This is a genomic window from Thermostichus sp. MS-CIW-25, from assembly GCF_054060015.1.
In genome coordinates this window covers 53,001-110,671 of the sequence record NZ_JBSSCS010000003.1, presented here as the reverse complement: position 1 = coordinate 110,671, position 57,671 = coordinate 53,001, and the positions used below count along the sequence as shown (strand labels likewise).

At 59.2% G+C, this 57,671-nt stretch carries 48 protein-coding genes (2 of these 48 cut by a window edge); 23 read left to right on the top strand and 25 right to left on the bottom strand.

Annotation, left to right across the window (positions count from 1 at the left end):
• Both ACVWZ1_RS02245 and htpG read left to right on the top strand, forming a co-directional pair.
• Window positions 1–1,281, top strand: partial view of an LCP family protein gene (locus ACVWZ1_RS02245; protein WP_457502413.1) — the 3' portion only. It extends 189 nt beyond the left edge of the window; 1,281 of the gene's 1,470 nt are visible here — the last part of the coding sequence; its start codon lies off the left edge, out of view; the stop codon is at window positions 1,279–1,281.
• A gap of 107 nt (window positions 1,282–1,388) precedes the next feature.
• Window positions 1,389–3,248 carry a molecular chaperone HtpG gene (htpG, locus tag ACVWZ1_RS02240; RefSeq protein ID WP_457466243.1) on the top strand — a complete coding sequence of 620 codons (1,860 nt, stop codon included), beginning with the start codon at window positions 1,389–1,391 and terminating at the stop codon, window positions 3,246–3,248.
• On the opposite strand, the gene ribH is transcribed toward htpG, so the two are convergent.
• Window positions 3,242–3,826: a 6,7-dimethyl-8-ribityllumazine synthase gene (gene ribH, locus ACVWZ1_RS02235; RefSeq protein WP_414330323.1), complete on the bottom strand. Its 585-nt coding sequence runs from the start codon at window positions 3,824–3,826 to the stop codon at window positions 3,242–3,244. The genes htpG and ribH overlap by 7 nt on opposite strands.
• Before the next feature lie 275 nt (window positions 3,827–4,101).
• Here ribH and glnT point away from each other — a divergent pair, with 275 nt between their 5' ends.
• Window positions 4,102–5,400 carry a type III glutamate--ammonia ligase gene (gene glnT, locus ACVWZ1_RS02230; RefSeq protein ID WP_457466245.1) on the top strand — a complete coding sequence of 433 codons (1,299 nt, stop codon included), beginning with the start codon at window positions 4,102–4,104 and terminating at the stop codon, window positions 5,398–5,400.
• A gap of 132 nt (window positions 5,401–5,532) precedes the next feature.
• Here the strand turns inward: glnT and ACVWZ1_RS02225 are convergent, their stop codons facing one another.
• From ACVWZ1_RS02225 to ACVWZ1_RS02205, 5 genes are all read right to left on the bottom strand, one after another.
• On the bottom strand, window positions 5,533–6,399 hold the full coding sequence (locus ACVWZ1_RS02225; protein ID WP_457502412.1) for a shikimate dehydrogenase: 867 nt from the start codon (window positions 6,397–6,399) through the stop codon (window positions 5,533–5,535).
• Window positions 6,400–6,461: 62 nt separating this feature from the next.
• Window positions 6,462–6,965, bottom strand: coding sequence for a hypothetical protein (locus tag ACVWZ1_RS02220; protein WP_457502411.1), 504 nt, complete (start codon window positions 6,963–6,965; stop codon window positions 6,462–6,464).
• 50 nt (window positions 6,966–7,015) lie between these two features.
• The gene (locus ACVWZ1_RS02215) at window positions 7,016–8,221 is read right to left on the bottom strand and encodes a GGDEF domain-containing response regulator (RefSeq protein ID WP_457502410.1); all 1,206 of its coding nucleotides are present in this window, start codon (window positions 8,219–8,221) and stop codon (window positions 7,016–7,018) included.
• A gap of 407 nt (window positions 8,222–8,628) precedes the next feature.
• The gene (locus ACVWZ1_RS02210) at window positions 8,629–9,375 is read right to left on the bottom strand and encodes an SIMPL domain-containing protein (RefSeq protein WP_414409075.1); all 747 of its coding nucleotides are present in this window, start codon (window positions 9,373–9,375) and stop codon (window positions 8,629–8,631) included.
• Window positions 9,376–9,405: 30 nt separating this feature from the next.
• The gene (locus ACVWZ1_RS02205) at window positions 9,406–9,717 is read right to left on the bottom strand and encodes a hypothetical protein (RefSeq protein ID WP_041436348.1); all 312 of its coding nucleotides are present in this window, start codon (window positions 9,715–9,717) and stop codon (window positions 9,406–9,408) included.
• Between the two features lie 202 nt (window positions 9,718–9,919).
• Here ACVWZ1_RS02205 and ACVWZ1_RS02200 point away from each other — a divergent pair, with 202 nt between their 5' ends.
• From ACVWZ1_RS02200 to ACVWZ1_RS02190, 3 genes are all read left to right on the top strand, one after another.
• Complete coding sequence (locus ACVWZ1_RS02200) at window positions 9,920–10,195, top strand: DUF4404 family protein (RefSeq protein ID WP_457502409.1); 276 nt, start codon at window positions 9,920–9,922, stop codon at window positions 10,193–10,195.
• Window positions 10,196–10,273: 78 nt separating this feature from the next.
• Complete coding sequence (hemL, locus tag ACVWZ1_RS02195; RefSeq protein ID WP_414417283.1) at window positions 10,274–11,584, top strand: glutamate-1-semialdehyde 2,1-aminomutase; 1,311 nt, start codon at window positions 10,274–10,276, stop codon at window positions 11,582–11,584.
• 37 nt (window positions 11,585–11,621) lie between these two features.
• Window positions 11,622–11,864, top strand: coding sequence for a hypothetical protein (locus ACVWZ1_RS02190; protein WP_414373570.1), 243 nt, complete (start codon window positions 11,622–11,624; stop codon window positions 11,862–11,864).
• Here ACVWZ1_RS02190 and ACVWZ1_RS02185 read toward each other — a convergent pair.
• From ACVWZ1_RS02185 to murQ, 5 genes are all read right to left on the bottom strand, one after another.
• Window positions 11,861–13,261: a ferredoxin:protochlorophyllide reductase (ATP-dependent) subunit N gene (locus ACVWZ1_RS02185; protein ID WP_457466259.1), complete on the bottom strand. Its 1,401-nt coding sequence runs from the start codon at window positions 13,259–13,261 to the stop codon at window positions 11,861–11,863. The genes ACVWZ1_RS02190 and ACVWZ1_RS02185 overlap by 4 nt on opposite strands.
• A gap of 41 nt (window positions 13,262–13,302) precedes the next feature.
• The gene (locus ACVWZ1_RS02180; RefSeq protein ID WP_457384748.1) at window positions 13,303–14,280 is read right to left on the bottom strand and encodes a protochlorophyllide reductase; all 978 of its coding nucleotides are present in this window, start codon (window positions 14,278–14,280) and stop codon (window positions 13,303–13,305) included.
• 158 nt (window positions 14,281–14,438) lie between these two features.
• The gene (gene bchL, locus ACVWZ1_RS02175; protein ID WP_041437180.1) at window positions 14,439–15,275 is read right to left on the bottom strand and encodes a ferredoxin:protochlorophyllide reductase (ATP-dependent) iron-sulfur ATP-binding protein; all 837 of its coding nucleotides are present in this window, start codon (window positions 15,273–15,275) and stop codon (window positions 14,439–14,441) included.
• Between the two features lie 371 nt (window positions 15,276–15,646).
• Entirely contained in the window at window positions 15,647–16,933 is a 1,287-nt protein-coding gene (locus ACVWZ1_RS02170; protein WP_457466262.1) for a recombinase family protein, read from the bottom strand.
• Between the two features lie 21 nt (window positions 16,934–16,954).
• Window positions 16,955–17,884, bottom strand: a complete 930-nt coding sequence (murQ, locus tag ACVWZ1_RS02165; RefSeq protein ID WP_457466264.1) for an N-acetylmuramic acid 6-phosphate etherase — start codon at window positions 17,882–17,884, stop codon at window positions 16,955–16,957.
• Window positions 17,885–18,261: 377 nt separating this feature from the next.
• Here murQ and ACVWZ1_RS02160 point away from each other — a divergent pair, with 377 nt between their 5' ends.
• Window positions 18,262–19,653 (top strand): histidine phosphatase family protein, encoded by a 1,392-nt coding sequence (locus tag ACVWZ1_RS02160; protein WP_457502432.1) that lies wholly within the window; start codon window positions 18,262–18,264, stop codon window positions 19,651–19,653.
• 2 nt (window positions 19,654–19,655) lie between these two features.
• Complete coding sequence (locus ACVWZ1_RS02155; RefSeq protein WP_457502408.1) at window positions 19,656–21,002, top strand: dihydroorotase; 1,347 nt, start codon at window positions 19,656–19,658, stop codon at window positions 21,000–21,002.
• A gap of 88 nt (window positions 21,003–21,090) precedes the next feature.
• On the opposite strand, the gene ileS is transcribed toward ACVWZ1_RS02155, so the two are convergent.
• Both ileS and ACVWZ1_RS02145 read right to left on the bottom strand, forming a co-directional pair.
• On the bottom strand, window positions 21,091–23,874 hold the full coding sequence (gene ileS, locus ACVWZ1_RS02150) for an isoleucine--tRNA ligase (RefSeq protein ID WP_457466328.1): 2,784 nt from the start codon (window positions 23,872–23,874) through the stop codon (window positions 21,091–21,093).
• 815 nt (window positions 23,875–24,689) lie between these two features.
• Entirely contained in the window at window positions 24,690–25,604 is a 915-nt protein-coding gene (locus ACVWZ1_RS02145; protein WP_414330578.1) for a Cif family virulence factor, read from the bottom strand.
• A gap of 120 nt (window positions 25,605–25,724) precedes the next feature.
• Here ACVWZ1_RS02145 and ACVWZ1_RS02140 point away from each other — a divergent pair, with 120 nt between their 5' ends.
• Together ACVWZ1_RS02140 and ACVWZ1_RS02135 are read left to right on the top strand one after the other, a co-directional pair.
• Entirely contained in the window at window positions 25,725–26,099 is a 375-nt protein-coding gene (locus ACVWZ1_RS02140) for a rhodanese-like domain-containing protein (protein ID WP_011432658.1), read from the top strand.
• Window positions 26,100–26,256: 157 nt separating this feature from the next.
• Window positions 26,257–28,059: an aminopeptidase P family protein gene (locus ACVWZ1_RS02135; protein WP_457466272.1), complete on the top strand. Its 1,803-nt coding sequence runs from the start codon at window positions 26,257–26,259 to the stop codon at window positions 28,057–28,059.
• 27 nt (window positions 28,060–28,086) lie between these two features.
• On the opposite strand, the gene rlmN is transcribed toward ACVWZ1_RS02135, so the two are convergent.
• Window positions 28,087–29,145, bottom strand: a complete 1,059-nt coding sequence (gene rlmN / locus ACVWZ1_RS02130) for a 23S rRNA (adenine(2503)-C(2))-methyltransferase RlmN (RefSeq protein ID WP_457466275.1) — start codon at window positions 29,143–29,145, stop codon at window positions 28,087–28,089.
• Window positions 29,146–29,260: 115 nt separating this feature from the next.
• Here rlmN and ACVWZ1_RS02125 point away from each other — a divergent pair, with 115 nt between their 5' ends.
• From ACVWZ1_RS02125 to ACVWZ1_RS02115, 3 genes are read left to right on the top strand one after another with little or no spacing between them, the layout of a single operon-like run.
• Window positions 29,261–29,914, top strand: a complete 654-nt coding sequence (locus tag ACVWZ1_RS02125; protein WP_414399232.1) for an anthranilate synthase component II — start codon at window positions 29,261–29,263, stop codon at window positions 29,912–29,914.
• On the top strand, window positions 29,911–30,729 hold the full coding sequence (locus ACVWZ1_RS02120; protein WP_457502407.1) for an MBL fold metallo-hydrolase: 819 nt from the start codon (window positions 29,911–29,913) through the stop codon (window positions 30,727–30,729). The genes ACVWZ1_RS02125 and ACVWZ1_RS02120 overlap by 4 nt, the downstream gene beginning before the upstream one ends.
• Window positions 30,730–30,733: 4 nt before the next feature.
• Window positions 30,734–31,300 (top strand): ankyrin repeat domain-containing protein, encoded by a 567-nt coding sequence (locus ACVWZ1_RS02115; RefSeq protein ID WP_457502406.1) that lies wholly within the window; start codon window positions 30,734–30,736, stop codon window positions 31,298–31,300.
• A gap of 10 nt (window positions 31,301–31,310) precedes the next feature.
• Here the strand turns inward: ACVWZ1_RS02115 and ACVWZ1_RS02110 are convergent, their stop codons facing one another.
• Window positions 31,311–32,288: a deoxyhypusine synthase family protein gene (locus ACVWZ1_RS02110; protein ID WP_457403060.1), complete on the bottom strand. Its 978-nt coding sequence runs from the start codon at window positions 32,286–32,288 to the stop codon at window positions 31,311–31,313.
• A 369-nt stretch (window positions 32,289–32,657) separates the two neighbouring features.
• Here ACVWZ1_RS02110 and ACVWZ1_RS02105 point away from each other — a divergent pair, with 369 nt between their 5' ends.
• The 3 genes from ACVWZ1_RS02105 (at window position 32,658) to ACVWZ1_RS02095 (ending at window position 35,555) form a co-directional block, all read left to right on the top strand.
• Window positions 32,658–34,658, top strand: coding sequence for a HAMP domain-containing sensor histidine kinase (locus tag ACVWZ1_RS02105; RefSeq protein WP_457502431.1), 2,001 nt, complete (start codon window positions 32,658–32,660; stop codon window positions 34,656–34,658).
• Between the two features lie 342 nt (window positions 34,659–35,000).
• Window positions 35,001–35,222, top strand: coding sequence for a hypothetical protein (locus ACVWZ1_RS02100; protein ID WP_457502405.1), 222 nt, complete (start codon window positions 35,001–35,003; stop codon window positions 35,220–35,222).
• A gap of 15 nt (window positions 35,223–35,237) precedes the next feature.
• Window positions 35,238–35,555: a hypothetical protein gene (locus tag ACVWZ1_RS02095; protein ID WP_457502404.1), complete on the top strand. Its 318-nt coding sequence runs from the start codon at window positions 35,238–35,240 to the stop codon at window positions 35,553–35,555.
• A 35-nt stretch (window positions 35,556–35,590) separates the two neighbouring features.
• Here ACVWZ1_RS02095 and ACVWZ1_RS02090 read toward each other — a convergent pair whose 3' ends face one another.
• The 4 genes from ACVWZ1_RS02090 to petG form a co-directional block, all read right to left on the bottom strand.
• A complete protein-coding gene (locus tag ACVWZ1_RS02090) occupies window positions 35,591–36,628 on the bottom strand; it encodes a hemolysin family protein (RefSeq protein ID WP_414358051.1) in 1,038 nt (345 codons plus the stop codon).
• Window positions 36,621–36,785, bottom strand: coding sequence for a hypothetical protein (locus tag ACVWZ1_RS02085; protein ID WP_187147237.1), 165 nt, complete (start codon window positions 36,783–36,785; stop codon window positions 36,621–36,623). The genes ACVWZ1_RS02090 and ACVWZ1_RS02085 overlap by 8 nt, the downstream gene beginning before the upstream one ends.
• Before the next feature lie 144 nt (window positions 36,786–36,929).
• Window positions 36,930–38,558 carry a bifunctional pantoate--beta-alanine ligase/(d)CMP kinase gene (locus tag ACVWZ1_RS02080; RefSeq protein WP_414351423.1) on the bottom strand — a complete coding sequence of 543 codons (1,629 nt, stop codon included), beginning with the start codon at window positions 38,556–38,558 and terminating at the stop codon, window positions 36,930–36,932.
• A gap of 63 nt (window positions 38,559–38,621) precedes the next feature.
• On the bottom strand, window positions 38,622–38,735 hold the full coding sequence (gene petG, locus ACVWZ1_RS02075) for a cytochrome b6-f complex subunit V (protein WP_011433989.1): 114 nt from the start codon (window positions 38,733–38,735) through the stop codon (window positions 38,622–38,624).
• Window positions 38,736–38,880: 145 nt separating this feature from the next.
• Here petG and ACVWZ1_RS02070 point away from each other — a divergent pair, with 145 nt between their 5' ends.
• Entirely contained in the window at window positions 38,881–40,293 is a 1,413-nt protein-coding gene (locus ACVWZ1_RS02070) for a 2-succinylbenzoate--CoA ligase (RefSeq protein ID WP_457502403.1), read from the top strand.
• Here the strand turns inward: ACVWZ1_RS02070 and ACVWZ1_RS02065 are convergent.
• Window positions 40,290–40,898, bottom strand: coding sequence for a DnaJ domain-containing protein (locus ACVWZ1_RS02065; protein ID WP_457466287.1), 609 nt, complete (start codon window positions 40,896–40,898; stop codon window positions 40,290–40,292). The two genes, ACVWZ1_RS02070 and ACVWZ1_RS02065, sit on opposite strands and share 4 nt — an antisense overlap.
• 241 nt (window positions 40,899–41,139) lie before the next feature.
• Here ACVWZ1_RS02065 and ACVWZ1_RS02060 point away from each other — a divergent pair, with 241 nt between their 5' ends.
• Window positions 41,140–41,895 carry an ankyrin repeat domain-containing protein gene (locus tag ACVWZ1_RS02060; protein ID WP_457466289.1) on the top strand — a complete coding sequence of 252 codons (756 nt, stop codon included), beginning with the start codon at window positions 41,140–41,142 and terminating at the stop codon, window positions 41,893–41,895.
• A gap of 1,170 nt (window positions 41,896–43,065) precedes the next feature.
• On the opposite strand, the gene ACVWZ1_RS02055 is transcribed toward ACVWZ1_RS02060, so the two are convergent.
• The 3 genes from ACVWZ1_RS02055 to pyrR all read right to left on the bottom strand — a co-directional run bounded on the left by ACVWZ1_RS02055 (window position 43,066) and on the right by pyrR (window position 45,286).
• Window positions 43,066–43,635 (bottom strand): metal-binding protein, encoded by a 570-nt coding sequence (locus ACVWZ1_RS02055; RefSeq protein ID WP_457466290.1) that lies wholly within the window; start codon window positions 43,633–43,635, stop codon window positions 43,066–43,068.
• Between the two features lie 79 nt (window positions 43,636–43,714).
• Window positions 43,715–44,686, bottom strand: coding sequence for a putative 2-dehydropantoate 2-reductase (locus ACVWZ1_RS02050; protein WP_414380512.1), 972 nt, complete (start codon window positions 44,684–44,686; stop codon window positions 43,715–43,717).
• Between the two features lie 51 nt (window positions 44,687–44,737).
• Complete coding sequence (gene pyrR / locus ACVWZ1_RS02045; protein WP_457466333.1) at window positions 44,738–45,286, bottom strand: bifunctional pyr operon transcriptional regulator/uracil phosphoribosyltransferase PyrR; 549 nt, start codon at window positions 45,284–45,286, stop codon at window positions 44,738–44,740.
• Between the two features lie 160 nt (window positions 45,287–45,446).
• On the opposite strand from pyrR, the gene ACVWZ1_RS02040 reads away from it, so the two are divergent.
• A complete protein-coding gene (locus ACVWZ1_RS02040; RefSeq protein ID WP_414332400.1) occupies window positions 45,447–45,977 on the top strand; it encodes a pentapeptide repeat-containing protein in 531 nt (176 codons plus the stop codon).
• An 84-nt stretch (window positions 45,978–46,061) separates the two neighbouring features.
• Here ACVWZ1_RS02040 and ACVWZ1_RS02035 read toward each other — a convergent pair whose 3' ends face one another.
• Window positions 46,062–46,775: a biliverdin-producing heme oxygenase gene (locus ACVWZ1_RS02035; RefSeq protein WP_457466335.1), complete on the bottom strand. Its 714-nt coding sequence runs from the start codon at window positions 46,773–46,775 to the stop codon at window positions 46,062–46,064.
• Between the two features lie 587 nt (window positions 46,776–47,362).
• Here ACVWZ1_RS02035 and rpoB point away from each other — a divergent pair.
• From rpoB to ACVWZ1_RS02015, 4 genes are all read left to right on the top strand, one after another.
• Complete coding sequence (gene rpoB / locus ACVWZ1_RS02030) at window positions 47,363–50,782, top strand: DNA-directed RNA polymerase subunit beta (protein ID WP_457466293.1); 3,420 nt, start codon at window positions 47,363–47,365, stop codon at window positions 50,780–50,782.
• Between the two features lie 114 nt (window positions 50,783–50,896).
• Window positions 50,897–52,780: a DNA-directed RNA polymerase subunit gamma gene (locus ACVWZ1_RS02025; RefSeq protein ID WP_457502402.1), complete on the top strand. Its 1,884-nt coding sequence runs from the start codon at window positions 50,897–50,899 to the stop codon at window positions 52,778–52,780.
• 53 nt (window positions 52,781–52,833) lie between these two features.
• Window positions 52,834–56,748: a DNA-directed RNA polymerase subunit beta' gene (locus ACVWZ1_RS02020; RefSeq protein ID WP_457502401.1), complete on the top strand. Its 3,915-nt coding sequence runs from the start codon at window positions 52,834–52,836 to the stop codon at window positions 56,746–56,748.
• Window positions 56,729–57,451: a uracil-DNA glycosylase gene (locus tag ACVWZ1_RS02015; RefSeq protein ID WP_457502400.1), complete on the top strand. Its 723-nt coding sequence runs from the start codon at window positions 56,729–56,731 to the stop codon at window positions 57,449–57,451. The genes ACVWZ1_RS02020 and ACVWZ1_RS02015 overlap by 20 nt, the downstream gene beginning before the upstream one ends.
• Here ACVWZ1_RS02015 and tenA read toward each other — a convergent pair.
• A protein-coding gene (gene tenA / locus ACVWZ1_RS02010; protein WP_457502399.1) for a thiaminase II crosses the window boundary here: on the bottom strand, window positions 57,448–57,671 show its 3' portion. The gene runs 436 nt beyond the window's last position; the window shows 224 of its 660 coding nt (coding positions 437–660); its start codon lies off the right edge, out of view — the gene reads right to left on this strand; it ends in the stop codon at window positions 57,448–57,450. The genes ACVWZ1_RS02015 and tenA overlap by 4 nt on opposite strands.

Genomic DNA, 57,671 nt, shown 5'->3' with positions numbered 1-57,671 from the left:
TTGGCGGGTTCTGCCGGTGCCCTCCTGGCCGTGATGTTGCCCCGTCAGGTGATCCCAACTTCCCTCACTCCTGCAGAACAAGAAGCCTTCCGTCCCGATGCCTTACGGGCTGCGGCTCTGGATCGCTCGTTGCATATCCTCCTTCTCGGCACGGACAACCCGGATCCCACCCTGCCCTTGCCCACAGAGCGAGATCGCTTCCACACCCGCAGCGACACCATTCTCTTGGCCCGCTTTGATCCCCAGGCGCGGCGGATTACCGTTTTGTCCATCCCCCGCGACACTCGTGTGCGCTTGCCTGGCTTTGGTGTGGCCAAGATCAATGCTGCCAACTTGGCAGGGGGCCCGGCGCTGACGGCTCAGGTGGTCAGCCACTTGATGGGTGGGATCCCGATTGACCGCTACATTCGCCTCAATACCGATGCTCTGGAAGAGCTGATCGACGCGGTGGGCGGCGTGGAAATCTACGTGCCGGAACCGATGCAATACGCAGATCACACCCAGCAGTTGTTCATCCACCTGGAGCCCGGCTGGCAACGCCTCAATGGAAAACAAGCCCACCACTTTGCCCGCTTTCGCCGCGATCACCTGGGATTGGGGGATATCGGTCGGGTGCAACGGCAACAGGAATTGCTGCGGGCCCTGAGCCGGGAACTGCTCTCCCCTGCTGTCTGGCCGCGGATCCCAAAGATTTTGCAGGTTATCCGCACCAACCTCGATACCAACCTCACCTGGGAAGAGGTTCTGAGCTTGGCCAAGTTTGTCCTCACCTCTGGGGGCGATCGCATCGACCTGGTGCTGCTGCCGGGCCGCTTCAGTCAGCCGGGAGAATTCTCCACCAGCTACTGGCTGCCGGATCCAGCCGGGATCCGACGGGTGGCCGTCTCCCACTTTGGCCTGGAGGCAGAGGTAGCCCGCATTCCTCCACACCGCCTGCGCATAGCCGTGCAAAACGCGACCGGAGAGCCGGGGATGGCCCGCCGTATGGTGCAAGAATTGGTGAGACAAGGATACGCCCATGCTTTTGCCGTGGAAGACAGCACTCAGGTGCTGCAGCAAACGGAGATCCTCGCCCAGAGCGGGGATCGGGAGGGGGCTAAACAGATCCGCGCCGCCATTGGCCTGGGAGAAGTGCGGGTAGAATCTACTGGCGTTCTCAACTCCGATGTCACCATTCGGATCGGCCAGGATTGGGCTCAACAGTTGGCTTTGGATGAAGCACTCCGCGCCGCTGACGCCAACGGCCAAACCCAAGCTCCGCCCGGAGCAGCTCAGCTCTAGAGAGCCGGTTCGGTTGCGAGTGCGGATTTCCGAAAAAGAGCCTGCTTGTCGGGGACTTTTCGGTCTCTGTAGATTAGCACTGAGCTTGTTTGAGTGCTGAGCCACCTATGACCGTGCTGGAACAGGGATCCATCACCATCCACACCGAGAACATCTTTCCCATCATCAAGCAGTCTCTCTACTCGGATCGAGAGATCTTCTTGCGGGAGCTGATCTCCAATGCTGCTGATGCCATCACCAAGCTGAAGATGGCCAGCCTTGCCGGCGAAGTGGCAGATCTCCCAGAGCCGGAGATTACGATTGCCCTCAACAAGGAGGCCAAGACCTTAGCGGTGGCCGATAACGGCATTGGCATGACTGCCGAGGAAGTGAAAAAATACATCAACCAGGTGGCTTTTTCCAGCGCTGAAGAGTTCATTCAAAAGTACAAGGGCAAAGACGCAGAGCAAGCAATCATTGGCCACTTTGGTCTAGGATTCTACTCCTCTTTTATGGTGTCGCAGCGGGTGGAGATCGACACCCTCTCCTATCGGCCCGGCAGCACGCCGGTGAAGTGGGCTTGTGACGGCACCACTACTTTTACCCTCTCCGATTCTGAGCGCTCCAGCATCGGCACCACCGTTACCCTTTACATCACCCCCGAAAACGAAGAATACCTGGAGCCAAGCCGCATTCGGGAATTGGTTCGTAAATACTGCGATTTCATCCCCGTTCCCATCAAGTTAAACGGGGAAGTGATCAACAAGCAAAAGCCCCTGTGGAGAACCTCACCTTCCGAACTTAAAGATGAGGATTACCTAGAGTTTTATCGCTACCTCTATCCCTTTCAAGAGGATCCCCATTTCTGGGTGCACATCAACACCGACTATCCCTTCATCGTGCAAGGGATCCTCTATTTTCCCAAGTTGCGCCCGGATATTGATCCCACCAAGGGTCAAGTCAAGCTGTTCTGCAATCAAGTCTTTGTCCAAGATAACTGTGAGGAAGTTATCCCCAAGTTCCTCCTACCTCTGCGGGGGGCCATCGACAGTCCGGATATTCCCCTCAACGTCTCTCGCAGCTTCTTGCAAAATGACCGCACCGTAAGACGCATTGGGGATCACGTTGCCAAAAAGGTGGCGGATCGTCTCAATGAACTGTACAGGGAAGATTACGAAAAATACGTCAAGGTCTGGCCCGACATCAGCCTCTTTATGAAGTTTGGGGCGATGAACAACGACAAGTTCTTTGCCCAGATTAAGGATATTCTCATTTTCCGAGTGGCCGGATCCCCTGCCGATAAACCCGAATATGTGACCCTGAAAGCATACCTAGAGCGCACCCGCGATAGGCAAAACAAGCGAGTTTACTACGCCACCGATGAGGCTGCCCAGAGCGCCTACATCGATCTCCACCGCTCTCAAGGACTGGAAGTGATCATGTTGGATAGCTGGATCGACAGCCACTTCAGCAGCTTTTTGGAGCGGGAATACAAAGAAGAAGGGATCCAATTTAAGCGGGTAGATTCTGAGCTGGATGAAACGCTGGTGGATAAAGACAAAGCCGCCGAAATTGTTGACCCGGTCACGCAAAAAACCCGCAGCCAAAAGTTGGTCGATCTCTTTCGGCAGGCCCTGGGCAAAGACAAGTTGCAGATCACAGCAGAAGCTCTTAAATCAGAGTCGGTTCCGGCCATGATCTTGCTGCCGGAGACGCTGCGGCGCCTGCAGGAGCTCAACGCCGTCATCCAGCAAAAGCCGCTGGAGTTTCTGGAAGAGCACACCCTGGTTCTGAACACGGCCCATCCCCTCATCCAAAACCTGCAATCTCTTGCCGATCGGGGGCGGGATCCCGACTTGGTTCACCTCATCTGCAATCACATCTACGATTTGGCTTTGATTACCCAGAAAAGCTTTGATCCAGCAGCCGCGCGGGCCTTTGTGCAGCGCTCCAACGAAGTGCTGACTCGGCTCACCCGCCCTCAATAGGCAGCGCTGTCCAGGGTAGACTGCAGGGCTTCCGCTCCACCGGGCAGAGACGGACGGGATCCGGCCCCGTTGCCGCTGTGGCCGTAGCTGCCTTGGAGCACGGGGGCAACTTGGCGCATCAGAGTAGCCATCTCCAGGGCACTCATGGCGTATTCCCAACCTTTGTTGCTCTTGACCCCGGCCCGCTCCAGAGCCTGCTGCAGGGTATCGGCGGTGATGATCCCGAAAATGACCGGCACGCCGGTACGAAATCCTGCCGCCGCAATGCCTTTGGAGACCTCCGCCGCCACATAGTCGAAGTGGGGAGTTTGCCCGCGAATCACTGCCCCCAGGCAGATGATGGCGTCATAACGGCGAGATTGGGCCAGTTGGTGGGCCAGCAAAGGCACCTCAAAACTGCCCGGCACCCAGTAGTAGTCCACCTGCTTGCTCTCCGGGCCGACATCCACACCATGCCGCTTCAGCGCGTCCTGGCACCCTTCTAACAATTTGCCGGTGATCAGGTCGTTAAACCGACCGATGACAATGGCCAGACGCAGATCTTCCGTCTGAACAAAATTGCCCTCGTAAACTGCCATCTGCGCTGCTCCAGACCTACCCAAGAGAAGAACAAGCGGAAAACCACGCTCTCCCATCCTAATTCACTGAGGGAGCGGCCTTCATGCCTATTGAGAAGAGAGGAGAGAGGAAAGAGCGAAGAGAAGAGACTCCTCCTCCTCACTTCTCACTCCTCCCTTCTCACTCCTCGGTACTCAAAAGCGGTGCTTGTCTCCCTAGCCATCTCTTCTGATAAAGATTCATTTTTGTGCGGAAAGACACATCTCTACCTGAGGCCAAGACCTAGCTTGGGTGCATGACACAGCCGCTTTCTGAAATTGCCCGCGCCCAAGGGATCGGCTACTTTCTGCTCTCTTTTACCGACCTGTTTGGGATCCAACGGGCCAAGCTGGTGCCTGCCTCAGCTATCGACTTCATGGCAGAGGGTCAGGCTGGATTTGCCGGGTTTGCTGCCTGGTTGGACTTGACGCCTGCAGACCCCGATGTGTTTGCCCAGCCGGAGCGCGAGCGCTTGTTTCAACTGCCCTGGCAGCCGGAAGTGGCCTGGATGCCTGCCGATCTAGTCCAGGTCAACGGGGATCCCTTGCCACAAACCCCCCGCTGGGTGTTGAAGCAGGTATTATCCCAAGCAGAAGCTATGGGCTTTCAAGTCAAGACGGGGATCGAATGCGAGTTCATGCTTCTGTCGCCAGAAGAGTGGGCCATTTCCGATGAGCGGGATCGGCAGGCCAAGCCCTGCTATGACCAGCAAAGTTTGATGCGGCGTTTCTCGGTGATCCGAGACATCTGCGATGGCATGCAGAAGCTGGGCTGGGATCCCTATCAAAACGATCACGAAGATGCCAACGGCCAATTTGAAATGAACTGGCGGTTTGACGATGCCCTAGTTACGGCTGATCGCCACGCCTTTTTCAAATACATGGTGAAAAGCATTGCCGAAAAGCATGGCTATCGAGCTACCTTCATGCCCAAACCCTTTGCTCATCTGACGGGCAACGGCTGCCACACCCATATTTCTCTTTGGCAAGGCGAACAAAACCTGTTTGCCGATCCCCAAGGGGAATTGGGGCTTTCTCAACTGGCCTATCACTTCATCGGCGGGGTGCTACACCATGCACCTGCTTTGTGTGCCCTCACCAACCCGACGGTCAATTCTTATCGCCGCCTCAATGCCCCCGTCACGCTCTCTGGGGCCACCTGGTCTCCCAATACGATCAGCTACAGCGGCAATAATCGCACCCACGCCATTCGGATCCCGGATGCCGGGCGGTTTGAACTGCGTTTGGCCGATGCTGCTGCCAATCCCTACCTTTTGGCTGCCGGTCTCATTGCCGCCGGCCTGGACGGGATCCAACACCAACGGGATCCTGGCCCCCGCTGCGACAACAACACCTATACGGATCCCCTCCCCAATGCCCAAACGTTGCCCGGCTCTTTGGTCGAAGCCCTCAACCATTTAGACCAAAACACCCTGTTCCGCAGCAGGCTTGGGGATCCCTTTGTGAATGCCTACCTCAAGCTCAAACGCCAACAGTGGCAGGAATACAACCGTCAGATCACCCCTTGGGAGCGAGAAACAACCCTGGATTGCTAGGCCGGCATGAGAAGAGAGCATGAGAAGAGAGAAGTGAGGATTGAGAAGGGAGGAGTGAGGAGGAGGAATCTCTCCTCTTTGCTCTTTTCTCTCTTCTCGCGGTACGGAGTGCTTTCTGGAGTGACCTCAAACTTAAATCTGGGCCAACTGGTGTTGAGCTGCCTGCCGCATCACCTCTACTGGCACAGGCTTGCCTCCCAGCCAAAGCGATAGAGCCTTGGCCCCCTGGTGAACCAGCATCTCTAGTCCACTGATGGGGGTATGTCCCAACTCGGCGGCCATCCGCAGCAGAGGAGTGGGATCCGGCACATAGATCAGGTCGTAGACGATGGCACCCGGAGACAGCAGGCCCAGTTGCTCCCGGCTCAGGGGGGAAAGCCCTTGACCGGCAGGGGATCCCGGCTTGTGCATGCCCACGGGGGTGGTGTTGACCAAAAGCCGCGTCTGAGACAGGTAGCAATTCAACTCCGCCCAGTTCACCGTCTCCACCTGCGGCCAAGTCTGTCGCAAGGCCAGCAATGGGTTGGGGGATCGCCCTGCCACCCGCACCGGCCCCAGCCCCAACTCCAAACAGCCTTGGATGGCCGCCCGCGCTGCCCCCCCGGATCCCAGAATGAGGGTGGGGATCCCTTTTTCCAGACCCAGCAAAGGCTGCACAAAGCCATCGATATCGGTATTGGTGCCCGCCCACCCGCCCTCTGGCAAGGGGTAAACCGTATTCACCGCCCCTACCGCTGCTGCCCGCGATTCAATCTGATCGAGCAAAGGGAGAATGGCCTGTTTGTGGGGGATCGTGACGTTAAATCCCCGCACCCCGATGGCCGCCAGCCCTGCCACCGCCGCCGCCAAGTGTTCTGGAGCCACCGGAAACGGCACATAGCAGTAGTTTTCCCCCATAGCCGCCAAAGCAGCGTTGTGCATGGCCGGGGATAAGCTGTGGGCCACCGGATCCCCAACCAGACCAAGCAATTGGGTGCTTCCCGAAATCCGACCGTCCACCTGCTCAGCCAACTCCTCAAGGGATCCCTTGAGCCACTCAAGATTTAAAGACGATTTAAAAACTACTGAGACTCCGACTCAACCCGCTGCAGAGTCTGGCGGTAGCGATGGCGCCAGCCGGCCAGAGATTCTTCCGAAATGTGGTCGATCAAGGTGCTCATCTCCGCCAGGATCTGATAAACGCGGTCAAAGCTTTGTCGGGTTCGCTCTTCCTGTTCCGGTTGACGCGCCTGCACCATGTACAAGCTCATCTTGATGGTTTGCAGGCGGTTTTTGCCCAAATCTTCCAGCATTTCCCGAATCTGTCGGATTGCCTCCTGCCTTACCCATCTTTGTCGCCGTCGCAACAGCCAAAAGAGGATCCCGTGGATAACCCCCACCAAAGTGGCGCTGACTGCCGTTGCCGTTTCTAGCGAAAAAGCGCTGCGGCTGGCCACAAAACCACTTAGCAGAATCACCCCTATTCCTACCGCCGTCAAGATGAGCTCAATGTTGTTTAGGAACCATCTTCCTGCTGGTCTCCAGATCCCAGATCCGGCCACTTGACCCTGAAGAATGCTCGCCATGGCCTTTGGCACCTCCTTTGTGTCTCTCCCGTCGTTCGCTCAGCCCATCGCTACCTGCTCAGCCGCCCCAAGGCCAGGCGCGGTCTTCTATGGCTCAGTTGACGCTTCAGACAAAGCTGCCGGAGTTTTCGCCGCCGCAAGCGCAAGGGTCTGCGGGCCAGGGATCCCGCTGTGGTTGACTCCGGTGCAGGAGCCTGCATCTTTCGACTCAGCTCTTGATGGTGTTGGCGGAGATCCTCAATCTGCCTGAGGCGAGTCTCCAGCTCTCGGCGCAGTTCGGCGTTTTCTTTTTCCAGACGCTGCAGGCGTTTCAGCAGCTCTGAGGACTCCGTTCCGCTGACGCGGTCGGAAACTGGGATGGGATGGGGAGCAGTCACCACCGAGCTGTGCACATTCCTGCTATCTCGCATAGCCTGGGCAGCCCGACGCAACAGAGCCACCCCCTTGGGATCATCGCTGTCCATGAGGCTGGCCGCTCCAAACTGGAGCTGCACCGGCAGCGCCCGCCCATTCACCACAAAGGGATCCTGAATCATTCGCTGGCAGCAGCGTTCGGCAGCCATTTGCGCAGCAGCCAAGGTGCTCCCCGGCAGCAGAATGATAAACTGCCCCTCGTCGTAGCAAAACAGGTCGTCTCCATCGCGCAGGTTATTGGCCAGGCGCTCTTTAAACAGCTTGAGAAGAGCACCCCGACCGTCGGCTTCCAGCTCTTGTGCCAGAGAACCGAGGTTGGCCAAGCGCAGCACAAACAAGCTGAGGGGTTCCGATTGGGCACGGGCCTGGGCCACCCGCAGCGGCAAACGAGCCACCAAATCTTGACGGCTACCCACCTCCAAGCCAATTGACTTGGGGGGAGAGGGAGGAGATTTTTGCCCGGTTTTGAGCAGATATTGCTGGCGGCGACTTTCTACAATGCGCAGCCCTGCCCGCACCCGCGTCAGCAGCTCTGCAGCCTGAAAGGGTTTGGAAAGAAACTCATCGGCGCCTGCCTCCAAAGCCCGCTCCATGCTATCGTTGCCCTCGCGGGCAGTCATAATGATGTAGTACACCCAAGCATATTCCGGCAGTTGCCGCAGTTGACGGCACAGGTCTAGGCCGTTCAGGGAGGGCATGACCCAATCGGCAATGATCAGATCTGGGGGTTGGCGGCGAATTTGCTCCAGCGCGGAGAGGCCATCCAAAGCATAAGAAATACTGCAGCCCTGCTTGCCCAAAAAGTTGGACAGCATCTCTGCCACCATGTAGCTATCATCCACAATCAGTACACGGGCTTGCAGACTGCCGTCTTGACTTCTGCCAGAGACGAGTTTCGCCTTCTCAGGCGCAGGAGCTGCACTAGCGCTCTCCGGTCTGGGATCCATAGACAAACTGAGGCAGGATGGCGAGAAAATCCGGGAAAGCAAACTACCCGCAACTTTCCATCGCTATTCTAATGAATGTGGTATCTCCATCGTTATTCTGATGCGGTAGCGAACAGCAGCCGCTTCCACTTTGCCGAGTTGGTTAGATGGATTGAATCACTCTTGAATCACTGAGACTTCGCTCGTCCAGAGCCGCTGTCTGTTGCTGCCCAAGGCTTGCCCTGAGTAGGAATCTTTTGGCGGGAGAGCTGAAATCCATGCGGTGAACATTTGTGAATCATTCCAGGCAACAGAGCAGAGGCTCAGTAACGGATCTCGAGGGTGACTTGGGCGCGCACGGTTTGCTGTCCCCCCTCCACCGGTGTGGATGCTGTTTCTAGACGGGCATAGTCGGCGCGGGCAAAGGGGATCGGCGGCGGGATCATGTAGCCATCGCTCTGAATCTGGATGCGCTCGACGGAACGGATGCTCAGGTTCAAGACCCCCAGCACATCCTGGGCTTGGCGTTGGGCATCTTGCACGGCTTGGGTTAGGGCGCGGCTGCGCGCTTCCAACAGGGTGGCATCGTCGGCCCGGAAACTGACCGATTCCACCTGGGTGGCTCCGGCGGCCACAGCTTCGTCCAGCACTTGCCCAGCTCTGGCCACAGGCACCTCGAATTGCAGACTGTTTTGCCCCTGTACACCCGTTAGGCGAGGCTGGCCATCCCGATAGTCGTATTGCGGGTAGAGGGAAATGCCGGTGGTTTGCAGAGCGCTTACTTGCAGCTCCTTGAGGCGATTGACCAGCCGCTCTGAGCGTTCTGCCACCTGTTGTTGTACCGATTGCGCCGTCTCCCCTTGAATGACTACCCCTAAGCGAATGAGGGCAATGGAGTTCTCCACCGAGACCGATCCCTGCCCTGTAACCGTCAACATTCGGGATCCCTCACCAGGACTGGCCATCGCTCCACCTCCGGCGATTATGTTCCAACCCAACAGTGCCACCGCCAGTACCAGGCCCAGCCACGCTACCCCCTTCAGCCCTTTCCAACCCCTGATCCCGTTCATTGCTTTCCCCTTCTGTGGTTCAATCCCAGCCTACTCCCACCGCTCCTCAGCCTGATCCGACAAAAGCCCCAGCCACCAGTTCCCTAACCTCACCCAGCCGGTGCGTTCTTGCCCCCACGGATCCCGTATCCGCACACGGAATACCCGTTGATACTTGGAAGTGCTCCCGGAAAAAGGCCCCAGCCGCCAGTACCGTGCCTCCTGGCTCAACAGGGAGTAGCCCTGCTTTGCCGCCCACCGCTGCAGCAGCTCTTGGCTGCGTCTTTGTTCCCAGACAAAAATTCCCATGAAAAGGGCAACAGCAACCGCTACCCATACTAGGGTCAATGCCAGCTCAGACATGGGGGTAGACAGCAAGGCTACTGCCCATCCTATGGGAGTTGCTCCAATGCTGGGATCCCCGGCGGTCAAAGTTCACCTTCGTCGCCTCACCCGCCCTCAGACCTTGGACAAAGAGATCCCTGCTTCAACCCATCAGGCCGTATGATTGAGGCAGGGTGGTCAAAACTTAATTTGTTCTCAATTTGTTAAGGTCTCTTTAAGAATGGCCGAATCGAAACTGCGACAACTGCTGCGCGATCTGGATGTTGAGCTGCAAAAAACCCCTGGCCTGGACGAAAAGCAGCGGCAGCACATTGCCACCATTCGCCAGGAAGTGGAGGCGGTGCTGGCCGAGCTGGGATCCCCGACCGAGAGCAAACCGAGCCAAGGCACCAGGGATCGCATCGGAGAGGCGCTGGGCCTGTTCGAGACCTCCCATCCCAACCTCACCCTGATCCTGGAGCAGGTGATCGACACACTGGCAGGGATGGGTTTGTAGGTTCAGGGTCCGTAAAAGGGCTCACCAGAAAGCTCCCTTGCTTGCTAGCCTTGGTAATGCGTTGAAAGCTCCTGCTCTATGACCAGCACTCTCCACTCCACTTCGTTTAACACCGCCCGCTCCAAACAGATTTTTGCCCGGGCACAAAGCCTCATGCCGGGGGGGGTTAGTTCTCCGGTACGGGCCTTCAAGTCGGTGGGCGGGGATCCCGTCGTGTTCGACCGTGTCTCAGGGGCCTACGCCTGGGATGTGGACGGCAACCAATACATCGACTACATCGGCAGTTGGGGGCCGGCGATTGTTGGCCACGCTCACCCCGAGGTCATTGAGGCTCTGCGCCGAGCTTTGGAGAAAGGCACCAGCTTCGGCGCCCCATGCGTTCTGGAAAATGAACTGGCGGAGCGGGTCATTGAGGCGGTGCCCAGTGTGGAGATGGTGCGCTTTGTCAATTCCGGCACTGAAGCTTGCATGGCGGCGCTGCGCCTGATGCGGGCCTACACGGGTCGGGAAAAGGTGATCAAGTTCGAGGGCTGCTACCACGGCCATGCGGACATGTTCTTGGTGAAGGCCGGTTCGGGGGTGGCCACGCTGGGCTTGCCGGACTCCCCAGGGGTGCCCAAGGCAGCTACCAGCGCCACTCTCACTGCCCCCTACAACGACCTAGAAGCAGTCAAGGCCCTGTTTGAACAGCACCCCGACTCCATTGCCGGAGTCATCCTAGAGCCGGTGGTGGGCAATGCCGGCTTTATTCCCCCCCAGCCGGGCTTCTTGGAAGGCTTGCGAGATCTCACCCAAAAGTACGGGGCCCTGCTGGTATTTGACGAGGTGATGACCGGCTTTCGCATCAGCTATGGCGGTGTACAGGCCAAGTTTGGGGTCATCCCCGATTTAACGACCCTGGGCAAGGTCATCGGCGGCGGCCTGCCGGTGGGGGCCTACGGCGGTCGGCGAGAAATTATGGAAATGGTGGCTCCAGCGGGGCCGATGTATCAGGCGGGCACCCTTTCCGGCAACCCCCTGGCCATGACAGCAGGGATCCAGACACTGGACATTTTGCGCCGCCCGGGCACCTACGAGTATCTGGAGCGGATTACCGAGAAGTTGGCGACGGGGCTATTGCAGATCGCGCGGGAAACGGGGCATGAGATGTGCGGGGGCTATCTGCCCGGCATGTTTGGCTTCTTTTTTACTGCCGGCCCAGTGCGCAACTACGAAGAGGCCAAGACTTCCGATCTGCAGAAATTTGCCCGCTTCCATCGCGGCATGTTGGAGCGGGGAGTCTATCTGGCGCCCTCGCAATTTGAGGCCGGCTTCACCTCCCTGGCCCACACAGAGGCCGATGTGGAGAAAACCTTGGCCGCAGCGCGAGAGGTGTTGAGCACCCTCTGAGTTGACAATTACCCCCTCGCGAGCCGGGATCCCTGCTATGGCCGAGCATATCCATCGCAACTGGAGCATCACCACCCAAGCTACAGAGAAGGGGTTTATCTTTCGCTGCCGGCTGCTCCAGCAAGATGGCTCTTGCGAGTCGGAGATTGGCACCAAAGCCTACGGCTACTTTCAAAACGAGGCCGAGGCTATTCTGGCGGGCATGGTCTGGATCGACCGGCAGCAACTGCCAGATCACCTGGACGGCCTACTGTTCGACAATGAGGAGCCGGAAGGTTAGATAGGGGCTTCTTCTCGCACCAGCCGCTCCCAACCCAAGCCTTTGAGGGCTGCATTGCGCCGCAGCGGTCGGGTCACCAGCTCCAGCAGAGCTTGGGCGTTGCCGAAGCCGTGGATCTGGGCGAAGGTAAACTCCACCGACCACTTGGTGGCTATCCCGCGCGCCTCTAGGGGGTTGGCGTGGGCCATACCTGTGATCACCAGATCCGGCTGCAGGGCCTTGATGCGCTGGATTTGGTTGTAGTTATCCGGCTTTTCTACGATGGTGGGCTTGGGCACTCCCATCTCTTCGCAGGTGCGCTCCAAGAGGGCCAGCTCAGCCGCTTGGTAGCGTTTGTCCATGTAAGGGATCCCGATTTCCTGCACCATCATGCCGCAGCGCACCAAGAAACGGGCCAGCGAGATCTCCAGCAGGTTATCGCCCATGAAGAAAACGCTTTTGCCCCGCACCAGCTCCAGATAATCCCGAACTTGGGGATGGCTCCACACTTCCGCTTCCCGCTCTGCCAAGCCTTGAGTTGGGATCCCCAGCTCGCGGGCAATGGCTTCTATCCAGGCGCGGGTGCCATCCGGCCCGATGGGAAAAGGAGCGGTGATGAGCTTAGCCTTTTTGCGGCGTACCAGCGTGGTGGCCGTGCGGCTGAGGAAAGGATTCACCCCCACCACGTAGGTGCCCGGCTCGATGGCCGGCAGCTCTCCATAGCGTTTGGCCGGCAACCAGCCGGAGACGCGGATCCCGTGTTTTTTCAGCTCCAGGGTGAGTTGGGTCACCACCGGATCGGGCACCGAGCCGAAGATCACCAAGGGAGGATGCTTGTGGAAGCCTTCCTCCTCTTTCTTTTTTCCGGAGCGGAGCCCGTAGAAAAGGGCCTGGAGACCCCCGCGGGTTTCCTGCTCCTCTGCCCGCACCTGCTCTGGGCAGCGCTGAGCCATCGAGGCCAAAACCGTATCTTCCCCTTGGGTAAAGGCGTAGTCGAGGCCATTGGCCCGTGCCACCACAATCGGGATCCCGATCTCCCCTTCCAGCTTCTGGGCTAGGCCCTCCAGATCCATTTTGATGATCTCGGTGGTGCAGGTGCCGATCCAAACAATCACGCTGGGATTGCGATCTCGTTGAATTTGCAGGCACAGCCGCTTCAGCTCCTCATAGTCGTTGAGCTTGGCGCTAATATCCCCCTCTTCCAGCTCCGCCATGGCATAGCGGGGCTCGGCAAAGATCATCACCCCCATGGCGTTTTGCAGAAAGTAGCCACAGGTTTTGGTGCCGATGACCAAAAAGAAGCTGTCTTCAATTTTTTGATAAAGCCAAGCTACACAACTAATCGGGCAAAAGGTATGGTAGTTGCCGGTTTCGCACTGAAAGTTAAGGGCATTGGCACTATCCAAAGCAGCATTCATGCTCGTCTCCTAACAACATATAAAGAGGGGAACATTTCGGGCTAAAGGGCCGCCAACTGGGGCACACCCACCAATTTTTCGCTGAGATCCCAAAGCAGTTTGGCCTTGGCATCGTCCGCCGCCTCGTCAGAGACTTCTTGGTTAAAGGGCTTGGCATTCTTGCGTTGCCGGTTGCCCCAGCTCCAGTAGAATCCCGACCGACGAAACTCGGGATCGGCCACCACTTGGGCCACCCGCTCTCCGGCCAATTCCTGAGAAACAAATCCGCCCGTGATGTTTTTTTGAAACCAGGGGAAAAGTTTTTGAAACAGGGGATAGTGATGGCGGAACAGAGCCGTGGTGGCTACACACCCCGGATAGAGAGAGAGGAACGTGATGCCAGTGCTCTCATGGAAGCGGCGGTGCAGCTCGCGCATGGTGAGGATATTGCAGACTTTGCTGTCTTTGTAGGCTTTCACCGGATCGAATTTGCCGCCATCGGCCATGCTGATGGGATCCTTAAAGCCCTGGGCAAACCCCCGCAGATCCCCCAGGTGGGGTTGGGGTGGGATCTTACCCCCCAGCTCCTTGGGATTGTGGGTAACCGTGCCCAAGATCACCAGCCGCCGATCCGGATAGGTAGAGCGTTTCAGATCCTCCAACATCAAGTGGCAGAGCAAGAAATGCCCCAGATGGTTGGTGGCCATGGTCAGCTCATATCCTTCCGGGCTGCGCAGGGGCTGCTTGAGCAGGGGCATGTAGATGGCGGCATTGCAGACCAAGGCATCCAAGGAACGGCCCCAGTTGCGGAACTGCTCGACAAACCGCCGCACGCTGGCCAAGCTGGCCAGATCGATCTGCATCAGGGTATAGCTGCCCTGGGGGATCCCCACTTGTTGGGCCACCCGGTAGGCTTTGTCCAGATCCCGACAGGCCATCACCACGTGCCAGCCGCGCTTGGCCAAGGCCAAAGCTGAGTATAGGCCAACACCCGAGGAAGCTCCGGTAATCACGACGGTGGGTTGCTCTTGTCCTTGCATATCCAACTCCTGTGCCATTTCCTTCCCAAAGCGGGATCCCTACAGGATCCATCTTGGGGGGGAAAGCGGATCGGACAACAAATTGATAAGGTTTGCGACAGTCTTCCGAAACAGTGGCTTCATTTTTGGACACACTGCCCCCGCTGGCAGGGGATCCCTTACACCAAGGCCAGTTGGCGGGCTGGAGTGTTGTAAAAGTCGGAGAGCAAAGCAAACAGCTCCCGATCCTCGGCAGGTTGGGGCACGATCCCTTCCGGACGGGCCAGCAGCTCATCGGCGATGTTCAGGTAGTACTGGCAGACAGGCTCCAGGCTGGGATCGGTTTCCGCCATCTCGAAGAGGGTTTTGCCCTTGACCCGCGAGACGCGAATATCTTCAATGAGGGGAAGCACCTCGATAACGGGCATGGGAACTGCCGAGACGTATTTGTCAATCAGATCCCGCTTACTGGTGCGATTGCCGATCAGCCCGGCCAACCGCAGCTTGCGGGTTTTGGCCTTTTCTCGCACCGAGGCAGCAATCCGATTGGCGGCAAACAGGGCATCAAAGCCGTTGTCGGTTACGATCAGGCAGTAGTCGGCGTAGTTGAGGGGAGCCGCAAAACCGCCGCACACCACATCCCCCAGCACATCGAAGAGGATGACATCGTACTCATCGAAGGCGTTCAGCTCCTTCAGGAGTTTGACGGTTTCCCCCACCACATAGCCGCCACAGCCGGCCCCTGCCGGGGGCCCACCCGCTTCCACGCAGTCCACGCCGCCGTAGCCGCGGTAGATCACATCTTCTGGGTAGATGTCTTCGTGGTGATAGCCCTTGGCTTCCAGGGTGTCGATGATGGTGGGGATGAGAAAGCCGGTCAGGGTGAAGGTGCTGTCGTGCTTGGGATCACAGCCAATCTGCAAGACCTTTTTGCCCCGCCTGGCCAAGGCCACCGAGATGTTGCAACTGGTGGTGGATTTGCCGATCCCACCTTTTCCGTAAACCGCCAATTTCACAGCGCGTTCCTCCATGGGGCAGACAAGGGACATTATCGGCAGCCAACCCGCCCCCTGAGAACTGTTGCGAAGGATAAAGGTGGATCCCTCAAAAAGCTAGAAGTTCCCAGATCTTGCAAATGCTCCTAAGAAAGTTCCCAGGGCTTCTCAAGTCGATTTTTGATGTTTTTCCCGATTTTAGTTTTAGATATACTTTCATCAGTGATCAAAAGAAAACAATTCCAGATGACAATTCACCCAAATCGGGAAGGATTCAGCTATGCCATGGCGCTGATCCCGTCCTCTTGGCTTGGCGCTGAGGCAGGTCTGGGCTGAGAAAGAATCAAGAATGGTCTCAATTCTGGGGGGAAGGTGGGGGGAACCCTTCGCTCTCAGGGATCGAAGGCAAACGTAACTCGCACCGCTCCTGCAGAATCCACCTCGATCCTGCGCAGGAATTCCCGCAGGTAGGCACGCCGTTCGGTCTCGCTGAGGTCTTGCCAGAAGGGCGGGATGGAGAGGGTTTGGATGGTCTGGGTGAGGTTGGCGGGGGGGAGTTGCTCCAGCTTTTGGGCCAAGCGGGCCGTCTCTGCTCGCAACTGGTAGCGACGCTGGGCCAGAGAGGCTTCGTCCATCAGTCCAGATTGCTGTAGCTCTTCCAATTGCCGCAGCCGCTCGGTATTGGCCTGGATTTGGGCTTGCAGCTCTTGGCGGGCTTGAGTGAGGGCTTGTCGATCCAGTTGCTGGGCGCGTTGGGGCAGTTGTTCGCACACCTGCCGGATCACCTCTTGCAGGACTTCGGTGTAGGGGAGGCTGTAGCGACAGGTTTGGCAGCGCAGATAGAGGTAGAGGGATCCGTTCTTTTTCGCCTTGCGAGGGGTGGTTTGCACAATGCGCAGAAGGCTGCCGCAAGAACAGCAATGAACCAGGCCGGCCAAAGCGCGGGGGGCGCTGGCGCTGCGACGCGGGATCCCTTGGTTGCGTTTGAGCCAGCGATCGATCTGGGCGGCTTCCGTGCGGCTGAGAAGGGCCGGGTGAGTGTCCCGCAGGGTGGTGCCGTCGGCATAGGCCAGATCCCCGCGGTATACCGGGTTGAGCAGCCAGTTGCGTCCGGTAGCCACAGAAATCCGCTTGTGGTGTTTTTCCTCCAAGAAGCGCACCGCCTGCCGCAGGGATCCGTAGAGGAGAAAGTGCTGGAAAAAATCCTGAACGATGCTGGCCTGCCGGCGATCCAGCACGTAGCGTTCCCCTTCGCGGCGGTAGCCAAAGGGGGCAGGGCCAGGGGGGGGTTTGCCCGCCAGGCGGTTTTGGGCTTGGCTGCAGCAGAGGCGGCGGCTTTGCAACTGATGGGGGATCTCGGCCAGCAGCGGGATCCAATCGGCAGCCTCGGTGGGGGTTTGCAGACCGGATTCGGTGACCAAGCTGAGGCGGATCCCGGAGTGTTGGAGTTGCAGCAGCCGCTCGTGGATTTCATCCGCCCGATCCCCCAGATCCGCCAGGCGCAAGAGCAGCACTTCCTGCACCCAGCCGGCTGTGATGCGTCGGAACAGCTCCTCCAAATGAGTTCGGGATCCCCAATCGTGCAGGATGGGATCGGCCCCTCGCAACTTGAGCCAGGCCAACTCCTGTTCCGGCAAAGGAGCATGGGAAGGCGTGTAGAGGTAGCCGCAAACGCTCATGGACAAGCCATTCAACTATTGTCACCGCCGCTGCGCCAGAACGGAATCAAGCACCTGGCGAATGTTGCCCTGGGCCTGTTGCAAGTGCTGACGGGCCTCTTGAGCAGAGCACCCCATCAAGGCCACAAGGATCGCGGTTTTCACCTCTCCATCACAAGCCTGCAGCAATTGGGCAGCCGCGGCGGGATCCAGATCGCAGGCCAAAGCCACTATTCGCTCCGCCCGTTGCTTGAGCTTGGCATTGCTGGCCTGGAGATCCACCATTAGGTTGCCATAGGTCTTGCCCAAGCGGATCATCACTCCAGTGGAGATCGTGTTCAACACCAGCTTTTGGGCTGTGCCGGCTTTCATGCGGGTGGATCCGAGGATCACCTCCGGCCCCACCAAAGGGGCAATGGCAATGTCCACCTGCTCGGTTAGCGGGGAAGGGTGATTGCAGGCCAGGCCAATCGTGAGCGCCCCCATGCTCCTAGCGGCTTGGATCCCACCCAGCACATAGGGGGTACGACCGCTGGCGGCAATTCCCACAACACTATCTTGAGCTTGGAGGTGAAGACCCTCCAGCGCGCGGGCAGCCGCTTCTGCGTCGTCCTCTGCACCCTCTACCGCCTGGGTCAGGGCTTTTTCCCCCCCGGCGATCAAAGCCACCACCTGTGCGGGGGAAGTGCCAAAAGTGGGTGGGCACTCAGCCGCATCCAGTACCCCCAGGCGACCTGAGGTTCCTGCCCCGATATAGATCAGCCGCCCGCCGCGACTCATCCGCTGGGCAATGGCATCGATGGCTTGGGCAATCGGCTCCGCCTGAGCAGCCACCGCTTCCGGCACCCGCCGATCCTCAGCGTTGATCCGTTTCACCAGTTCCCAGGTGCTGAGACGGTCGATCTCGGCTGTAGCCGGGTTGGGGCTTTCGGTCAGGGATCCGGGATCCCAAGCCAATTGTGGAGAATCCATAGCAGTGCTTGCTTAGGGGAGAGGGATCCGCCTTCAGGGATCCTACACTTTGTCTTCTCGGATTCTATCGGTGGCAGGGGGCTCTCCTGAGGGAGCAGTGGAGGGAAAAACTGCGCCAACAGCACCACAACAAGGGCAAGGAGCACCAAGCCGGCCCCCTTCGCCAACGTCCATTCAACCAAAACCTCTGCCAGCGGAAACGCAGCGCGGCCATTCTCCAAAGATGCCCCCATCACAAGCGGCGACCAGCCCAAATACGCCTCAGTCGGCAGCCCAACCGGTGAATTGACGAAGGCGAGCGCCGCCCAGTGGCGGTACTCTAGAAGGTGTTCTAAGGACTCCGTCCCGCTACTGCGATGAGTAAGTCCATGCAAGCGATGGCAAGGACTCCGTCCCGCTACCGCGACCAGCCTGCCCTGCGCATCTTGATCGTGCGCCATGGTGAGAGCACCTTTAACCTGGAAAATCGCATCCAAGGCCGCTCCGATCTCTCCCGGCTCACCCCCACTGGAGAAGTGCAGGCGCAGCGTGTAGCCGAGGCCCTGGCCGGGATCCCGTTGGATTGCGCCTATTGCAGCCCCCTGTCTCGCGCCCTCGATACCGCTCGCGTCATTTTGAAAGACCGAGAAGGGATCCCTCTGCACGTTACCGATCAACTGCGGGAGATCGACCTGACGGCCTGGGAAGGGCTGACCTTTGCCGAGGTGCAGGAGAAATACCCCGAAGATTACCACCTGTGGCGGCACCATCCCGACACCCTGGAGCTAGAGGGCCGCTTTCCGGTGCGGGATCTCTGGCAGCAGGCGCAGGGGTTTTGGGAAATGCTGGCTTTCCATCTGCAATCGGCTTCGGGCCCCTGGAACCATGGAGCGGATCCCTCCCCAAGGCAGCCCCTCAATATCCTCATCGTGGGCCACAGCGGCATCAATCGCGCCCTGGTCAGCACCGCCATCGGCCTGGGGCCACACCACTATCACCGCCTTGGGCAGGATAACTGCGCCATCAGCGTTCTCAATTTTCCCGAGGGCCTGCAGGGGCCGCCACAACTGGAATCTCTGAACATCACCGCTCACCTCGGCCAAGCCCTGCCCAAGCGCAAGCAGGGGATGCGCATCTTGCTGGTGCGGCATGGGGAAACCCAATGGAACCGAGAGCGCCGTTTTCAAGGGCAGCGGGATATCCCCCTCAATGCCACCGGGGAGGAACAGGCAGCCAAGGTGGCAGAATTTTTGGCCACTCAACCTCTGCAACTGGCCTTCTCCAGCCCCCTGAAGCGCCCTTGGGCCACAGCCGATGCCATCTGCAGCAACCACAGCAACCTCATTTTGCGCCCAATGCCCGACTTGCAAGAGATCTGCCACGGCGACTGGGAGGGCAAGCTGCAAAGCGAAGTCGAAGCCGAATACCCCGGCGAGCTGGAGCGCTGGCAACGGGATCCCGCCAGTGTGCAGATGCCCAATGGGGAAAACCTTCACCAGGTGTGGGAGCGCACTCGCTCCGCTTGGCAGGAGCTTTTGGCCATCACCGCAGCCCAGTTTCCTCAGGGCACGGCGGTTGTTGTTGCCCACGATGCCATCAACAAGGCGATCATCTGTCAGTTGTTCGACCTTTCCCCCCAAGCCTTTTGGATCTTCAAGCAGGGGAATGGCGCCATTACGGTGATCGACTATCCAGAAGGCAAGGAGGGTGCCCCGGTTTTGAAGGTGTTGAACCTCACCACCCATCTGTCCGGCCAGATCCTGGACTGCACCACTGCCGGAGCTTTGTGAAGATGGGATCCTCTCCTCTCTGCGAGCTAACAGGACGACTAACAGGACAAAATGTGCATCTCCAGGGAGTGCGCCTATTGGATCCCTTGCGCCAGCGGGATGAAGTAACCGATGTGTGGTTGCAAGAGGGTCGCCTGCGGGCCACCGAGCCAGCAGGGATCCCTGCCGATATCCCCACCATCAATGGCTCAGGTTGGGTGGTGGGGCCGGGTTTGCTGGATCTGTATGCCCACAGCGGCGAGATGGTTGGCAGCGATCTGGCCCACAGTCGGGAAACCCTGACCTCTTTGGCTGCAGCGGCTTTGGCGGGAGGCTTTACCCAGGTGGGGCTTCTGCCCACCCCCCTTCCCGGAACCGGCCTATTTCCGGTGCTGGATCGCCCGGAGCACTTGAACCGCTACCCCCGCCAACGTGGGGATCCCCGCTGGCTGCCCTGGGCTGCCCTGAGCGTGGGTGGCCAAGGAGAAACTCCAACCCCCTGGGGAGAACTGGCGCAAGCGGGAGCAGTTGGCTTTGCAGAGGTTCAGCCACTGCGCTCCCTGGCTCTGCTGCGGCGGGCTCTGGAGTATTTGCGGCTGGAGAATAAACCCCTGCTGCTCTGGGCCTGGGATCCCACCTTGGCCGGGCAAGGCAGCCTTTACGAAGGGATCTGGGCGCTGCGCCTGGGGCTGAAAGGGATCCCTGCCAGTGCTGAAACTGCCGCTCTGGCCCGCCTTCTGGAGATGATCAGGAGCGTTCCTTCCCCCCCGCCCGTGCACATCATGCGCCTGAGCCAAGCCCGCAGCCTGGAGCTGATCCAACAGGCCCAAGCAGAAGGACTGCCGGTTACCGCCAGCACCACTTGGATGCACCTGATCTTGTCCGAAGAGGCCGTCCTTGAGCATCGCTACGATCCCCACCTTCGTCTCCTGCCCCCTCTTCCCAGCGCTGGCGACCGGGAGGCTCTGATCGCCGGGATCCGTTCCGGCAACTTGGGGATCGCTACGGATCACCACCCCTACACCTACGAAGAGAAAACCCTGCCCTTTGCCGATGCTCCGCCGGGGGCGATGGGCCTGGAGCTGGCTCTGCCGCTGCTGTGGCACCATTTGGTAGAAACGGGATCCCTGACGGCGCTGCAACTGTGGTCTGCCCTCAGCCTGTACCCGGCCCGCTGCCTAAACCTAGATCCGCCCACCCTCACCCCCCACAGCGACTGGGTGCTGTTTGATCCCACCCACCCTTGGACGGTTTCTGTTGCCACTCTCCACTCCCGATCGCCAGCGACTCCCTGGCTGGAGAAAACCCTGTGCGGCAAGGTGTTGCACACCCATGTCGAGGGTATCCCATCCCGCAGCTCTGCCCCTTGATCCCGAAGAAGGCCGACAAGACCTGTCCGGAGAAAGAGCCAATTCAAAGAGGGGGATCCCTTCCCGCCAGCAGGACGGGGTCCCGAATTCAAAACTCCCCGGCCAGAGCGGCTACACAACGCTCACACAGCTCTGGATGTTCGGCAAATTCCCCCACACGGGTGGAATAGTTCCAGCAGCGCACGCACTTTTGGCCGTCAGCCGGAAAAACAGAGACCTCCAAGCCTTGACCTGAGGTTTTCTCCAGTTCCACCTGTGAGGTGATGAACAAGTAGCGCAACTCGGCAGCCCGCTCCTGCAAAAGAGCGTATAGGCTGGGATCCGCTACCTTCAGGATTACCTTGGCCTCGGTGGAAGCGCCGATGGGCTTAAAGGACTCCGTCCCGCTAACGCGACCGGTACGGGCTTGCTCCAGAGCCTTGTTCACCTCTTGGCGCACCTCTCGCAGCTGCTCCCAAATGGCCGCCAACTGGGGATCCCGCCAGTGCTCCGGCAGCTTCATCCACCCCCCCTCAAACACCGAACGGGTGGGCTTGGGATAGGGCAGATGGCTCCAAATCTCTTCGGCCAGGTGGGAGAGAACGGGGGCGATGGCCTTGGCCAAGTTCTCCAGCAACAGGGAGAGCACCGTTTGACATTGGCGCCGCCGTAGACTTTGGGCATGGCTAATGTAGAGGCGATCCTTGGCAATATCCAGGTAAAAGTTGGAGAGATCCACCACACAGAAGTTCTGAATCGCCTGGAAAAAGCGGTAGAACTGATAGCTGGCAAAAGATTCGCCGATCTCGGATCCCACCTCGTGCAGGCGGTGCAAAATGTAGCGGTCTAGCTCCGTCAAGGCTTCAAAAGGAACGGCATCCTGAGTTGGATTGAAGTCGTAGAGGTTGCTCAGCAAAAAGCGAGCTGTGTTGCGGATTTTGCGATATACATCCGCCATTTGCCCAAGAATGGTCTTACCCAGCGGCACATCCCCGGAGTAGTCCACACTGGAGACCCACAGGCGCAGCACATCCGCCCCGTAGGCGGGATCCGTCTGGGGATCTTTGCCGCCGTTAATTAACACCAGCGGATCGATGACATTGCCCAGGGACTTGCTCATTTTCTGGCCTTTCTCGTCCAGCACAAACCCATGGGTGAGCACCGCCTTGTAGGGGGCATGGCCGTTGACGGCCACGGAGGTAAGCAAACTGGATTGGAACCAGCCCCGGTGTTGGTCGGAGCCCTCCAAATACAGATCCACCGGGTAGCCCAACCCCTGCGCCTTGGCCACTGCCGCCCAGGAAGAGCCGGAGTCAAACCACACGTCCATGGTGTCCATCCCTTTGCGGTAGGTGCGGCCATTGTGGCGGTACTTCTCCGGCAGCAACTCCTCCACCGGGCGCTTCCACCAGGCGTCGGATCCCTCTTGGGCGAAGATGGCCTTGATGTGGTCGAGGGTCTCGGCGGTGAGCAAGGGCTCGCCGGTTTCTTCGTCGTAAAAGACGGGGATGGGCACACCCCAAGCCCGCTGGCGGGAAATACACCAATCCGAACGCTCCGACACCATAGCGGTGATGCGGTTTTCCCCGATGGCCGGGATCCATTTCACGGTTTTAATGGCCTGCAGGGCCAGCTCCCGGAAGCCAGCTACAGACGCAAACCACTGCTCGGTGGCCCGGAAAATCGTTGGCTCTTTCGTGCGCCAGTCGTAGGGATATTTGTGGTTGTAGGGCTCTTCCTTGAGCAAAGCCCCCGCAGCCTGCAGAGCCTGGATGACAGCAGCATTGCCGCTGGTCTCCGGCTTCTTGGAGAGCACATCCAACCCGACGAACTGGGATCCGGCCTCGGCGGTAAATCTCCCCTGATCGTCCACAGGGCTGAGAATGGGCAGACCATACTTTTGGCCGGTTTTGAAGTCATCTTCCCCATGCCCCGGAGCTGTGTGCACAATGCCGGTGCCGGACTCGGTGGTGACATAGTCCCCCAGCACGCAGAGGCTGGCGCGGTCAAAGAGGGGGTGCCGTCCTTGACTGTATTCCAGGGCGGATCCCGGCAGGGTGGCCTTGATCTCCAGAGGCGTCTCCAGAACCTTCTCCAGCCGCTCCCGCAGATCGGCGGCGATCAACAGCAGGCCGAAGCGGGGAGACTCCACCACTGCATAGGTGAGCTTGGGGTTAAAGCAGAGAGCCAGGTTGGCCGGGATCGTCCAAGGGGTGGTGGTCCAGATGGCTGCCCGCAGGCCCGGCATGAAAGGCTCCAAAACCGGCTGCGCCGCCGGACTCAGGCTCTGTAGCGGAAAGGCCACGTAGATGCTGGGGGAGATGTGGTTGTCAGGGTACTCCAGCTCCGCTTCCGCCAGAGCCGTCTGGGAGCTGGGGCTCCAGTGGACGGGTTTGAGGCCGCGGTAGATGTAGCCCTTGAGGGCCATTTGTCCAAACACCTCAATCTGTGCGGCTTCGTACTCCGGCGACAGCGTCAGGTAGGGCCGATCCCAGGATCCCCATACCCCCAGGCGCTGAAAACTGGCCCGCTGCACATCAACGTAGTGCAGGGCGTACTCCTTGGCTTTTTGTCGCAGCTGCAGAGGGGTGAGGTTTTCCCGCTCCTGCGGGGTGAGGCTTTGCAACACTTTCAGTTCGATGGGCAGGCCGTGGCAATCCCAGCCGGGCACGTAGCGCACCTTGCGCCCCTGCAGGATGTGGTACTTGTTGACGATATCCTTGAGGATCTTGTTGAGGGTGGTGCCCATGTGGATATCGCCATTGGCGTAGGGCGGTCCATCGTGCAGGACAAAGGGATCCCCAGGATTGTGGTCGGCAAGGCGCTGGTAGATTTGCTCTTCCTGCCAAAAGGCTTGAATGGCGGGTTCTCTCTTGGCGGCCTCTGCCCGCATGGGAAACTGAGTTTGGGGCAGGTTGAGGGTACTTTTGTAGTCCACGGCAACTCGAGCCAACTAGAGGGCGTCCTTCTATCCTACGCTGTTGCCTTATCCTCAGCAGTCCATCCCTCACCCCTCTTGTGGGACAGGGGATCCGAAGCCCACGGTCACCCAGAGCGCCTGGAGCTCTCAAACGGCTCCAACAAACCACCGCATGAACTCCCTGATCGAGAAAACAAGAAAAGATTTGTGCTAGTCTCAGGATGTCGTTGAGTAAGGGAGGTTCCTGCGGATGCCAGATAGTAGTAGTTCTAAGGGTCGTCAAGTTGGGTTCAGCCGGCTGTGCGCCGGGGCTGTTCTCTAACGGTCTGAACTTAGATCCTTCAGTCTGCTGAAGAGTCTTCGCGTTCTGGCTCGCTTGGAGTTCCTCCCGGCAGTCAGGTTCCAGTTGAAGGCCCGCTAGACCGCTCTTTCCCTGACCGCCTGTTGTTGCCTTGGGGGTGGGAGAGAGCGGATAGTTTTGCAGATAGCTGTAGCGGGGCTTGGAATGGACGGGCGTCTGAAGATGCCAATGTTTCTTGAGGTTGGGTCCTTTCAAGACACCTCGACCCAACCTTTCGAGACCCCTCGGGATTGTTCGGTCAATTGCTGGCAGGAGTGGGGCGATCCACCACCGGAGCACCAAGGGAGTCGCCGCTATCGCAACCGCTCAAAAATAGGGCCAGCACCAGAAAGCAAACAAGCTGAGGGGCGCATAGTTTCCCATCTTAACAAGCTCAACTGCCTGTCCAGATTACCCCAGAGCCATTCCTCATCATCCTGAAGATTTCCTAAGGGACGGTGGGGATGGCCAGGGATCCCTCCAGAGCCAAGCGATCGCTGACGATAAGACGCCGGCTCTCCAGCGTGATGCCGGTTTGGTTAACCAACATCACAGAAATCCACTCAGAACGGGGTTCTTGCGGAGCATCTGCCTGTAGGAAGATCCCTCCGGCCTGTAGGGGTTCGAGAGCAAACGAAGTCACCTCTGGGTAGCCCGCCCCGGCAACGGGTTGTTCGGCAACGGCGCCCAACAGCAAAGAGTGGGTGAGAGGCTCTGCCACAATCGCCTGCAGCGAATAGGTGGATCCCGGTTTGACCACCTCCGGCAGGTTCAAGGTGACGGTGGGAGGGGCAGATCCAGAGGTGAGGGTGCTGGCCTCCCGCAGCACTTCTTGGTCAATCAACAGCAGTTGTCCGGGATTGGCTGGATCCGGGCGATAGCGATTGCGCACCAGGGCAGAGGCTTCTACCTGAAAGTCCCCCCGCACCGAGGATTGGGATCCCTCTACTTGGCTGAGAATATCCGCAACAATCTCAGGGCCCACCTGCCGCCAGGAGAGGATCTGGGCCGAATAGGTGAGCTTGGGATGAGAGCTCCACAGCTTGCGGATGGCACCTTCCACCTCTTCCCGGTCCAGCCCATCTCGGTGGCGGAAGTCGGGGCTGTAGCCGGCCATCACCCCTGGCAAATCCCGCCGGTTGGCGGCGGCCACCTGCTGGCTTAGCCACTCCACCAGGGCGGCTGGCGGTGGGCTGGAAACTTGCCGCTGGATCCCACTTTCTAGGGGCATCGGGGCAGCTTGGGCCCAAGCCGAGGACTCCGTCCGGCTGACGTGACCGGCTGTCAATCCAAGGGGGATGCTCCAGCTCACGGCCAGAGCAAGGGGCCAAAGCAGTTGCGGAAAGTTAGATCGGGATTTCAAGCCATGGGCCTCCAGCCGGCAAATCTGGATCCCAGTCTAGCCTTAGGGCAGTTGGGATCCCAAAGTCCAGACCAGATAAGATCGATTGGAATAAGCTTTGGCTCATAGCGCCTGTTCTCCATGGCTCCCCAGCACTCTCCAGCTTTCTTGGCCCTGGTCAACGAGGCCAAAAGCCGCATCCAAGAACTGACAGTCGAGCAGGTCAGGCAAAAACAACTGCAAGGGGATCCCTTCTATTTTGTGGATGTGCGGGAAGAGTCGGAGTGGCAAGCCGGCCACGCTGCCGGAGCCATCCACTTGAGCAAAGGGATCATTGAGCGGGACATCGAGAGGGTGATCCCCGACAAAGAAGCGGAGATCGTCCTGTACTGCGGCGGCGGGTTTCGTTCGGCGTTGGCAGCCGATAATCTACAGAAAATGGGCTATCGTCGGGTGATCTCGATGGATGGGGGCATGCGGGCTTGGCGGGAAGCGGGTTTTCCTGAGGAGCGCTAGAGCTGGCGGATTTCTTCCCTCACCCATAGGAAGAGGGAGGTATTGGCTGCTATCTGGCTGCTATCTGAAATGGCCGACCACTGAAGGCGGGAAGTGGGGGCGGCCCAACCTTGTTTAGAATGGCGATAGCCTGGCCGTTTAGCTTTACCCCTCTGCCATGCTCCAAACCCTGCCCCGCCTGGATGTTGCTGCCCGTTTGCAGCAGTTGCGCCAGCTTCTGCGAGAACAAGATCTGGATGGCTTTTGGGTTCCCTCTGCCGATGAGCATCTCAATGAGTATTTGCCGGAACATCGCAAGCGGCGTCAGTGGATCACAGGCTTTACCGGCTCGGTGGGGGATGCCTTGATCACCCGGGACAGGGCTTGGCTGTGGGTAGATCCCCGCTATCACGAACAGGCGGAGCGGGAGGTGGATCCCAATCTATTGACAGTGATCAAAGGAGGTCTGCCGAATCAGCCCAGCCTGATGGAGATTGTGGAAGAGCTGGGATCCGGCTTTCGCCTGGGGGTGGATCCCTTTACGGTGGCGGTGGCCACCTATCGCCAGTTGCAGGCCCATGCCCAAGCGGGAGGGGTGCTCTTGATCCCGGTCATGGAAAACTTGGTGGATAAGCTGGCTCAGGGATCCGCTCCTGTCGCTCCCTTTGACCGGCCCATTGACTCGGTACCCACCCACCTAAGCGGGGCCACCCCTGCAGAAAAGCTGGCCCAAGTCCGGCAGGAGATGCGCCGCAAGCGGGTGGGACTGTTGCCCCTGACCAAATTGGATCAGGTGGCCTGGCTGTTTAACCTGCGGGGATCCGACATCCCCTACAACCCAGTGTTTTGGGCCTATGCTTTGGTCAGCCTAGATAGAGCGGCTCTATTCACAGATCTGGAGCGGCTCAGTCTCCCATCTCGGCAATTTCTGGCAGAAGCCGGGGTGGAACTCTGGCCCTACGAGACCTACAGCCAACAACTGCCCCAATGGGCCAAGAGCTATGCGCCGGTGGGCTTGGATCCCAAGCAGACCACCCAGGGCACTCAAGAGCTGCTGCAGGATGCGAGCTGCCGCGAGCTGGAGCACCCGGTGGAAGCCCTCAAGGCCGTGAAAAACCCCACCGAGCTGGAGCAAATGCGCCGCGCCAACCACAAGGCCAGCCGGGCCAAGATTCGCACCCTGGCCTGGATCGACCGGCAAATCCAACAGGGGATCCCCATCAGCGAAGCCGATGTGGCCGCCATCATGGAGGCCCATTACCGGGAGGAAGGGGAGTGGGTGGGCCTGAGCTTTAACACCATTGCCGGCGCCGGCGCCAACAGCTCCATCATCCACTACAGCACTCCGGATCCCCAGAAGCGCCTGCAACCGGGAGAACTGTTCCTTTTGGACTCCGGATCCCACTACTTGGGGGGCACCACCGACGATACCCGCACCGTTTGGATTGGCCAGGAGCCGGCGGATCCCTTGTGCAAGCGGCGCTATACCGAGGTGCTCAAGGCCCACATTCAATGCGCCCGCCAGATCTTCCCCCCCGACACCTATGGAGTCTCGTTGGATGGGATCGCCCGCTCTACCCTTTGGCAGGTCGGGCTGGATTACGGCCATGGCACCGGCCACGGTGTCGGCGCCTTTTTGAATGTCCACGAGGGGCCCAACGGGATCCACCGCCGCGCCAACACCCCTCTCAAGGTGGGCATGATCAACAGCATCGAGCCGGGCTACTACCAGCCGGGATGGGGTGGGATCCGCCTGGAGAACCTCTACGAGGTGATTGCCATTCCCGAGCCCGAGGGCTGGATGGGCTTTCGCTCCCTAACTTGGATCCCTTTTGATGGGCGCTTAATCGATTGGGAACTGTTGAACGAGGCGCAGCGAGCCTGGCTGGACGAGTATCACCGGCAGGTTTACGTCATGCACTACGCCACCTTGCCAGAACAGGATGCCGCCTGGCTAAAATGCGCCTGCGGACTGAGCTGATGTACTCGCGCAAGCGTTGCGCGGCGATTACAAATCCCCTGGCAAAGAACGCAGGAAGGATCCCCGCAGTTGACCACATGCGGCATTGCCATCCAAGCCACGGGTTTGGCGCACGGTGGCCCGCACTTGGTGCTGTTCGAGCTGGCGGACGAACGCTTTGACTCGTGCCGGGTGGGGGCGTTGATAGTCGGCTCCAGAGATGGGGTTGTAAGGGATCAGGTTCACGTGCAGTTGCACCCCTGACCGGCTGGCCTGCTGCAGCAATTGCGCCAGTTGGCGGGCATGAATGGGCAGATCGTTGACCCCCGACAGCAGGGTATATTCAAAACTGACTCGCCGCCCGGTGCGCAGCATGTAGTCACGGCAATCCTGGATCAGAGCATCCAGAGGGTAGTGGGCTGCCGAGGGGATCAACTGCTGCCGCAGATCTTGATTGGGGGCATGCAAGCTGACGGCCAGGGTAACTTGCAGATCCTGCTGCGCCAGCCAGGCAATTTGCCGGGGTACGCCCACCGTCGAGAGGGTGATGTGCCGTTGGCCGATGCCGATATCTCGATTCAGGCTACGGATGGCTTGCACCACCGTATCGCGGTTGAGCAGAGGTTCCCCCATGCCCATAAAGACCACGTGGCTGACGCGACGGCCAAAATCTTCCTGCACCGTCAACACCTGATCCAAAATCTCGTGCAGCTCTAGGTTGCGTCGGTAGCCCATCTTGCCGGTGGCACAGAAATCGCAGGCCATCGGGCAGCCCACCTGAGAAGAGACACAGACCGTCAGACGCTTGGCCGTTGGGATCCCTACCGTTTCGATCAACTGCCCATCCGCCAACCCCAGCAGAAACTTCACAGTACCATCGCGGGCCTCTGTCCGCTGCACAATGCGCGAGCGTCCCACCGGGTAGCTTTGCACCGCCTCTCGCCAAGCTTTGGGAAACACCGTCACCTGTTCCAGGGAGCGGATCCCTTTTTGATAGATCCAAGCATGCAGTTGTTGCCCGCGATAGGCCGGCTGTCCTTGGGCAACCGCCCAGTCTTTCAGAGCAGACAAGGACTGCCCCAGCAGGGGAATGGGTAGGGCCGACATAAATCCATCTCAAAAGCACAGGAGTCTGGCTCCTTCACTCTAGCCTGTCCCCGTGACCCAATCTCCTTCAGTCCAGTGGAAGTGATAAAATGGGGTGCCGTTGCCGGATGTTGAAGTGCTGGTCGTCATCGACAACTACGACAGCTTCACCTACAACCTGGTGCAGTATCTGGGGGAGTTGGGAGCCCAGCTACAGGTTTTTCGCAATGACCAGCTCTCCGTTGACGACCTGCGCCGCATGCAGCCGCAAGCGGTGGTCATCTCTCCTGGGCCAGGGCGGCCAGAAGATGCCGGGATCTCGCTGGAGTTGATTCGGGAGCTGGGGCCAGAGCTGCCGATCCTGGGCGTTTGTCTGGGGCACCAGTGCATTGGGCAGGTCTACGGTGGTCAGATCGTGCGCGCACCTGAGCTGATGCATGGCAAAACCTCGCTCATTTACCATCGAGGGGTGGGAGTGTTTGAGGGGTTGAGCCAGCCTTTCACGGCCACCCGCTACCACAGCTTGGTGATCGAGCCTTCTACGTGTCCTGACGAGCTGGAGGTGACGGCCCAAACCAGCGATGGGATCATCATGGGGGTACGCCACCGCCGCTATCCCCATGTTCAGGGCGTGCAGTTCCACCCGGAGAGCATCTTGACCGCCGAGGGCAAGCGCTTGTTGAGCAACTTCCTGCGCAGCGCCCAGGCCTTAACTGCTGCTCAGCCCAATGCTTCGCAAGTATCCCAGGAATCTGTTGCCGTTGTTACATCGGGGATCCCCACTCCATGAAGCGTCGCCAGCTTCTGCAAGCCAGCGCCGGGCTGCTGGGATCGATGGCCGTGAACCTGGCCAGAGGGCGCAAAGCGGGCGCTCAGACTGCTCCCGTACACAGTTCGGAAACGCCAACAACCCCAGGGTCTATAGAGTTCACCCCCGGCTCGAGCTTGGAGGGGCTGCAACTGACTTGGCTGCACCACAGTTGTGTTTTGTTCGAGGGGGAAGGCCAACGGTTTCTGGTCAACCCGTTTCGTCCGGTGGGCTGTACGGCTGGCTATCCTGCCCCACGAGTTGCTGCCGATCTGGTGTTGCTCAGCAGCCGCTTGTTGGATGAGGGCGCTTTGGATGTGGTGCCCGGCAACCCAAGGGTGCTGTTTCAGCCGGGAGACTATCTGATTGACGGGATCCGGGTGCAAGGAGTACGCATGCCCCGTGGCCCTCGCTTTGGCGTAAACGTGGGTTGGCGCTGGCGCATGGCTGGGATCGACATTGTCCATTTGGGAGGGGCGCTGCAGCCAATTACGCGGGAGCAGTCCATCCTGCTTGCTCGTCCCGACCTGTTGCTGGTGCCGGTGGGGGGTGGGCCGAAAAATTACGATCCTGCCGGGGCCAAGGCGGCCATTGAGGCGCTGCAGCCGAAGTTGGTCATCCCCACCATGTATCGCACGGCCGCCGCCGAGGAATCCCAATGCGAGCTGCTGCCGCTGCAGGAGTTTTTGCGTCTCTTCCCCGCTGCTGCCGCGCAACCTGCCCTCAGCAACCCGTTGCTGCTCTCGGCCCAGGCTCTGCCCAGGCAGGGGCTCGCCATCCTTTTCTTTGAGGAATAGGGCTATGCGAGGTCAGGTCCTAAAAATCGCTGTCGGACTGGGATCCCTGCTAGTGGGGGGTCTGGGATTCTATGGATACTCCCTACCAGAAGATCCACAAGCCTTGGCCCAAGCCAACCCGCTGCGGCTGCAACTGGCTCTCTGGCTGGGGAAAGACGCCAACGCCGTCGATGAGCGGGGCAAGACAGCCCTGTTTTTCGTGGAGAGCGGCCTCAACGCCCGTCTTTTGCTGGCAGCGGGGGCGGATCCCAATCGACCGGACTATGGGGGAGCCAGCCCCTTACACCAAGCCGCTCGCCTGGGCAACCCTGAGGTTACGAAAGCCCTGCTCCAGGGAGGGGCGGAGGTGAACGCTCGCTTTGGTGCCGGTGGCCTTCCCCTACATTTTGCCGCTTGGTCCGGCAACCCAGAGGTCGTTCGGCTGCTGCTGGAACATGGCTCCGAGATCGACGAGCCGGACGGCTACGGCCTCACGCCCCTGCGCATTGCCCAGGATCTGCGCCGCTGGGAAGCTGCAACCCTGTTGTCCCGCTGGCCCCGCTCCGCCTCAACCGACGGGCATACAGATTGATTCCCCTTCTCTACCACCCCAGCACCCAGGCGAAGATCAAAGGCGCCACGATGGTGGCATCCGACTCGATGACAAATTTGGGGGTGTCGATCCCCAATTTGCCCCAGGTGATCTTCTCATTGGGCACTGCCCCCGAGTAGGAACCGTAGCTGGTGGTGGAGTCGCTGATCTGGCAGAAATAGCCCCACAGGGGTACGCCCTGGCGACCCAGATCTTGATGGAGCATGGGCACCACACAAATGGGGAAATCCCCAGCAATGCCGCCGCCAATTTGAAAGAAGCCAATGGAGCACTCCGCCGAGGTGTGCGTGTACCAGTCCGCCAGGTGGATCATGTACTCGATCCCTGTGCGGACGGTATGCACATTGCGGATCTCACCCGTGATGCAGTGGGCGGCATACATGTTGCCGGTGGTGGAGTCTTCCCATCCCGGCACATAGATGGGCAAGTTGGCCTCCATAGCGGCGTAAACCCAAGAATCCCGGGGATTAATTTGGTAGTAGGGCTCCAGCCGGCCGCTGCGCAGGATGCGGTAGATAAACTCGTGCGGGAAGTAGTGTTCCCCGGCCTGGTCGGCAGCCATCCACTCTTCCAAGAGGGCTTTTTCTAGGCGCCGCATCGCCTCCTCTTCGGGAATGCAGGTATCGGTTACCCGGTTCAGGTGCCGCTCCAGCAGCTCCTGCTCCTGCTGCGGGCTAAGATCGCGGTAGTGGGGCACCCGCTCGTAGAACTCATGGGCGATGAGGTTAAAGATGTCCTCTTCTAGGTTGGCGCCGGTGCAGGAGATGGCGTGCACCTTGTTCTGCCGGATCATTTCCGCTAGGGAAAGGCCCAGCTCTGCTGTGCTCATGGCACCGGCCAAGGTCACCATCATCTTGCCGCCCTTTTCCAGGTGAGCACAATAACCTTTGGCTGCATCCAGCAGCGCGGCTGCGTTGAAGTGGCGAAAATGATGTTGGATAAATTGGCTGACGGGGCTGTTGGTCACGATTTTTCCGGTCACTCTGACCTGGTGAAGCACGATTTTCTAGTCTATCAACTTTAGGGGCGCTGACAAGCTTTGCTTGGGGATACCTTTATCGGTATTGGCAACCATTCCCCTGCAGGTCGGCTGGAGCAGGTTGCGTTGCGAAGCCGGGATCCCATACCGGTTCTCACCCGGCCTTGGCTGAGACAAAGGGATCGCCTGCCCATGTCAGAATGGTGGCGAATCACCGCCCTATATCCGTTCACGCTATCTGTTCACGTTGGGTTCATGCCTCCTGTCAGCACTGTCGAGCCAGCCGAGCCCATTGCCGAAGTCCAATCTCCTGAGCTGGCTTCTTCTCCTGCCGAGCCATTGCCTGGCGCTGTGGACATGTCAGTGCCAACAACGACCGGGATCTCTATGGGATCCCTGCGGCGCTGGTGGGCGCGATGGAAGCAAAAACTGCGGTTGGAAACTCAGTTGCTCTTTGTGGCAACGCTGGTGGTCTCCTTGGTGGTGAGCAGTTTCACCTTCTGGGCCGTCAGCACCGTGCAGCAGGATGCCCGCTTCAACGAGGCCCGCTTTGGCCGGGATCTGGGGTTGCTTTTGGCGGCCAATGTTGCCCCTCTAATTGCGGAAGATCGCATTGGCGAAGTCGCCCAACTGTCCCGCCAGTACTTTGAGAGCACCAGCAGCATCCGCTATTTGCTCTACGCCGATCCCGAAGGAAACATCTACTACGGGATCCCGTTTTCCAACCAAGAGGTGAAAACCTCCCTCAGCCTCACCCGTCGCATGCAACTGCCGGACAATCGCCCCCCTGCTGAGGGCCAACCGCTGGTGCGCACCCACCTCACTCCTGCCGGGCGGGTGACGGATATTTTTGTCGGCATCTATCATCAGGGCCGCTTTTTGGGCACCCTCGGCTTGGGCATCAATCCCAATCCCGCCCTGGTGCGCTCCACCCAGCTGGCGCGGGAGGTCTCGATCGGGGTGTTTTTGGCGGTGTGGGTCTTGGCCATCCTGGGATCGGTGGTCAATGCCCTCACCATCACCTACCCCATCAAAGAACTGGTCAAGGGCGTCCAGGAGATCACCAAAGGTAACTTCAAGCAGCGCATCGACCTGCCCTTCGGGGGAGAGCTGGCCCAGCTCATCGACAGCTTTAACGAGATGGCGGAGCGGCTGCAAAGCTACGAAGAGCAAAACATCGAGGAACTGGCTGCCGCCAAAGCCAAGTTGGAGACCTTGGTCTTCTCCATCGTCGATGCTGCCATTTTGCTGGATGCCGAGTTGCGGGTGCTGCTGCTCAACCCTGCCGCCTCCCGCATGTTTGGCTGGGAAGGGGATCCCGTTTTGGGCAAACCCCTGCCGGAGCTGTTGCCGGAGGATCTGCAGCAGCAACTGGCCCGCCCCCTGATGCAAATTGCCCGCGGGGATCAAGAAGCAGAGGAAGTTCGCGTCAACCTCACCGGCCCTACCAAGCGCGTCATTCGCATCCTGCTTTCGCCGGTGTCGGATCCGCGGCGGCAAAATCTCAAGGGGATCGTGATGACGGTGCAGGACATCACCCGCGAGGTGGAGCTCAACGAAGCCAAGGCTCAATTCATCAGCAACATCAGCCACGAGCTGCGCACCCCCCTCTTCAGCATCAAGTCTTTTATCGAGACCCTCTACGAGTACGGCGAGCAGATGTCCTCGGCGGAGCGGCTGGACTACCTGGAAATTGCCAACCGCGAAACCGATCGCCTCACCCGCCTGGTCAACGATGTTTTGGATTTGTCTCGTCTGGAATCGGGCAAGCAGTACCACTTTGAAGGTGTCGACATCGCGGCAGTGATCGAGCAAACGCTGCGCACCCATCACCTGCAGGCCCGCGACAAAGGGATCCAGTTGCGCAAATTCGTTGATCCCGATCTGCCTTTGGTGTGGGGCAACTACGATCTGCTGCTGCAGGTGATGACCAATCTCCTGGGCAATGCCCTCAAGTTCACCCCCTCAGGGGGCCTGGTGACGGTACATGCCCACCTGGTGGTTCAGGCGGATGGATCCCCGCAAGCGGTGCGGGTGGCAGTGGCCGATACGGGCATTGGCATTGCCCCAGAGGATCAAGAGCGGATTTTCGACCGCTTTTTCCGTGTCGAGAACCGGGTCCACACCCTAGAGGGCACCGGCCTGGGGTTGGCCATCGTGCGCAACATCCTGGAGAAACATCGAACCCGCATCTGCCTGGAGAGCAAGCTAGAACAGGGATCCACCTTCTGGTTCGACCTGCACCTGTACACTGAAGAGGGACCGCTGGAGTTCGAGGTTCAGCCAGCCGAGACGGATCCCCCCAGTTGCTGCTGGCGGGAGCATGCCTCTAACCCCCAAAACCCTGAACTTTGCTGAATTTACTGAGCTTTAGGCGGTTTGGCAAAAGTCATTGAGAGGGATATAGTAGACCAAGTTTCCCCCTGATCCTTGAGTCCACCGCAACGGTTGCCGGGAAGTGAAGGGGCAAAGCGCTCGGGGGGTATTCCTCAGGGCTTTGCGGGATACCGCCTTCCTGTTTGGACTCCGTCCCGCTGACGCGAACAGAGATAGGCAGGATGCGATCGCTTCTTTCCTGAACCATGTTCAGGAGAGTTCAGCGTGAATGTATCAGCACTCCCATCAACGCTGAGGATATGAAGGGCATACCGGCCATTTTTTGGGGGTTGGGCCTCAGTTTCGCATTTTTGTGCCACACTGGTGACCTCTACCACCACCACAGGGGGGCTGGGCAACCCGCTGTTGGCCACCGGCGAAAACGTCACTTCTCTGCTGCTGGCGGTGGTGGCGGTGCTGTTGATGGGTTGGCTCGTGCGCTGGCTGGGCAAACGGGCGTTGAAACTGGGGTTCCGCAGCAGAAATGCCGCTCCCAAGTCTCAGGGATCCCCGCCGAGGGCTGTTCTACACTGGAGAAGGTCTTAACTGGATGGTTTTGCCATGCCCCCTCGCTGGCCCCGTAAGCCCACCCGTCGGGATCCCGAATTTCGCAAGCTGGATGATCGCTATACCTATGCCGCCCACCTGTCTGTTTTCCTCTGTAGCGGGTCTGGGCTGGTGTTTTTTCAGCAACTGTACCGCGCGGATTGGCCGTGGCTGGTGCCCCTGTTGGGCTGGTGGGCTTTGGGGCTAGGGATCCACAGCTTCTGGATCTTTTTTGTGGCCCGCTATCCCGTCGAGGCCGGCTTTGGGGAGCTCACTCCCGGCGCGCACGAAAACCCAACAGCCGCGGAGACGGATCCCTCCAGAGCCAGCTAGGACTTAGAGAGGGGATGATCCCCTTGCTCCTGTTCTCAGCCAGGGGAGGTAGAAGCTCCACCTGGTCGCCGCTGCCGCCGCAGCAGCAGGGGGGAGAGGTCGCTCTCGTCGTAAATATCCCCCACCAGCTCCTCCAAAATGTCCTCCAGCGTGATCAGGCCGGTGGTGCCGCCGAACTCATCCACCACAATCCCCAGGTGTTGGCGAGAGCGCAGCATTTCCTTGAGCAACAAGCTGACCCGCTTGGTGTCCGGCACAAAAAAAGGCGGTGCCATCGCCTGGGTCACTTCGGCATTGCCTTTTTGATCGAGATAGCGCAAGGCTTGCTTGAGGTGGATAATGCCGACGATCTCGTCCTTGGATTCTCCCTGCACGGGGATGCGGGAGTAGCCCGTTTCCAAACAGAGCTTCACCACATCCTGCAGTGTTTTGTCGTGGGAGATGGTCTCCATTTTAACTCTGGGCTTGGCCACGTCCCGCGCCTGCAGCAAGTCCAAAGCCAAGGCCCCACGGAACAGCCGCCGTTTTTGCCAATCCAGCAGCCCCCGCTGCCCCAACACATCGATCAGCAGCTCCAAATCCTTGAGAGAAGCGGTGGCCGTCAGGGGGGAGAATTCCAATAGATTGAAGAGCCTGCTGACAACCCACTCAAAAGCGTCGCTAAAAGGGCGCAACAGCACCGATAGGACATGAACAGGCCGCACCACCCAGCGGAACACCCCTAGCGGATGGCTCACCGCTAAAGACTTTGGGGCTACTTCTCCAAAGAGGAGCACCACAATTGTGGTGGGCACGGTGGCGGCCAAAGCTCCAATCTGGGTTCCCAACAGTTCAATGGAGAGGGTTGTGGCCAAAGCGGCAATGCCGATGTTGACAAAGTTGTTCACCAGCAACAGGGTGGTGATCAGCCGCGAGCGCTGTTGTTGGGCCAGTCGATACAAGCCCTGTGGATCCCCTTGTTCTTCGATCAGAGATTCCAGGCGCAGGTTGTCCATGGCCGTGATGGCGGTTTCGGCCCCAGAGCAAGCTCCTGAGAGGAGCAGCAGAAAGGCCAAGAGGAAGACATTAACCATAGCGCTCCGTTCGCGACGGCGGAACGGGATACAGGTAGCATTGGCTCATCGAGAGAAAAGCGGGTCGGCCTATTTCCATCATCAACGGGATCCCCTCCGGCACCTCAACACCTCGGTGGTTTTGCCAAAGTTCATCACTCAACCCATAGCTCGGCATCCGTGCCCCCTCATCAACTGCATCTTCAACGAAAATCTTCAATGAGAAATGAGAGAGGGATCAAGCTGTTCAAACCGGCCAGCTCCCTGAAAATCATGCGGAAATCTGACTTGTCCCGTTGATTTAGTCTTGATTGAGTCAAAGCTACTGATCTAAACGGGCCGGGCCAGATCGCTCCAAAAGTTGCCGGTACAACATGACAATCTTGTCTTGCACCTCGGATTGGCTCAGGTGATCTGTGTCGATCAAGATGGCATCGGGGGCAGGCCGCAAGGGAGAGATGAGCCGTTCGCTGTCGCGGCGATCCCGCTGCTCGATTTGCGCTTTCAATTCTTCGAGAGGCACCATTTGCCCTTGGGCTTGGAGTTGGTGTTGCCGACGCTGCGCCCGCTCCCCAACAGAAGCGGTCAAGAAAACCTTCAGCTCTGCATCAGGAAAGACGTGGGTGCCGATATCCCGCCCCTCCAAGACAGCACCGCCATCCCGGCCAATGCTGCGTTGCCGCTTCACCAGCTCCTGGCGTACTCCCGGCACTGCCGCCACGTGAGAGACCCAGCGGGTCACTTCCGGAGAGCGAATGGCCTGGGTAATTTCTTCGCCATCGGCCCAGATGCGGGTCGGCTCTGTCGAAGAGGTGCCACTTTGCAGGGTGAGCTGGGTTTGGGCGGCCAGTTGGGTGAGTTGCTCGGCATCGTCCAAAGGGATCCCCCGTTGCAGTGCCAGCCAGGTGATGGCTCGATACATGGCCCCCGTGTCCAAGTACAAAAGCTGCAGCTGGGCGGCTACTGCCCGCGCCACGGTGGATTTTCCGGCTCCAGCCGGGCCGTCGATGGCAATCAGCGGGCGACGCGGGGGAGAGGTCGTGCCGGAAGAGGGCGGTGCCGCATGCTGGACTCTCTCCGGCGAGGGATCCCCTTGCTCCGGGGAAAGGAGCAGGTTGTCGATCAGGCGAGTCTGCCCCACATAGGCAGCAATGGCCAGCAGGCCCTTGTCTTCCACCCGCGGCAGCGGCTGTAGCGTTTGGGGATCCACCAATTCCAGGTACTGCAGTTGCAGCTCTGGGGTATGCTCCAGCTCAGCACGGGCGGCGGCAAGGATCCCTTCTGCTGAGGGATCCCCGGCCTGCCAATGGTCATATCCCCGACGCAAGGCCCGGTACAGCCCGGCAGCCACCTGTCGTTCAGCAGCAGAAAGGTAGCGGTTGCGGGAGCTACAGGCGAGGCCATCGGCTTCTCGCACCGTGGGGCAGGGAACAATCGTGGTGGGTATTTGCAGATCCCGAACCAAACGCTGAATGATCGCCAGTTGCTGGGCGTCTTTTTGGCCGAAGTAGGCCCGCTGCGGCTGCACCAGGTTCAGCAGTTGCAGCACAATGGTGGCTACACCGCGAAAGTGGCCAGGTCGGTGGGGGGCGCAGAGGGTCTGCAGAAGGGATTCGGGGGGCATGACCCAGGTGCGGTCGCTTCCGGTTGCGGGGTCGGCTCCCATCTCTTGCGGGTCAGGGGCAAAGACCACATCCACACCTGCTGCCTCGCACAAGGCCCGATCCCCCTCTTCGTCGCGGGGATAGCGATCCCAGTCTTCGTTGGGGCCAAATTGCAGCGGATTGACGAAAATGCTGACCACCGTGTGGTCACACTCTTGCCGGCAGCGGCGGATTAGGCTGAGATGGCCCTCATGCAGGGATCCCATCGTGGGCACCAAGCCAACTGTGGATCCCCGCCAATCGGCTACCTGCTCCCGCAAAGCAGCAACTGTGCGCAGCCAGTGCATTGCCATGCCACCTCAATCTCTCTCTCCCCTATGGGTTTTCTCCAACCCCCCCAAAGGCTGCTCCTACAGGCCGATCTTGTTGCTGCGTTGATACTGCCTGTAGGCTGCCACGAACAAGCCCGCCAAGGTGACCACCACCATTCCCAACACGATCCCCAACAAAATTGGCTCGATCACAGCACAGACCTCCCAGTTAAACCTAAATCATGATAAGCCAAGCCCAAACCCATCCTCACCCTTTCCTGTCAAGGGAATTGAGCGGGCATCCTCGAATACAATGCAGGGGATCCGCGAAGCCGTTGAGATGGCATACCCATAGCCCATGAGGTCAATTGTCTTGTCCGGGGATGGCGGAGACTTGAAGGAGTGCCTGTCCAAACTGGAAGAGCAACTGCGCCCTTTGGCAGACAAGGCCGTTCCCCTGCTGGTGGCGGACTCGCATCCAGTGCAGGTGTGGGCGGCAGTTTCGACCTGCCAACGCTTGGGGATCCCGCTGTTCCTGGGTAATCCCCACTGGGGAGAACGGGAATGGGGACAGGCTTTGGCGGATATGGGATCCGGCTGGTGCTGGCGCCAGGGCCGACTGGAAGGGGATCCCGCCCCCTTGAATCTGCGCCTGCGGGATTTGCGGGAAGCTGTGCCCAGCTCCCATTGGCCGCTGATCGGCATCCCCACGGGTGGCTCTGGCGGCCAAGTGAAATGGGCCCTGCACTCTTGGCTGACCCTCAGCGCCTCGGCCAAAGCCCACCAACAGCACTTTGCCGTTGGGCCTGTACACAGCTATTGCGTTCTGCCCCTGTACCACGTCAGCGGCTTGATGCAGGCAGTCCGATCCTGGCTGAGCGGTGGGCAGTGGGTTGTCTGGGATTGGAAACGGCAACAGCAGGCCGAGTCTTGGGATCCCCCTTTGCCGGGGAGCTTTCTATCGCTGGTGCCCACTCAGTTGCAACGGCTGTTGCTCAGCGCCCATCCGGGAGTTTTGGAGAGCCTGCGCCAATTTCGGGCCATTTTGGTCGGCGGTGGCCCCACCTGGCCCAGCCTGAGACAACAGGCCCGGCAACTTCACCTTCCTCTTGCCCTCACCTACGGTATGACCGAGACCGCCTCCCAGGTGTGTACGTTACTGCCAGAAGCCTTTTGGCAAGGGAGCGACAGTCTGGGTCGGCCTCTGCCCCACGCCACGCTCCAGATCCGCAGCGAAAAAGGGGATCCCCTGCCCAGCCATGCTGTGGGCTACATTCACATTCAGGCAGAGTCGCTGGCACTGGGCTACTACCCGCACCTAAGTGCTACGCACCGCTTACGCGAAGGGCAACAGCAAGGCTTTACCCCCGGCGATTTGGGCTATCTAGACCGACAGGGATCCCTCTATTGGTTAGGTCGAGCCGATGACCTAATCCTAACCGGCGGGGAAAAGGTGATGGCTGCAGAAGTGGAAGGGGAGATCCGAGCCAGCGGCTGGGTGGAAGATGTGTGCGTGTTGGGCCTACCGGATGCCGAATGGGGGCAGCAGGTGGTGGCGGTGGTCGTCCCCAAAACAGGGATCCCGGCAATCCCCAAAGACCTGGAGATGCACCTGAAGCAACACCTAAGCCGCCAACTGAGTCCCTTCAAGCACCCCAAGCACTGGCTGTGGTGTACGGGGATCCCGCGCAACCCTCAGGGCAAAGTCAACCGCCAACAACTCCGGCAGTGGGCAGCTCAGACGTTGGGGATCCCAACGCAGGCAAGTTAGCGGGATCCCTCCCGAATGCCCAGACGGGCTAAATCTCGCTTGATTTCAAAGGCCAATTCCCGGTTGTGCGGCTCCGTGGCCAAAGCTTTTCTCAAGTAGGCTTCCGCCTGCTGATGGCGCCCCTCGTGGATCAAATGGTTGCCGAAGCGCTGGTAGGCCAACGCCAAGATGTGGATGGCCTCGCCGGAGTTGGGAAACCGTTTCAGCAGCGCCTCCGCCTGGGCCACCGCCGTGGGCAACTTCCGCTCCCGCCAGGCTGCCTTGACGCGGGCAATCCCCTCCTTGAGCCCTTCCGGATTGGGCTGCTCTGCCGATGAGGGGCCTATGCTGCGAATGACCACCCGCCTTTCGCCGGCAGCAGGAGAGCTGGGTGGAGATTGACGTTGTGCAGATTGACGTTGTGCAGATTGACGTTGTGCATCGTAGCGCCGCCGCTGCTCAGGGTCGCTCAGCACTTGGTAGGCTTGGTGGATTTGTTGGAAACGCTCTCGGGATCCCTCCCCTGCCACATCAGGGTGAAACTGCCGCGCCAACCGTCGAAACGCCTGTTTAATCTCTTCAATGTCCGCTGCAGGAGATAGGTTCAGGATCGCGTAGTAATCCATAAACGGTGGCGCAACTAAGGGATCGGGAAAAGACCTGGCCAAAAACCAGCTCTAGTCTATCGCTGCGGCCCCGGCTTGACCAAGGGATCCCCCCAAGTGCTTGGTTCTCCCAATTCCCTCAGCAGCAGGGATCCAGTGTTAGACTTTGCCCAAGTTGTTTGGAGCCTCCATTCCGGCCTATCGAGGATCCCTTCCTGTTGCCCAACTTCATTGCAACTTGGCTTTTTTATTTCTATCTGTTATGAGTGAAGCGCTTCATCAAGCTCTTGCCAATCGAGATCTAAAACAATTATTGGCCCATTTGCAGCGGGGGGAAGATGTGAATGCTGTCGATGCTCAGGGAATGACTTTGCTTCATAAAGCGACACTCCTTGGCGATTTGGAACTGTTGGATTTGCTCTTGGCCCATGGCGCTTCTCCCAATGCCTTGGATCCCACAGGTGCCACCCCTCTCCATTTGGCTGCTGCCGACGGCCAGGTCAAGCTGGTGGATCGTCTTTTGAGGGCAGGCAGCGATATCGATCTCTCAGATAACCATGGCTATACCCCTCTCCAGCGGGCTGCTTTAACCGATCAGGTAGAAGTAATCGGTCTGCTCATCCAAAAGGGAGCCAACACCGGTCGTGTTCTCCACTGGGCCACAGCTACCGGTCGAAAAAGCATTCTGGCCCGCCTACTATCCAAGGGAGCGCCGGTGGATGCCACTGACGAAACAGGCCGAACCCCTCTGCATGAAGCCGCCACCCGAGGGGATTTGGGCATCGCTCGCTTTCTGCTCTTGTACGGGGCCAATGTGAATGCACGCAACCGATTTGGCGCAACACCGATGCACTGGGCTGCTTGGGAAGGGCATATCCAAATCCTGGAGCTTTTGCTGGAAAATGGAGCCGAACTAAACCCTCGCAATGAAGATGGGCATACCCCCTTGGCCTATGCACAAAAACGCCAACACAGGCTGGCTGCTCAATGGTTACAAGATCGAGGAGCAACTCTTTAGCTTAGTATCAAGTTTGGCATAGAGAGTAAAACAAAAGTTAATGAAAATGCTGCTATTTCAAGTCATAGGGTATTTGGTCTTCCTCCCTTCTCATGAGATGGGGTTTGAGAGTGAGGGTAACCCCTACAGAAAAAAGGAGAGAGGCTGTTAGGCTTTCCTCCCTCCAGTCTCTTCGTCGCGGTTAGCGTTAACGCCAGCTAGATTCTAACTGATTCTTCCACCTGATTCAACTTTTTTCTAGAGTTTCTCTTGAGCCCAACATAAATTTTTGAACGACAAAACAAGACATAGGACAGACAGTTTGTCCCAAAAGGTTGGTCTTTTTCCTTAGCTTCTGACAAGTTTGCAAAGGAAACTAGAGCAGCAATCTTTGTATTCGGTCTTGTCTTCCGGTTCCCGAAGCCAGATTGCCCCCTTCCAAAGCCATAACCCTCAGCCGCTGTTGCTCCTTTACACTGCCACCTCCACAGATTGACATGAGCAAGCAAAAAATCTCTCTATCAACTGATTCTGACTCTCATTAGCACAGAACCTTGCTTAGCCTTGGAGAGGAGAAAAAGGGATCCCCGCTGAACGCAGGATGGCCAGTTCCGCCAGCGCAGGATCCCTGCCGCATCCAAGACAAGAGAGGAAGACTGATGGATACAACTCCACCACTCAACCGAGTAACAGCATAGCTTTATTGAGATTGAATCGCAATACCTAGCCAACGCAAGAAGAAATGTTCTTGACAAAACTGCTTCAAGTAGTCTTTTCAAGTTAGGGTGAGACGCTTGGGCTACTGAGGAGAGCCTTCTGATTCCCTGTATTCAAGGCTTTAGGTATGGGTGCAGTGTCCCAGTTTGAATCGAAATGGCCACAAGCAGAGTACCTGGGCTAAAGGGTAATTGGCCAAGATTTGCAGTTTCAGCCCTCTTGAGAGGATAGGTCGCGGAGTTGTGGGCACAGCACAGGTTCAAGGGGGGGTGAGGGGCTGATAGCAGTCGTGGTTCTTATTACCCTCTATTTCAACTGCTCGCGTAGCGGGCCGGAGGCCTTAGCAGGAAGCAACCGGTCGTTTGTTTCACCTTGACGGTGAGATAAATGACTACGCGTTGCGGAACAGTAGGCAATCTCACCGCCATTCAAATGCCGGGGCAGGCAAGAATCAGCTTTTGGCCCAATGGATCCCTAGCGACGATAGCTGAGTCGCCTGGCGGGAGATCGAGCCTGACGGCGTTTGCGCCAGCGTTTCCAGTGGGAGATCGTCCAGTCGCTCAGGCTGTGGTTCACCGATCCCAGTTCCAACCCCATCCCAATCCAAAACAGCATCTCGGCGTGAACTTGCAGCAATTGCCAGAGATCGCTGCGCCACACCCAGGGTTGCCACATCCACCAGCCCAACTGGGATCCCAGCCAAGCCCCCAGCAGGCCAACTCCTCCTGCCCATAGGCTCAAGTACAGCACCCGCACGGCAGTGCCCACGATGGGCCCATGAGACCAAAAGGAGCGATGCCGTATCCACCTGCGGTAGGGCAGCCAAATCCAACGCAAGAACAGCCAGCGTTGATACTGTCGAGAACAGGTGTCCAGATCTCCAGAAAACATCAGGCCGCTGAATAGATAGGCCGATCCCACGGCCAGAGCAACCGTGGTGCTGTTCCCCAGCAAACCGGCGGCTAAGGTGATGCCGGGGGCTGTCCAGAGGGTGATGCGATCGTGGGTGGATCCCAGCGGCATAAAGCCAGAGCAACAGTACACGACTGCGGCTCAGTCTACCCGCAAGCAAAGGAGAAAGCCTGCTCCAGCCCTGGGATCGCTCCGCCGGATCTTGAAAAACTTAAGCCTGCTGCTCCCCAGGGATCCCTCGATTCAGGCGATCCAACACCTGCAACTGTCGGTAGAGCATTTCAACCCGTGGCAGATGGATCCCAGCTTGTCGAGCGTACTGCAGTGGGTTGCCGAAGATCACCTGCAGTTCCAGAGGACGTTTGCGCTCATAGTCGATTTTCATGCTGGTGCGGTAGGGGGCCATTTTCTCGGTATTGGTGAGCATTTCTTGGATCAGGGAGTCGGGAAGCAGGCGATCACAAGCTGCAGCTCCCTGTATCACCTCCTGCATCAGCGTTTCCGCCAAAGCACGGGCCTCAGGGTCTCGAATCATTTGCTGAGTATCGGCATTGAACACCACCGAGAGGCCGTTGAAGGGAATATTCCAGACCAGTTTCTGCCAGCGGGCCAACATCAAATCTGGTGAGAGCGAAGTCGGGATCCCTGCCCGTTGAAAATCGGCTTGAACTTGTTGAAGGCGGGGCGTGATCCCTTGGGGGGCATAGCCAGGGCCGTACTCTGCCAGCAGCACCGAACCGTAATCCAGATGGTGAATGTGGCCGGGGCCAACCTTATTGGAGCTGATGAAGCAGAGGCCCCCCATGACCCGCTCTGGGCCAACGCAATCGGCAATCTCGGGTTCCACCCCCAGCCCGTTTTGCAACAAGATCACCACGCCATTCTCGGCCAACACAGGCGGGATCAAGTGCGGCAGAAGCGCATTTTGGGTGGCTTTCAAAGCCACGATCACGCCTTCGCAAGCCGGCATGTCCTCCACGGCTGCGTAGGCATTCACCTGGGGCAAATGAAAATCCCCCCAGCAGGACTGCACCCACAGGCCGTTTTGGCAAACATGCTCATAGTCGCTGTGCAGCAGAAAATGCACCGCAAAGCCCGCCTGTTGCAATTTCGCCCCATAAAATCCTCCCAAAGCACCCGTACCCAAAACAGCGTAACGGCGAGTTTCCGGCAACCGAGGCATGGCGGCAAGTTTTAGCAGGTCATCCCCAAAATACCGCACCCCAGCACCGGCTCAGGACTTGATCTTTGCCGTTTTGTCTATCAACAGCACCCGCTCTTCCGCATCGGTTTCCCGCAGATGGACTCTCACCGTTTGCTCCGGTTCTGTAGAAAGCTGACAACCGCAGTAATCGGGCTGGATGGGAAACTGTCGGTGACCCCGGTCAATCAACACCGCCAATCGCACCCGTTCCGGTCGCCCAAAGTGGTTTAGGGCCTCCAAAGCCGCCCGGACGGTGCGACCGCGAAAGATCACATCATCTACCAGCACCACCTCTTGGCCGGTTAGGTCACGCGGCATTTCGCTGCGATCTGGGGTGCGCAACCCACCGGCACTCAAATCGTCGCGGAAAAAAGTGATGTCCAGCTCCCCTACTTGGGGCGGGATCCCCAGTAGAGTGGCAATCCGATCCCGCAGGCGGTAGGCCAAGGGGACTCCCCGGGTGCGAATGCCGATCAACGTCAACTTTTGGGGGTGGGGGTGATCCCTGCCGATCGCCGCTGCCAGACTCTCGATCAGCCCAGCCAACTGCTCCGCATCGAAGACCTCGATCTCGGACATGGATCCCTGTCGCCCCCCCGTCAATTGCGGATCTGGTCTGTAGAAGACTTTAGTAGAAGACTTTAAGATAGCCCAACCTGCCGGCGGGATCCCTATCCGGTAAGATAAAACCAGAAGCAATTCCCAAGCCATGGAGGTTTCCTTGAGGGAGGGATCCACGATGTCTGTTGCTTGGCTGGCTTCGGTTCTGGCAAGGCGGTCTTGGCTGAGCCGTTTCCTGCGGGGGATGGTGCTTTGCGGGCTGATACTCTGCCTGGGGGTTACCCTGCTGGGATCCCCGGCCCACGCCGAAGACTACACCAAACGAGATCTACAGGGGGTGAGCTTTGCAGGGCAAGACCTGAGCGGCTGGAAGTTTCTCAAGGCCAACCTGCGCCAAAGCGATCTCAGCCATGTGAAGGCGGCAGGGGCGAACCTGTTCGGGGCCAATCTCAGCAAAGCCAACTTGCGCGGAGCCGACTTGCGCGGGGCCACTTTGGACATGGCCAACCTACAGGGTGCGGATCTGCGAGAAGCGCAACTGCAGGACAGCATGATGTGGCTGGCCCGAGTCGAAGGGATCCAAATTGATGGGGCGGATTTCACCAATGCGTTGATACGGCAAGACGCCCTCTCCATCCTTTGCGAACGGGCCACCGGCGTTAACCCTGTAACCGGTCGGGCCACCCGCGACACTCTTGAATGTGACTGATCCTCACCCCCGGCTCTTCTCCCAGAGGGAGAGGGGAGATAGGCAGCAGAACCCATCGCCTCACTGCCCTCTGGAGTCCGGATTTTAGGAGCTGGGAGCGGCTGCCTCAGAACGGGCGGGCTTGCGTTGAAACTGGCTGAGCAGCGAATTCCAGGCCAAGCGGGCCATCGACAACAGCCAATTCCCCTCCAACTCCCTAAACAAGTCCATGTTCAGCTTGAAGGCATAATTGGCCTCTGCCACAATGCGGTCGATGGTGGCTTGATCCAGCCCCAATGCATCCATCTGGGCACGGTAGCGCTGCTTGAACTTGCCCTCGTGGGGGATCTGCTCGAAATCGTAAAAAGCTGTTCCTTCCCCTGGCGGCAAGCCCATGGCCCGGCGGGCGATGTTTTTGAGGATTTGACCGCCCGACAGGTCGCCGATGTAGCGGGTGTAGGCGTGGGCGATCAGCAGAAGCGGATCTTTTTCCACCACTTCCCGAATGCGGTTGACATAGACCTGGCAGGCAGGGGAGGGCTTGACCAAAGAGCGCCAGTTGGGGCCGATAAAATAATTCAAGTCCTTCTCCAGGCTGGCCTTGCGCCACAGCTCTGGGTAGTAGAGCCGGCCCACCAGGGGGTGCTCTCGCAGTTGGGCAAAGCCTTCTTCCAAAGCACTGTAGACAAAGTAGAAATTGCCCACGTAGCGGCTGTAGGCTCGCTTATCCACCACTCCCTTCAGGAAACACTTGATAAAGGCCATGTTCTCGGCCATGGTGTGGGACTGCTTGGTGCCCTCTCGCAACTGGGCCGACAGGCTGTTGTCCCGGTTACTCAAATCATTCTTATTCTGATTGTTGTGGCTTTGACTCACAAAACCCTCCTCGCCAACAAACTGTGCTTCATTAGATCACCCGCAGATCACCCGCAAGCCATCCCGAGGTTCCCCCAGCCTGAGAAGCTTTGTAAACCCATTCCTAACCCCTTCTCATGATTGTTGTTGATGGCTCCGCCACAGCCTGCATCAACAGCGTGCATCTCAAAAGCGACGCAAACCGGCGCCAAGTCCACTCTGTCGACCGGCTGAGCCTGTCAGAGCCACCCCTCCGATCTCCAAGGTTGACCGGAAATCCGAGCTGGAGCAGCGGATGATCCGCAAAAACGGTTAAAGATTAGAATAATCTGCTTGAGTGTGAATGGATGTGAACAATCCTTAAGGCATGGCGGAAACCGCCCCTGCTCCGGCAGCCAAAAGGGGATCCCCAGCGGTTTTGCCGAGATTTTCCAAGTGAGCCCTCAAGGGATCCGGACAGCCCCTCGACCTTTGTAACGTTCGTTGACGATCGTTGGCGGGGTTTCTATAATGGAAGGCCTGACTGCAGCGCGACCCCTCCCGAGCAACGCATGACACAATTAGCAGTGCCATCCCCTGTCGCTCCTACCTTTCCTGACCTGGTGGAGATTCAGCGGGAGAGTTTCTTGTGGTTTTTGCGAGAAGGGTTTGAAGAGGAGCTTCTCAGCTTTTCCCCCATCGTCGATTACACCGGTAAGCTGGAGCTGCACTTCCTGCCTGAATATCGCCCTGGGGATCCCTCCAAAGGGTACAAGATCAACCGCCCCCGCTACGACCCCGAGGAGGCCAAGCGGCGGGATGCCACCTATCAAGCGCAGATCCGGGTGCCCACTCGCCTGATCAACAAAGAGACCGGCGAGATCAAAGACATGGACGTCTTCATCGGCGAACTGCCCTTGATGACGGATCGGGGCACCTTCATCATCAACGGCGCCGAGCGGGTGATCGTCAACCAAATTGTGCGCAGCCCCGGCGTCTATTACAAATCGGAGCTGGACAAAAGCGGGCGTCGCACCTACAGCGCCAGCCTCATCCCCAACCGCGGTGCCTGGCTGAAGTTCGAGACCGACAAAAACGGCCTGGTGTGGGTGCGCATCGACAAAACCCGCAAGCTCTCGGCGGCAGTTCTGCTGAAAGCCTTGGGCCTGAGCGACTCCGAGATTTACGACAACCTGCGCCACCCCGAATTCTTCCAGAAAACCATGGAGAAAGAGGGGCCCTACACCGAAGAAGAAGCCCTAATGGAGCTGTACCGCAAGTTGCGGCCCGGGGAACCCCCCACCGTATCGGGTGGCCAGCAGTTGCTGGAATCCCGCTTCTTCGACCCCAAACGCTACGATTTGGGCCGGGTAGGGCGCTACAAGCTGAACAAAAAGTTAAATTTGAACGTAGCCGAAAGTGTGCGGGTGCTTACCGTCACCGACATTTTGGCCGTCATCGACTACCTGATCAATTTGGAGTACGACATCGGCCATGTGGACGACATCGACCACCTGGGCAACCGCCGCGTGCGCTCCGTGGGCGAGCTGCTGCAAAACCAGGTGCGGGTGGGCCTGAATCGCCTGGAGCGGATCATCCGAGAACGGATGACAGTCTCCGAGTCGGAAAACCTCACCCCGGCCTCTTTGGTCAACCCCAAACCCTTGGTGGCGGCCATTAAGGAGTTCTTCGGCTCCAGCCAGCTCTCCCAGTTCATGGATCAGACCAATCCCCTGGCGGAGCTGACCCACAAGCGCCGGTTATCTGCCCTGGGCCCCGGCGGCCTAAGTCGGGAACGGGCCGGCTTTGCGGTGCGGGATATCCACCCCAGCCACTACGGCCGCATCTGCCCCATCGAAACTCCAGAAGGCCCCAACGCCGGGTTGATTGGATCCCTGGCCACCCACGCCCGCGTCAACCAGTACGGCTTTATCGAAAGCCCCTATTACCGGGTCGAGAACGGCGTGGTGCGCAAAGATCTGGGCATGGTCTACCTCACTGCCGATGAAGAGGACGAGTACCGCGTAGCCCCTGGGGATGTGCCGGTGGATGCCGAGGGCCGCATCACTGCCGACTTGGTGCCGGTGCGCTACCGCCAAGAGTTCACCACCGCTCACCCCACAGAAGTCCACTACGTCCAGGTGGCACCGGTGCAGGTTATCTCTGTGGCCACCTCCTTGATCCCCTTCCTGGAGCACGACGACGCCAACCGCGCCTTGATGGGAGCCAACATGCAGCGGCAGGCGGTACCCCTGCTCAAGCCGGATCGGCCCTATGTGGGCACTGGCCTGGAAGCCCAGGCGGCACGGGACTCCGGCATGGTGGTGGTGTCGCGCACCAATGGCGTGGTGACCTACGTTTCCGCCGACGAAATCGTGGTGCGGCCAGACGACGGCGGGGATCCAATTGTCTATCGCCTGCAGAAATACCAGCGCTCCAACCAAGACACCTGCCTCAACCAGCGTCCCCTTGTCTATACGGGGGATCGGGTGGTGGCTGGCCAGGTGCTGGCGGATGGCCCGGCTACCGAAGGGGGCGAGTTGGCTTTGGGCCAAAACGTGTTGGTGGCTTATATGCCCTGGGAGGGCTACAACTACGAAGATGCCATCTTGATCAGCGAGCGGCTGGTCTACGACGATGTCTTCACCTCGGTACACATCGAGAAGCACGAGATCGAGGCCCGGCAAACCAAGCTAGGCCCTGAGGAGATCACCCGCGAGATCCCCAACGTGGGGGAAGATGCCCTGCGCGACCTGGATGAAAACGGCATTGTGCGCATTGGGGCTTGGGTGGAGGCCGGCGACATTTTGGTGGGCAAAGTCACCCCCAAAGGGGAGTCGGATCAGCCCCCAGAAGAGCGGCTATTGCGGGCCATTTTCGGGGAAAAGGCTCGGGATGTGCGGGACAACTCGCTGCGGGTGCCCAACGGCGAGCGCGGTCGGGTGGTAGATGTGCGCATCTTTACCCGCGAACAGGGGGATGAGCTGCCTCCGGGCGCCAACATGGTGGTGCGGGTCTACATCGCCCTCAAGCGCAAAATCCAGGTGGGGGACAAGATCGCGGGCCGTCACGGCAACAAGGGTATCATCTCCCGCATCTTGCCGATTGAGGACATGCCCTACCTGGCGGACGGCACACCGGTGGATGTGGTGCTCAACCCCTTGGGGGTGCCCTCTCGCATGAACGTGGGCCAAGTGTACGAGTGCCTGCTGGGCTGGGCAGCAGAGCATCTGGGAGTGCGCTTCAAGCTGATGCCCTTTGATGAGATGCACGGTTTGGAAGCCTCCCGTCTGACGGTGGAGGCCAAGCTGAGGGAAGCCCGAGAGAAGACCGGCAAGGACTGGATTTTTAACCCGGAAGGCAGGTACTGCGGCAAAATCCAGGTGTTTGATGGTCGCACCGGGGAGCCCTTCGACCAGCCCGTTACGGTGGGCCGCGCCTACATGCTGAAGCTGGTGCACTTGGTGGATGACAAGATCCATGCCCGCTCCACCGGCCCCTATTCTTTGGTGACCCAGCAACCGCTGGGGGGCAAGGCGCAGCAGGGCGGCCAGCGCTTTGGGGAAATGGAGGTGTGGGCTTTGGAGGCGTTTGGGGCAGCCTACATCCTGCAGGAGTTGCTCACCGTCAAGTCCGACGACATGGTGGGGCGCAACGAGGCTCTCAACGCCATTGTCAAGGGCAAGCCGATCCCTCGACCCGGCACGCCGGAGTCCTTCAAGGTGCTGGTACGGGAGTTGCAGTCCCTCTGCCTAGATGTGTCTGTACACAAGGTGGAGGTGGACAGCGAAGGGCAAACCCACGATGTGGAAGTGGATCTGATGGCCGATACTTCCAACCGTCACACTCCCTCTCGACCCACCTATGAATCGGTTACGGCTGAGGATCTCTCGCCATCACCCGCCTTTACCAGAGTGCTCCGCACCGCTGACGCGAATGCCAGCCGCAGCCTTGAGGAAGATGAGGACGAGGAGGAGGAAGAGGACTTTTGAGGGTTGAGAGCGCTCCCCACCCCTGACGCGAACGTGACGGGGATCCCCTTCAACCCACGAAGGAGGGTGGGGCTTCCCTCTCCTTTGGGTTCAGCAAGCAGGAGGAAAACGGCGATGGCCAAAACAGAGCAACGCTTTGACTATGTCAAAATCGGCTTGGCTTCTCCAGAGCGGATCATGGAGTGGGGCCAGCGCACCCTGCCGAATGGTCAAGTGGTGGGGGAAGTCACCAAGCCCGAGACCATCAATTACCGCACCCTCAAGCCGGAGATGGATGGTCTTTTCTGTGAGCGCATCTTTGGGCCGGCCAAAGACTGGGAATGCCACTGCGGTAAGTACAAGCGAGTACGGCATCGGGGGATCGTCTGCGAGCGCTGTGGGGTGGAGGTGACCGAGTCGCGGGTGCGCCGCCACCGCATGGGCTACATCAAGTTGGCCGCTCCGGTCACCCACGTTTGGTATTTGAAAGGGATCCCCAGCCACATTGCCACGCTGTTGGATATGCCGCTGCGGGATGTGGAGCAGGTGGTATACTTCAACGCCTACGTAGTGGTGGATCCGGGCAATGCCCAGAATCTCTCTTACAAGCAACTGTTGACGGAGGATCAATTCCTCGAGATCGAAGATCAGATGTACGAGGAGGGATCCGAACTGCAACTGCCGGAGAACTGGGCGATGATCGGGGCGGAGGCCATCGAGCGCCTGCTCAAGGATATCGACCTGGAAAAAGAGGCGGAGCAACTGCGGGAGGAGATCACCACTGCTCGCGGCCAAAAGCGGGCACGCCTGATCAAGCGGCTGCGGGTAATCGACAACTTCATTGCCACCGGATCCCGTCCGGAGTGGATGGTGTTGCGGGTGCTGCCGGTGATCCCGCCGGATTTGCGCCCCATGGTGCAGTTGGATGGGGGCCGCTTTGCCACCAGCGACCTCAACGATCTCTACCGTCGTGTGATCAACCGCAACAACCGCCTGGCCCGGCTGCAGGAGATCATGGCGCCGGAGATCATTGTGCGCAACGAAAAGCGCATGCTCCAGGAGGCGGTGGACGCGCTGATCGACAACGGTCGGCGGGGGCGCGTGGTGGCGGGGGCCAACAACCGTCCCCTCAAGTCCCTCTCCGACATCATCGAGGGCAAACAGGGGCGCTTCCGGCAAAACCTGTTGGGCAAACGGGTGGACTACTCCGGGCGTTCGGTGATCGTGGTGGGGCCCAACCTGCGCATGCACCAGTGTGGCCTGCCCAAAGAGATGGCCATCGAGCTGTTCCAGCCCTTTGTCATCCACAAATTGATCAAGCGGGGCATTGTCAACAACATCAAGGCTGCCAAAAAGATGATCCAGAGCAATGACCCACAGATTTGGGATGTGCTGGAAGAGGTGATCGACGGCCACCCCGTCTTGCTCAACCGTGCCCCCACCCTGCACCGCCTCGGGATCCAAGCCTTTGAACCGATCCTGGTGGAGGGAAGGGCGATTCAACTTCACCCCTTGGTCTGCCCTGCTTTCAACGCCGACTTCGACGGCGACCAGATGGCTGTGCATGTGCCCCTTTCTCTGGAAGCTCAGGCGGAAGCGCGCCTGCTGATGCTGGCCACCAACAACATCCTCTCCCCGGCCACCGGCGCTCCCATCATCACCCCCAGCCAAGATATGGTGTTGGGGTGCTACTACCTGACGGCGGACAACCCCCACGCGCCAGATATTGGCGATCGTTTCTTTGCCAGCTTGGAAGATGCTCTCATCGCCTACGACCGCGGCGCCATCGGCCTGCACAGCAAGGTCTGGGTGCGCTACCACGGCCCGATGGAGTTGGGCAAGGGCGAAAAAGAGTCCGAGCCGCAAATCATCGAAGAACCGGGCGGCATTCGCCTCAAGATCACCAACTACCGCCGTATCCGCGAAGATCAAAACGGCAACGTGATCAGCCAGTACATTCGCACCACGCCGGGCCGGATCATTTTTAACAAGACCGTGCAGGATATTTTGTCTGCGTAGTTACCCTCTGCCGTAGGACGGCTCTTCTCTCCCCTTCTCTCTAGCGAGGCATCATGAGCGAAAAAGGACGATTTTCCGCTGGCCTGTCGCGGCAGGCTGCCGACGGCAACAAAGCCGACACCCCCTTGCCCCCTGTGCCCTTTCGCAACTATCAAATTGGCAAAAAAGAGCTGCGTAACCTGATTGCCTGGTCTTTTGCCCGCTACGGCACAGCCCGCACCGCTCAGATGGCGGATGCTCTGAAGACCCTGGGCTTCAAATACGCCACCCAGGCAGCCGTCTCCATCAGCGTCGAAGATCTGCGCGTTCCCCCCAGTAAGCGGCAGTTGTTGGCGCAAGCGGAAGCCGAGATCGAGGCGGCCACCGAGCGCTATACCCGTGGAGAAATCACAGAGGTGGAGCGCTACCAAAAGGTGATCGACACCTGGAACCAAACCAACGACCAGATCAAGGAGGAGATGCTCAGCAACTTCCGCCAGAACGATCCCCTTAACTCCGTCTACATGATGGCCAACTCGGGGGCGAGGGGGAATGTCTCCCAGGTACGGCAGTTGGTGGGCATGCGCGGCCTGATGGCCAACCCCCAGGGGAGGATCATCGATTTGCCCATCAAAACCAATTTCCGCGAGGGCCTGACCGTTACCGAATACATCATCTCTTCCTATGGGGCCCGCAAGGGTTTAGTGGATACGGCTCTGCGCACCGCCGACTCCGGCTACCTCACCCGCCGTTTGGTGGACGTGTCTCAGGATGTGATCGTGCGGGAATCCGACTGCGGCACCGACCAGGGCATTCTCCTGGAATACCTGATGGATGGGGACAAGGTGGTGGTGTCTTTGGAGGAGCGCTTGGTGGGCCGAGTGCTGGCGCGCGACGTGGTGCACCCAGAAACCCAGGTGGTGCTTGCCCGTCGCAACCAAGAGGTGGATCACGACCTGGCCAAGACGATTGTGGAGGCCGGCATCCGGCAGGTGATGGTGCGTTCTCCCCTCACCTGTGAAGCCAACCGCTCCGTGTGCCGGATGTGTTATGGCTGGAGCTTGGCCCACTCCCGCCTGGTGGATCTGGGGGAAGCGGTCGGGATCATCGCCGCCCAATCGATTGGGGAGCCGGGCACCCAGTTGACGATGCGCACCTTCCACACGGGAGGCGTGTTTACAGGGGAGGTGGCCCGCCAAATTCGCGCCCCCTTTGCCGGCGTCGTGCGCTTCCCGAAAAACCTGCGCACCCGCCCCTTCCGTACCCGCCACGGCGACGATGCTCTACAAGTGGAGGTAAACAACCAAATCATCTTGGAAGGCCCAGACGGTCAACGGGAGTCCTTCGACATGACTCAGGGATCCACCCTGCTGGTGCGGGACGGAGCCCAGGTGCAGCGGGATCAGTTGATTGCAGAGGTGTCCCTGGCCAAGGCCAGCCGCAAGAGCACCGAGAAAGCCCAGAAAGAGGTGGTGGCCGACCTGGCTGGAGAAATTCGCTTTGCCGATCTGCCCATCGAGGAGAAGACTGACCGCCAGGGTAACACCACCTACACTGCCCAGCGGCAGGGATTGATCTGGGTGATGTCTGGACAGGTGTACAATCTGCCGCCGGGGGCCGAGCCAGTGGTGAAAAACGGGGATCGGGTAGAAGCGGGGGATGTGATCGCCGAGACCTTGCTGGTGACGGAGCATGGCGGCATTGTGCGGCTGCCGGAGCGCAGCGACACCAGAAGTGGGCGCGAGGTGGAGATCATCAACGCTTCGGTGGTGTTGCGGGAAGCACGGGTACGGGTGGAATCCCACCAGGGGCGGGAGCAGTTTTTGCTGGACACTTCTAGTGGGCAGACCTTCGTCCTCAAGGCCACTCCGGGCACCAAAGTAGGCAACGACGAGGTGGTGGCGGAGCTGATCGACAACCACTTCCGCAGTCAGACGGGAGGCTTGGTGAAGTTCGCCGGCATTGAGGTGGCACGACGCGGCAAGGCCAAGCAAGGCTACGAAGTCATCCAGGGCGGCACCCTGCTGTGGATCCCGGAAGAGACCCACGAGGTGAACAAAGACATCTCCCTGCTGAACGTGGACGATGGCCAGTATGTGGAAGCAGGCACTGAGGTGGTGAAAGACATCTTTTGCCAGAATGCCGGTGTTGTCGAAGTCATCCAGAAGAACGACATTCTGCGGGAGATTGTCATCAAGCCGGGATCCCTGCATCTGGTGGACAACCCCGCCGACTTGGAAGTGAAAAGTGGCACCCTAATCCAGCCAGGGCAACCGGTGCTCAGCAGCATCGTTCCCGACCGACTGGTCTACCTGGAACACGTGGAAACTCCCGAAGGCCCAGGCTTGCTGCTGCGTCCGGTGCAGGAGTACGAGATCCCCGACCGGCCCTTGGTGCCCACTCAAGAGTCCACCAGCGAGTCCGGTCGCTCCATTCGTCTGCGGGCGGTGCAGCGGGTTCCCTTCAAAGATGGGGAGCGGGTGAAGTCGGTAGGCCCTGTAGAGCTCCTGCGCACCCAACTGGTGCTGGAAATCGATACCGACGCCCCACAACTGAAGGCCGATATCGAGCTGATCCAAGATGAGAAGGATCCAGATATTCGCCGCCTGCAACTGGTGATTCTGGAAACCCTGTTGCTGCGCCGCGACGTGGAAGCGGATCTGACGCAGGGGAGTACCCACACGCGGCTGTTGGTGAAGGAAGGAGACTCCATCGCCAGCGGAGATGTTATCGCCCGCACCGAAATCCAAGCCAAAAAGGCCGGGATCGTCCAAGGGATCCGCCAGGGAGCGGAAGTGGTGCGGCGGGTGCTGGTGATTACCGACGACGATCTGGTGCAGGTGCCCCTGACAGGTTCAGCCAGCGTGGCGGTAGGGGCGCTGGTGCGGGCCGGAGATGAGCTGGCGCCTGGGATCCCTTCTCCACAGTCGGGACAGGTGATGCAGATAACGGACGGCCAAGTCCTGTTGCGGATGGCGCGGCCCTACTTGGTTTCTGCGGGTGCCATCCTGCAGGTACGAGATGGCGATCTGGTGCAGCGGGGGGATTCCCTGGCCCTCCTGGTGTTTGAGCAGGCCAAGACAGGGGACATCATCCAGGGTCTGCCACGGATTGAGGAGCTGCTGGAGGCCCGCAAGCCCAAGGAAATGTGTGTTCTGGCCAAGCGGCCCGGCACCGTTCAACTGAGCTGGCGGGGAGAAGAGCCAGATCTCAAGGTCATCGAAGCCGATGGCACTGTTAGAGACTATCCTGGGCTGCCGGGGCAGAGCTTGATCGTGGTAGATGGACAGCCGGTGGGGGTGGGGGATCCCCTAACCGATGGCCCTGCCAACCCCCACGACCTCTTGGAGATCTACTACGAGTACCATCGCCAAACCTTGGGAGATGACCAAGCCGCACGGTTGGCTCTGCGGGAGGTGCAGCGCTTCTTTGTCAACGAAGTGCAGAACGTCTACCGCTCCCAGGGGGTGGAGATCTCCGACAAACACATTGAGATCGTGGTGCGCCAGATGACCTCCAAGGTGCGGGTGGATGATGGTGGCGACACCATCCTGTTGCCGGGGGAGCTGGTGGAGTTGCGGGAAATCCAGCAGATCAATGCCACCATGGCCATTACTGGAGGAGCGCCGGCCAAATACACGCCCGTCCTGCTGGGGATCACCAAGGCCAGCTTGAATACCGACAGCTTCATCTCAGCGGCCAGCTTCCAGGAAACCACCCGCGTGCTGACTGAGGCGGCCATTGAGGGCAAATCCGACTGGCTGCGCGGCTTGAAGGAAAACGTAATCATCGGGCGCTTGATCCCGGCAGGCACGGGCTTCACCACCTACGAGGAGATTGCCGCCGAGCCGGAGCCTGACGAAGAGGAGGAAGAGCCTGCGGTGTTGCCGGAGCTGCCGCCTCGTTTGATCTTGGAGGATGATCAGTTGATCGACGATTCCACCCCTGCCTTCGACGAGCTAGAGGAGGATGACGACGAGGAGGAGTGAGGCGCTGGGTCTCCAGGATTGGGCCACTTTGCAAACTGAAATCGTCAGTTGCTGCCGCTGCCCCCGCTTGGTGGCCTGGCGAGAGTCAGTCGCCCTTCAGAAGGTGGCCCGTTTTCGGGAGCAGTCCTACTGGGGCAAGCCCGTTCCGGGATTTGGGGATCCGCAGGCGCGGCTGTGGGTGATCGGGTTGGCACCGGCAGCTCATGGGGGCAACCGCACCGGGCGGGTGTTTACCGGGGATCCCAGTGGGGACTGGCTGTTTCGCGCCTTGTACCGAGCTGGCTTTGCCAATCAGCCCACCTCTACCCACCGAGAGGATGGCCTGCATCTGCAGGATTGCTACATCTCAGCCGTGGTGCGCTGCGCTCCCCCAGACAATCGCCCCACCGCCATAGAAGCCAAGGCCTGCCTGAGCTACCTGAAACAAGAGCTGGAGCTGCTAACCCAGGTGCGGGTGATCCTGACGTTGGGGCATTTTGCCTTCCAACACGCTCTGATGCTCTTGTCGCCTCTCAGGCCCCGCCCCCGCTTTGGCCACAATTGCGTTATTCCTTTGGCAGAGGGTCGCTATTTGCTGGCGTCTTACCATCCCAGCCGGCGCAACACGGCCACACGGCTGCTGACGGAGCCGATGTTGGATGCCGTTTTCGCGCAAGCCCAGCAGTTGCTGTCTGGTAAGCCAGCCCGACCGGCTGAGGATTAGGCAGGTTGCCAAGATTCGAGGCGATAGGCACTGTCCCAAAACAGCCATTCCAACCGGGAGGCAGTGACAAAAGCTGCCCTCATCTTTTCCCGCAGCGGTTCTGTAGCCTGCTGAGCGACGGAGTCGGTGATGTCCAAAGCCTGCTGCACCACTTGGGCAAATTCTTCCCCGGCGTAGGTGTCGATCCACTGTTGGTAGGGATTGTCAGGCTGCGCGGTGC

Coding starts and splice junctions, on each gene's coding strand:
- ACVWZ1_RS02025 (WP_457502402.1), top strand. CDS start 50,897: ATGGCCAAAACAGAGCAACGCTTTGACTATGTCAAAATCGGCTTGGCT.
- ACVWZ1_RS02220 (WP_457502411.1), bottom strand. CDS start 6,965: ATGGCGAGCATTCTTCAGGGTCAAGTGGCCGGATCTGGGATCTGGAGA.
- glnT (WP_457466245.1), top strand. CDS start 4,102: ATGACACAGCCGCTTTCTGAAATTGCCCGCGCCCAAGGGATCGGCTAC.
- ACVWZ1_RS02115 (WP_457502406.1), top strand. CDS start 30,734: ATGCGAGGTCAGGTCCTAAAAATCGCTGTCGGACTGGGATCCCTGCTA.
- pyrR (WP_457466333.1), bottom strand. CDS start 45,286: ATGTCCGAGATCGAGGTCTTCGATGCGGAGCAGTTGGCTGGGCTGATC.
- ACVWZ1_RS02200 (WP_457502409.1), top strand. CDS start 9,920: ATGGCCGAATCGAAACTGCGACAACTGCTGCGCGATCTGGATGTTGAG.
- rlmN (WP_457466275.1), bottom strand. CDS start 29,145: ATGTCGGCCCTACCCATTCCCCTGCTGGGGCAGTCCTTGTCTGCTCTG.
- ribH (WP_414330323.1), bottom strand. CDS start 3,826: ATGGCAGTTTACGAGGGCAATTTTGTTCAGACGGAAGATCTGCGTCTG.
- ACVWZ1_RS02180 (WP_457384748.1), bottom strand. CDS start 14,280: ATGCAAGGACAAGAGCAACCCACCGTCGTGATTACCGGAGCTTCCTCG.
- ACVWZ1_RS02050 (WP_414380512.1), bottom strand. CDS start 44,686: ATGCCTCGGTTGCCGGAAACTCGCCGTTACGCTGTTTTGGGTACGGGT.
- ACVWZ1_RS02015 (WP_457502400.1), top strand. CDS start 56,729: ATGACGACGAGGAGGAGTGAGGCGCTGGGTCTCCAGGATTGGGCCACT.
- ACVWZ1_RS02160 (WP_457502432.1), top strand. CDS start 18,262: ATGGCAAGGACTCCGTCCCGCTACCGCGACCAGCCTGCCCTGCGCATC.
- rpoB (WP_457466293.1), top strand. CDS start 47,363: ATGACACAATTAGCAGTGCCATCCCCTGTCGCTCCTACCTTTCCTGAC.
- ACVWZ1_RS02170 (WP_457466262.1), bottom strand. CDS start 16,933: ATGAGCGTTTGCGGCTACCTCTACACGCCTTCCCATGCTCCTTTGCCG.
- ACVWZ1_RS02120 (WP_457502407.1), top strand. CDS start 29,911: ATGAAGCGTCGCCAGCTTCTGCAAGCCAGCGCCGGGCTGCTGGGATCG.
- ACVWZ1_RS02090 (WP_414358051.1), bottom strand. CDS start 36,628: ATGGTTAATGTCTTCCTCTTGGCCTTTCTGCTGCTCCTCTCAGGAGCT.
- htpG (WP_457466243.1), top strand. CDS start 1,389: ATGACCGTGCTGGAACAGGGATCCATCACCATCCACACCGAGAACATC.
- ACVWZ1_RS02080 (WP_414351423.1), bottom strand. CDS start 38,558: ATGCACTGGCTGCGCACAGTTGCTGCTTTGCGGGAGCAGGTAGCCGAT.
- ACVWZ1_RS02105 (WP_457502431.1), top strand. CDS start 32,658: ATGTCAGTGCCAACAACGACCGGGATCTCTATGGGATCCCTGCGGCGC.
- ACVWZ1_RS02085 (WP_187147237.1), bottom strand. CDS start 36,785: ATGCCGAGCTATGGGTTGAGTGATGAACTTTGGCAAAACCACCGAGGT.
- ACVWZ1_RS02060 (WP_457466289.1), top strand. CDS start 41,140: ATGAGTGAAGCGCTTCATCAAGCTCTTGCCAATCGAGATCTAAAACAA.
- ACVWZ1_RS02190 (WP_414373570.1), top strand. CDS start 11,622: ATGGCCGAGCATATCCATCGCAACTGGAGCATCACCACCCAAGCTACA.
- ACVWZ1_RS02040 (WP_414332400.1), top strand. CDS start 45,447: ATGTCTGTTGCTTGGCTGGCTTCGGTTCTGGCAAGGCGGTCTTGGCTG.
- ACVWZ1_RS02210 (WP_414409075.1), bottom strand. CDS start 9,375: ATGAACGGGATCAGGGGTTGGAAAGGGCTGAAGGGGGTAGCGTGGCTG.
- ACVWZ1_RS02135 (WP_457466272.1), top strand. CDS start 26,257: ATGCTCCAAACCCTGCCCCGCCTGGATGTTGCTGCCCGTTTGCAGCAG.
- ileS (WP_457466328.1), bottom strand. CDS start 23,874: ATGCGGGCAGAGGCCGCCAAGAGAGAACCCGCCATTCAAGCCTTTTGG.
- ACVWZ1_RS02020 (WP_457502401.1), top strand. CDS start 52,834: ATGAGCGAAAAAGGACGATTTTCCGCTGGCCTGTCGCGGCAGGCTGCC.
- hemL (WP_414417283.1), top strand. CDS start 10,274: ATGACCAGCACTCTCCACTCCACTTCGTTTAACACCGCCCGCTCCAAA.
- ACVWZ1_RS02070 (WP_457502403.1), top strand. CDS start 38,881: ATGAGGTCAATTGTCTTGTCCGGGGATGGCGGAGACTTGAAGGAGTGC.
- murQ (WP_457466264.1), bottom strand. CDS start 17,884: ATGGATTCTCCACAATTGGCTTGGGATCCCGGATCCCTGACCGAAAGC.
- ACVWZ1_RS02065 (WP_457466287.1), bottom strand. CDS start 40,898: ATGGATTACTACGCGATCCTGAACCTATCTCCTGCAGCGGACATTGAA.
- ACVWZ1_RS02205 (WP_041436348.1), bottom strand. CDS start 9,717: ATGTCTGAGCTGGCATTGACCCTAGTATGGGTAGCGGTTGCTGTTGCC.
- ACVWZ1_RS02140 (WP_011432658.1), top strand. CDS start 25,725: ATGGCTCCCCAGCACTCTCCAGCTTTCTTGGCCCTGGTCAACGAGGCC.
- ACVWZ1_RS02155 (WP_457502408.1), top strand. CDS start 19,656: ATGGGATCCTCTCCTCTCTGCGAGCTAACAGGACGACTAACAGGACAA.
- ACVWZ1_RS02095 (WP_457502404.1), top strand. CDS start 35,238: ATGCCCCCTCGCTGGCCCCGTAAGCCCACCCGTCGGGATCCCGAATTT.
- ACVWZ1_RS02185 (WP_457466259.1), bottom strand. CDS start 13,261: ATGAATGCTGCTTTGGATAGTGCCAATGCCCTTAACTTTCAGTGCGAA.